This window comes from Streptomyces sp. NPDC006296, from assembly GCF_040613235.1.
Classification (GTDB): domain Bacteria; phylum Actinomycetota; class Actinomycetes; order Streptomycetales; family Streptomycetaceae; genus Streptomyces.
On sequence record NZ_JBEXRT010000033.1, the window covers coordinates 1 to 57,671 of the forward strand.

General features: G+C 68.5%; 36 protein-coding genes and 4 pseudogenes (1 of these 40 running past the window's edge). 18 read left to right on the forward strand and 22 right to left on the reverse strand.

The window, feature by feature from the left end:
- Nucleotides 1–141, reverse strand: a 141-nt coding sequence (locus ABZ172_RS22005; RefSeq protein WP_356884568.1) for a leucine zipper domain-containing protein, incomplete at its 3' end; no start/stop codon positions are given.
- A gap of 175 nt (nt 142–316) precedes the next feature.
- Between ABZ172_RS22005 and ABZ172_RS22010 the strand changes: the two genes are divergently transcribed.
- Complete coding sequence (locus ABZ172_RS22010) at nt 317–1,372, forward strand: NAD(P)/FAD-dependent oxidoreductase (protein WP_356885520.1); 1,056 nt, start codon at nt 317–319, stop codon at nt 1,370–1,372.
- A 10-nt stretch (nt 1,373–1,382) separates the two neighbouring features.
- Here the strand turns inward: ABZ172_RS22010 and ABZ172_RS22015 are convergent, their stop codons facing one another.
- A complete protein-coding gene (locus ABZ172_RS22015) occupies nt 1,383–1,952 on the reverse strand; it encodes an XRE family transcriptional regulator (RefSeq protein WP_356885522.1) in 570 nt (189 codons plus the stop codon).
- 119 nt (nt 1,953–2,071) lie between these two features.
- On the opposite strand from ABZ172_RS22015, the gene ABZ172_RS22020 reads away from it, so the two are divergent.
- Genes ABZ172_RS22020 through ABZ172_RS22030 form a run of 3 tightly spaced genes read left to right on the forward strand, consistent with a single transcriptional unit; the run spans nt 2,072 to nt 5,402 of the window.
- Nucleotides 2,072–3,574 (forward strand): MFS transporter, encoded by a 1,503-nt coding sequence (locus ABZ172_RS22020; protein WP_356885524.1) that lies wholly within the window; start codon nt 2,072–2,074, stop codon nt 3,572–3,574.
- Nucleotides 3,575–3,615: 41 nt separating this feature from the next.
- A complete protein-coding gene (locus ABZ172_RS22025) occupies nt 3,616–4,266 on the forward strand; it encodes a class I SAM-dependent methyltransferase (RefSeq protein WP_356885526.1) in 651 nt (216 codons plus the stop codon).
- A gap of 53 nt (nt 4,267–4,319) precedes the next feature.
- Nucleotides 4,320–5,402 (forward strand): alkene reductase, encoded by a 1,083-nt coding sequence (locus tag ABZ172_RS22030; protein ID WP_356885528.1) that lies wholly within the window; start codon nt 4,320–4,322, stop codon nt 5,400–5,402.
- Nucleotides 5,403–6,025: 623 nt separating this feature from the next.
- On the opposite strand, the gene ABZ172_RS22035 is transcribed toward ABZ172_RS22030, so the two are convergent.
- The 3 genes and pseudogenes from ABZ172_RS22035 to ABZ172_RS22045 form a co-directional block, all read right to left on the reverse strand.
- On the reverse strand, nt 6,026–6,325 hold the full coding sequence (locus ABZ172_RS22035; protein ID WP_356885530.1) for a hypothetical protein: 300 nt from the start codon (nt 6,323–6,325) through the stop codon (nt 6,026–6,028).
- Complete coding sequence (locus tag ABZ172_RS22040) at nt 6,292–6,426, reverse strand: hypothetical protein (protein WP_356885532.1); 135 nt, start codon at nt 6,424–6,426, stop codon at nt 6,292–6,294. Before ABZ172_RS22040 ends, ABZ172_RS22035 begins: the two co-directional genes overlap by 34 nt.
- A gap of 260 nt (nt 6,427–6,686) precedes the next feature.
- A pseudogene (locus tag ABZ172_RS22045) lies at nt 6,687–7,142 on the reverse strand (IS5 family transposase); the annotation flags it as partial.
- Between the two features lie 464 nt (nt 7,143–7,606).
- Here ABZ172_RS22045 and ABZ172_RS22050 point away from each other — a divergent pair.
- On the forward strand, nt 7,607–8,905 hold the full coding sequence (locus ABZ172_RS22050) for an IS110 family transposase (protein WP_356885618.1): 1,299 nt from the start codon (nt 7,607–7,609) through the stop codon (nt 8,903–8,905).
- Nucleotides 8,902–9,579, forward strand: coding sequence for a class I SAM-dependent methyltransferase (locus ABZ172_RS22055; RefSeq protein ID WP_356885534.1), 678 nt, complete (start codon nt 8,902–8,904; stop codon nt 9,577–9,579). Before ABZ172_RS22050 ends, ABZ172_RS22055 begins: the two co-directional genes overlap by 4 nt.
- Before the next feature lie 89 nt (nt 9,580–9,668).
- Here the strand turns inward: ABZ172_RS22055 and ABZ172_RS22060 are convergent.
- Nucleotides 9,669–9,935: pseudogene (locus ABZ172_RS22060) on the reverse strand (transposase); the annotation flags it as partial.
- Nucleotides 9,936–11,184: 1,249 nt separating this feature from the next.
- Here ABZ172_RS22060 and ABZ172_RS22065 point away from each other — a divergent pair.
- From ABZ172_RS22065 to ABZ172_RS22080, 4 genes and pseudogenes are all read left to right on the forward strand, one after another.
- Nucleotides 11,185–11,661: a DUF2690 domain-containing protein gene (locus ABZ172_RS22065; protein ID WP_356885536.1), complete on the forward strand. Its 477-nt coding sequence runs from the start codon at nt 11,185–11,187 to the stop codon at nt 11,659–11,661.
- Between the two features lie 8 nt (nt 11,662–11,669).
- Nucleotides 11,670–14,759, forward strand: coding sequence for a hypothetical protein (locus ABZ172_RS22070; RefSeq protein WP_356885538.1), 3,090 nt, complete (start codon nt 11,670–11,672; stop codon nt 14,757–14,759).
- 14 nt (nt 14,760–14,773) lie between these two features.
- Nucleotides 14,774–15,484 carry a hypothetical protein gene (locus ABZ172_RS22075; protein WP_356885540.1) on the forward strand — a complete coding sequence of 237 codons (711 nt, stop codon included), beginning with the start codon at nt 14,774–14,776 and terminating at the stop codon, nt 15,482–15,484.
- A 113-nt stretch (nt 15,485–15,597) separates the two neighbouring features.
- Nucleotides 15,598–16,134, forward strand: a pseudogene (locus ABZ172_RS22080) (RHS repeat-associated core domain-containing protein); the annotation flags it as partial.
- Nucleotides 16,135–16,837: 703 nt separating this feature from the next.
- Here the strand turns inward: ABZ172_RS22080 and ABZ172_RS22085 are convergent.
- The 3 genes from ABZ172_RS22085 to ABZ172_RS22095 form a co-directional block, all read right to left on the reverse strand.
- Nucleotides 16,838–17,230: a hypothetical protein gene (locus tag ABZ172_RS22085; RefSeq protein WP_030125326.1), complete on the reverse strand. Its 393-nt coding sequence runs from the start codon at nt 17,228–17,230 to the stop codon at nt 16,838–16,840.
- A 12-nt stretch (nt 17,231–17,242) separates the two neighbouring features.
- Complete coding sequence (locus ABZ172_RS22090) at nt 17,243–17,725, reverse strand: hypothetical protein (RefSeq protein ID WP_199813860.1); 483 nt, start codon at nt 17,723–17,725, stop codon at nt 17,243–17,245.
- A gap of 192 nt (nt 17,726–17,917) precedes the next feature.
- On the reverse strand, nt 17,918–18,517 hold the full coding sequence (locus ABZ172_RS22095) for a DUF4913 domain-containing protein (protein WP_015579204.1): 600 nt from the start codon (nt 18,515–18,517) through the stop codon (nt 17,918–17,920).
- 690 nt (nt 18,518–19,207) lie between these two features.
- Here ABZ172_RS22095 and ABZ172_RS22100 point away from each other — a divergent pair.
- Nucleotides 19,208–29,773, forward strand: a complete 10,566-nt coding sequence (locus ABZ172_RS22100) for a LamG-like jellyroll fold domain-containing protein (protein WP_356885620.1) — start codon at nt 19,208–19,210, stop codon at nt 29,771–29,773.
- Nucleotides 29,770–30,411, forward strand: a complete 642-nt coding sequence (locus tag ABZ172_RS22105; protein WP_134666432.1) for a hypothetical protein — start codon at nt 29,770–29,772, stop codon at nt 30,409–30,411. The genes ABZ172_RS22100 and ABZ172_RS22105 overlap by 4 nt, the downstream gene beginning before the upstream one ends.
- A 191-nt stretch (nt 30,412–30,602) precedes the next feature.
- Here the strand turns inward: ABZ172_RS22105 and ABZ172_RS22110 are convergent, their stop codons facing one another.
- From ABZ172_RS22110 to ABZ172_RS22120, 3 genes and pseudogenes are all read right to left on the reverse strand, one after another.
- Entirely contained in the window at nt 30,603–32,132 is a 1,530-nt protein-coding gene (locus ABZ172_RS22110) for a UDP-N-acetylglucosamine 1-carboxyvinyltransferase (protein ID WP_356885543.1), read from the reverse strand.
- A gap of 148 nt (nt 32,133–32,280) precedes the next feature.
- Nucleotides 32,281–32,482, reverse strand: a pseudogene (locus ABZ172_RS22115) (DUF4236 domain-containing protein).
- A gap of 431 nt (nt 32,483–32,913) precedes the next feature.
- Nucleotides 32,914–33,624 carry a GNAT family N-acetyltransferase gene (locus ABZ172_RS22120; protein ID WP_356885545.1) on the reverse strand — a complete coding sequence of 237 codons (711 nt, stop codon included), beginning with the start codon at nt 33,622–33,624 and terminating at the stop codon, nt 32,914–32,916.
- Between the two features lie 420 nt (nt 33,625–34,044).
- On the opposite strand from ABZ172_RS22120, the gene acnA reads away from it, so the two are divergent.
- Both acnA and ABZ172_RS22130 read left to right on the forward strand, forming a co-directional pair.
- Nucleotides 34,045–36,759 (forward strand): aconitate hydratase AcnA, encoded by a 2,715-nt coding sequence (gene acnA / locus ABZ172_RS22125; protein WP_356885547.1) that lies wholly within the window; start codon nt 34,045–34,047, stop codon nt 36,757–36,759.
- A gap of 100 nt (nt 36,760–36,859) precedes the next feature.
- The gene (locus ABZ172_RS22130; protein ID WP_356885549.1) at nt 36,860–38,089 is read left to right on the forward strand and encodes an ROK family protein; all 1,230 of its coding nucleotides are present in this window, start codon (nt 36,860–36,862) and stop codon (nt 38,087–38,089) included.
- Between the two features lie 371 nt (nt 38,090–38,460).
- On the opposite strand, the gene ABZ172_RS22135 is transcribed toward ABZ172_RS22130, so the two are convergent.
- The 5 genes from ABZ172_RS22135 to xylA all read right to left on the reverse strand — a co-directional run bounded on the left by ABZ172_RS22135 (nt 38,461) and on the right by xylA (nt 44,279).
- Nucleotides 38,461–39,840 (reverse strand): GH1 family beta-glucosidase, encoded by a 1,380-nt coding sequence (locus ABZ172_RS22135; RefSeq protein ID WP_356885551.1) that lies wholly within the window; start codon nt 39,838–39,840, stop codon nt 38,461–38,463.
- 8 nt (nt 39,841–39,848) lie between these two features.
- Nucleotides 39,849–40,706, reverse strand: a complete 858-nt coding sequence (locus ABZ172_RS22140; protein ID WP_356885553.1) for a carbohydrate ABC transporter permease — start codon at nt 40,704–40,706, stop codon at nt 39,849–39,851.
- Between the two features lie 5 nt (nt 40,707–40,711).
- The gene (locus ABZ172_RS22145; RefSeq protein WP_356885555.1) at nt 40,712–41,683 is read right to left on the reverse strand and encodes a sugar ABC transporter permease; all 972 of its coding nucleotides are present in this window, start codon (nt 41,681–41,683) and stop codon (nt 40,712–40,714) included.
- 11 nt (nt 41,684–41,694) lie between these two features.
- Complete coding sequence (locus tag ABZ172_RS22150) at nt 41,695–42,957, reverse strand: sugar ABC transporter substrate-binding protein (RefSeq protein ID WP_356885557.1); 1,263 nt, start codon at nt 42,955–42,957, stop codon at nt 41,695–41,697.
- A 152-nt stretch (nt 42,958–43,109) separates the two neighbouring features.
- On the reverse strand, nt 43,110–44,279 hold the full coding sequence (xylA, locus tag ABZ172_RS22155; protein ID WP_356885559.1) for a xylose isomerase: 1,170 nt from the start codon (nt 44,277–44,279) through the stop codon (nt 43,110–43,112).
- 325 nt (nt 44,280–44,604) lie between these two features.
- Here xylA and yicI point away from each other — a divergent pair, with 325 nt between their 5' ends.
- The 3 genes from yicI to ABZ172_RS22170 all read left to right on the forward strand — a co-directional run bounded on the left by yicI (nt 44,605) and on the right by ABZ172_RS22170 (nt 50,656).
- The gene (gene yicI, locus ABZ172_RS22160) at nt 44,605–46,842 is read left to right on the forward strand and encodes an alpha-xylosidase (protein ID WP_356885561.1); all 2,238 of its coding nucleotides are present in this window, start codon (nt 44,605–44,607) and stop codon (nt 46,840–46,842) included.
- Between the two features lie 606 nt (nt 46,843–47,448).
- The gene (locus tag ABZ172_RS22165; protein WP_356885563.1) at nt 47,449–49,884 is read left to right on the forward strand and encodes a SpoIIE family protein phosphatase; all 2,436 of its coding nucleotides are present in this window, start codon (nt 47,449–47,451) and stop codon (nt 49,882–49,884) included.
- Between the two features lie 148 nt (nt 49,885–50,032).
- A complete protein-coding gene (locus ABZ172_RS22170) occupies nt 50,033–50,656 on the forward strand; it encodes a histidine phosphatase family protein (protein ID WP_356885565.1) in 624 nt (207 codons plus the stop codon).
- Nucleotides 50,657–50,694: 38 nt separating this feature from the next.
- On the opposite strand, the gene ABZ172_RS22175 is transcribed toward ABZ172_RS22170, so the two are convergent.
- The gene (locus ABZ172_RS22175) at nt 50,695–50,898 is read right to left on the reverse strand and encodes a DUF397 domain-containing protein (protein ID WP_356885567.1); all 204 of its coding nucleotides are present in this window, start codon (nt 50,896–50,898) and stop codon (nt 50,695–50,697) included.
- Entirely contained in the window at nt 50,898–51,728 is an 831-nt protein-coding gene (locus tag ABZ172_RS22180) for a helix-turn-helix transcriptional regulator (RefSeq protein WP_356885569.1), read from the reverse strand. Before ABZ172_RS22180 ends, ABZ172_RS22175 begins: the two co-directional genes overlap by 1 nt.
- 194 nt (nt 51,729–51,922) lie before the next feature.
- Between ABZ172_RS22180 and ABZ172_RS22185 the strand changes: the two genes are divergently transcribed.
- Nucleotides 51,923–53,002, forward strand: a complete 1,080-nt coding sequence (locus ABZ172_RS22185) for a lytic polysaccharide monooxygenase (protein WP_356885571.1) — start codon at nt 51,923–51,925, stop codon at nt 53,000–53,002.
- 64 nt (nt 53,003–53,066) lie between these two features.
- Here ABZ172_RS22185 and ABZ172_RS22190 read toward each other — a convergent pair whose 3' ends face one another.
- The 3 genes from ABZ172_RS22190 to ABZ172_RS22200 form a co-directional block, all read right to left on the reverse strand.
- A complete protein-coding gene (locus tag ABZ172_RS22190) occupies nt 53,067–53,717 on the reverse strand; it encodes a class F sortase (RefSeq protein WP_356885573.1) in 651 nt (216 codons plus the stop codon).
- A gap of 49 nt (nt 53,718–53,766) precedes the next feature.
- Nucleotides 53,767–54,465 (reverse strand): hypothetical protein, encoded by a 699-nt coding sequence (locus ABZ172_RS22195; RefSeq protein ID WP_356885575.1) that lies wholly within the window; start codon nt 54,463–54,465, stop codon nt 53,767–53,769.
- A gap of 643 nt (nt 54,466–55,108) precedes the next feature.
- Nucleotides 55,109–57,671 carry the 3' portion of a GH92 family glycosyl hydrolase gene (locus tag ABZ172_RS22200; RefSeq protein ID WP_356885577.1) on the reverse strand. Its footprint extends 1,286 nt past the window's final position, so only the last 2,563 of its 3,849 coding nucleotides appear in the window; the start codon falls outside the window, past its right edge — the gene reads right to left on this strand; the stop codon is at nt 55,109–55,111.

Consider the following 57,671-nt stretch of genomic DNA (forward strand, 5'->3'; position numbering starts at 1 on the left):
CCACCGCCGCATCCATTTGTGGGCGGTGGCCCGCGAGATGCCCATCTCGGCTGCGACGTGGGCGACCGGCCGACCCGAGCGGATCCGTTCGACCAGCAACTGCCTACCGAAAACGGTTAGCCGGGCATTACGGTGGGACACGAAGACCTCCGTGCGGTGAGTTCCTAGACAGCTCCCACCACACCGGAGGTCTTCGTCATGTTCAAGACCTACCGAGTGTCAACAACGCTCGTGATCAATACACCTAGAGGTTAAGCTGCTTGCCGAAATGGCATGAGGAGTGGCGCAGGTCAGCCGGGCGGCGCACGGTTCCCGCATGGAAAGCGATCTGAGTTCGGATGTATTCGATGTACTGGTGATCGGCGGCGGAGTCGCTGGTCTGTCCGGTGCGCTGACCCTCTCCCGGGCACGGCGTTCCGTGCTGGTGCTGGACGCGGGGGAACCCCGTAATGCGCCAGCGGTTGCCGCGCACGGCCTGCTGTCGCGTGACGGGGTAGCGCCTCTGGAATTGCTGCGAGCGGGCAAAGTCGAGGTCCAGTTGTACGGCGGTCAGGTGCTCTCCGACCGGGCAGTGCGAGCCAGCTACGCGCACGGCGTCTTCGACGTCGAGACTGAGAACGGCAAGGTCTACCGGGCCCGCCGGCTCCTGGTCACGACAGGGTTGGTGGACGAGCTACCTCAGGTGCCGGGCGTGTCCGAGCGGTGGGGAAGGGACGTGCTGCACTGCCCGTACTGCCACGGCTGGGAAGTGCGCGATACGCCTATCGGCGTGCTGGGCACGGGGCCCGCGTCGGTTCACCAGGCGCTGCTGTTTCGGCAGTGGTCCAGCCGGGTGACTCTGTTCCTTCACACGGGCCCTGAGCCCGAGGAGGAGCAGTGGGAGCGGCTGGCCGCCCGCGGCATCGAGGTCGTGCAGGGGGACGTGAGCGGTTTGGAGGTCACCGACGACAAGCTGTGTGGCGTCCGGCTCAGCTCCGGCCTGGTGATCCCCGTTCAGTCGCTGGTGGTCGCGCCTCGTTTCACTGCTCGTGGGAGTCTCCTTGAAGGCCTGGGGATCAGCGCGGTGCCGCACCCCATGGGGGTGGGTACCTACGTGCCTGCGGACGCTGCGGGAGCAACCGAGGTTGCGGGTGTGTGGGTTGCCGGGAACATCGCTGATCTGATGGCCGGGCTTGCCCAGGCTCAGTCTCAGGGGGTGACGGCGGCCGCGGCCATCAACGCCGATCTTGTGAACGCAGATGCGGACGAAGCCGTCGCGCGGCTGAGGGCCGCCCCGTCCGGCAGCCTCTTCAGTGGGAGGAGCGAGGCGGCGGTCACCGAGCGCGTGCTGGGCGTGCGGCGGCACGGCATCGATTCCCTCCTCGGGGAGTGACGCGGGGCGACTAGGCGGGGCGTGCCTTGAGGTGAGCCCGTTCTCCCTGCTTCCCGAAGATGATCAGGAGTTCCACATGCCTGTCGTCGTCCGGCCCCAGCCAGTGCGGCACGTGCGTGTCGAACTCCGCTACTTCGCCGGGGGCCAGGACAAGGGACCGCTCACCGAGCACCAGGCGCAGCCGGCCGTCCAGAACGTAGATCCATTCGTAGCCTTCGTGGACGTTCAGTTCAGGTTCGGCCGTGGATGGAGCGATGACGAGCTTGTGGGCGTGCAGGCCCCCGGCACGACGGCTGAGCGGGACGTAGGTCATGCCGTCACGAGCGACCGGGCGCAGGTGGACGCGCGGGTCGCCGGTCTCCGGTGCTCCGACCAGTTCGTCGAGGGGGACCTGGTAGGCGAGAGCGAGGGGCAGAAGCAGTTCCAGGTTGGCCTTGCGGCTCCCGCCCTCCAGGCGGGAGAGCGTGCTCTCCGAGATTCCCGTGGTCTTGGAGAGTGCGGCCAGCGTGATGCCGCGTTGCTGACGCAGGGCTCGCAGACGCGGCCCGATAGCTGTGAGGACCTGTCCGATGTTGTGCATGACTCTAGGTTGCCGAAACGGCATGAGGCTTTGCAAGTTCGTTGGGCTGTGGCTCACTCTGCAGCCGACGCGGCAGTCGCCGCCGCCTTGATTCCGTACCTGTTCAGGAGAGCTCGCCCATGACCAGCCCCGCTCGCCGCGCCAGCGCGGCGACCGACCCCACCGCGGCCGACCCGCACCGGTGGATGACTCTGATCGTGGCATCCGTCGCGACCCTCATGGTTGTCCTTGATGTCTCTATCGTGAACATCGCCCTTCCCCAGGCCCAGAGCGATCTGGGGATGAGCGACGCCAGCCGCCAGTGGATGATCACCGCATACGCGCTGGCCTTCGGCGGATTGCTGCTGCTCGGCGGCCGAATCGCCGACTTCGTCGGGCGCAAGAAGGCACTGCTCCTTGGCCTGCTCGGGTTCGCCGCTGCGTCCATGCTCGGCGGCCTGGCCCCCAACCCGGGCACCTTGTTCACCGCACGCGCTCTGCAGGGCGCGTGCGCCGCAGTCCTTGCTCCCGCAGCACTCTCCCTGATCACCGTCGCGTTCACCGACCCGAAGGAGCGCGCCAAGGCGTTCGGGATCTTCGGCGCCTTCCAGGGAGGCGGCGGCGCAGTGGGGCTGCTGCTGGGAGGCGTGCTCACCGAATACGCAGGATGGCGCTGGTGCATGTACATCAACGTCCCTATCGCGCTGGTCGCGGCTCTCGCCGCCCGCCCCTACGTCCGTGAAAGCCGCGCGCAGGGTGACCGCCACTACGACATCCCCGGCGCCGTCCTGGTGACGGGCGGGCTCGGCTGCCTGGTCTACGGATTCGCCCAGGCAGCCGACGGCGACGGCTGGACGGCGCCGATCACGCTCGGGCTTCTCGCCGCCGCGGTGGTTCTACTGGCCGCGTTCGTCCTGGTCGAGCACCGCAGTGCGCATCCGCTGCTGCCCCTGCGGGTAATCCTCGACCGATCCCGTGCCGGAGTGTTCCTCGCCAATCTCCTGATCGGCGCCGGCATGTTCGGAATGAACCTGTTCATGACCTACTTCCTGCAGGTCAATCTGGGCTACACGCCTCTGCAGGCAGGCTGTGCGTTCCTTCCCTTCAGCGTCGGGATCATCGCCACCACCACCCTGGGCGCCCCGCTGGTCAACCGCTACGGTCCCAAGATCCTCATGGCAGCAGGCACCACGCTGGCAACAGTAGGACTGCTTTGGCTCACCCGACTGGACATGGCATCGGGCTACACCGGTGAGGTACTGCCGACCCAGATCCTCGTCAGCGTCGGCGTCGGATTCTTCTTCCTGGCGGGCCCCAACATCGCACTCACCGGCGTCAACCCGCACGACGCGGGCGTCGCCAGCGCCGCCCTGAGCACCAGCCAGCAGATCGGCGCAGCACTCGGCCCCGCCCTTCTCAACACTCTCTACATCTCCGCCGTCACCGGCTACCTCGCCTCACACACCACCACACCCGGCGAAGCCGCCAAGAACCTCCAACTCGAAGCATTCCTGCACGGCTACCGCATTGCGTTCATCGTTGCCGGAGCCCTCCTGGCAGCCGCACTCGTCGCTCTCATCACCTTGGTGAAGTCCCCCAAGGGCGCCGCCGACACCGCGACTGCCGCACCTTCCGTCCACTGACCCTCGCGCCTACCCAGGTCACTCGAAGGAGACACGCCGCCATGGACGAATTCACACGCGAGATCCACGCCGTCAGCGACGCCGCACGGTTCTGGGAGCACCTCTACCGCGGCAAGGACGGCATCTGGAAGAACACGGCCAATGCGCTGCTCGCCGAAACTGCCGCACATCTGCCCCCAGGACGCGCCCTGGACCTGGGATGCGGCGAAGGCGGCGACACCCTGTGGCTGGCCACGCACGGCTGGCACGTCACCGCCGTCGACATCGCACCGACCGCGCTGCACCGCACCGCGCAGCTCGCCGCCGATAACGGCGTCGAAGAACGCGTGGAGACACAACAGTACGATCTGGCAGCCGAGTTCCCCGGCGGCGCCTTCGACCTCATCTCCGCCCAATACCTGCAAACGCCCTACGCGTTGCCGCGAGCCGAGATACTGCGCCGCGCCGCACACCAGCTCACCACCGGCGGGATCCTCCTCATCGTCGATCACGGCTCGGTACGCCCCTGGGCATGGAACACCGACCCCGACACCCACTTCCCCAGCCCGGAGAACATCTACGACGACCTCGACCTCGACACCGGGCAATGGATCCCCCAACGCCTGGCCACCCCCCAGCGCGTCGCCACCGGACCCGACGGACAGACCGCAGCGGTCACCGACACCGTCGTCGCCGTGTGCCGCATCGCATAACCCGCACCTCGTGCCCCGTCACGAATGCTGAATCCCCACAGGAGCCATCTTTCATGAACGACCTCTTCGATCCCGTCACCGTCGGCAAGTGGACACTGAGCAACCGCATCGTCATGGCCCCCATGACCCGCAACCGTGCCACCCCGGACGGCGTCCCCACCGATCTCATGGCCACCTACTACGCCCAACGGGCGACCGCCGGCCTGATCGTCACGGAGGGAGTGCAGCCCAGCACCGTCGGACAGGGCTACATGAACTCACCCGGCCTGCACACTCCTGATCAGGTCGAAGGCTGGCGCGCTGTCGCCGACGGCGTGCACCAGGCGGGTGGACGGATCGTCGCCCAGCTCATGCACGCCGGACGGATCTCTCACCCGGACAACAAGCACCAGGCCGAGACCGTCGCTCCCAGCGCCATCGCCGCCCCCGGCGAGATGTTCACCGCCACCGGACCCCAGCCGCACCCCACCCCCCGCGCCCTGACACTCGCTGACATCCCCGGTGTCATCGACGAATACGTTCAGGCGGCCCGCAACGCAATCGACGCAGGCATGGACGGCATCGAACTCCACGGCGCCAACGGATACCTGCTGCACCAGTTCCTCGCACCCTCCGCCAACCAGCGCACCGACACCTATGGCGGCTCCCCCCAGGCCAGGGCCCGTTTCGTCATCGAGGTTGCCCAGGCCGTGAGTGACGCCATCGGAAGCGAACGCGTGGGCATCCGCATCTCCCCGGCGATCAACCTTCACGGCGCACTGGAGAGCGACCCCGAGGCCACAGCGGCCACCTACAGGACCCTGGTCGATGCCCTCTCCGACATGGGCCTGGCCTACCTCCACACCATCGGTGATCCCGCCTCCGAGCTGATCACTGATCTTGCCCGCCGGTTCGCAGGTGTCCGCATCGTCAGCAACGGCTGGGACCCGGTCACCGACGTCACTGCCGCCCAGAACCTCATCAGCAGCGGCCAGGCAGATCTCGTCGCCGTGGGACGCGCCTTCATCGCCAACCCTGACCTGGTCCACCGCTGGCAGACCGGAGCCAACCTCAATCAGCCCGACGGAACGACCTTCTACGGAGGTGACCACCGCGGCTACACGGACTACCCCTCCCTCCACCAGAACCGCAAGTAGTTCCTGAGGGCTGTCCCGTAACTGTCATCAGCGGTCTGCTGGGCGGTCTACAGCCGGACGCACCGCGCCAGCTGGCCGTGCTTCACGGTTCTGCGGCGTCAGGACGCGGATGCGGCCCGCAGGGGCCGGCCGTGGAGCCTGGGGGGCGTCCCGCTGCACCGATAGTGTGCTGTGAAGAGGTGCAGCAGATTTTGGCGGAGATGTCCGCCTGTTCTGAGTCGTCGTGTGCATCGGCTGTCTGGGAGTGCATCCTGGGAACCGGGTCAGCCGCCGTGCAACGGTTTGAGGAACCGGCAGTCGCAGTCGACCCAGGGGATGCACGGTGGTCTCTGGCCCGGCGTGGCCTGCTTCGCCTGCGGGAGTCACCACATCCGGCGGACGGCCTTACTATCCTGGATCTGCGGCGATCTCGACGTACGGCTCGAGATGAAGGCAGTCCCCCAGAGGTCGAGGCAGGCGAGCGTAGTTTTTGGACTGGGGCCCCCTTCGGCTGCGCGAGCGCGGGTACCCGGGATCACCTTGGGAACTGGGTCAAGGCACCGGCCCGTGGCCTGCGGCACATGATTGCCGCAGGCCACGGGCCTGTCGCTTGACGACGCTCTGCGGGTGCTTGACCTGTCAGTTCAGAAGAGGTCGAGCTCTGCAGACTCGACTGCACCCAGTAGTCGGCATTCTCCGGTCTTTCCGTCAACGCGCAGGTAGCCCGTACCCACAGCTATGTCCCGGGGGTCTCCGTCACGGAGATAGGCAGCTGACTGGCAGTCGAAATAGAAGTCGCCTCCCACTTGGGCGCTTTCCCCTTCGACGAGTGCGAGGGCCATGCCTTCGTGGCTGACCTGCTGGTCCAGGAAGTTCTGGGCCAGCACGGCAGCGTCTTCGACGTTCAGCATCAGTCTGTCCTCAGGAGAGAGAAGTTCCGCCATGGCGAGAGGCTGGCATGTCCTGTCTGACCGTCTAGGAACACGACCTCTCCTTTGACGTTCACCACATTGAAGACATGGGTGAGTCTGCCCTTCTGCCCCATGACGAACCTCTAGCGCCGTCCCCTGCGGTTTTGATCTGATTGACGATGCCGGAGATGGTGGACGACTTGAACTGTCTACCTCCGTAAAGGGCTTCGATCGGCGCAGTCGAGCCGGCCGCCAGCTTGCCGGCGCCGAGGAGGGTGCGCCGTCGGCGAGCAGACAGTCGACTGCCACTGCGCAGGCACGGCAGTTCGTACCGCCGCCCTGAGGGTTTACCAGCGCCTTGAGCTGTGGGGTGATGGGGGTCTTATTGATGGTTTCAGAATGAGATCCGTAGTCGTCTCAAGCAGATAATGCTGCAGGCGAGTTGGAGCAGTCCGAGGTGGAGGTCGGCTCGTATCTCGTAGCGGATGCGCAGTCGTTTGAACTGGTGGAGCCAGGCGAAGGTCCGTTCGACGACCCACCGTGTCTTGCCCAGTCCCGAGCCGTGCGGGGTGCCGCGGCGGGCGAACTTGGAGGTGATTCCACGTGCGCGGACGAGACGCCGGTACTTGTCGTAGTCGTACCCGCGGTCGGCGAACAGCCGTCGGGGCCGGTGGCGTGGTCGGCCGCGCAGGCCACGAATCCGGGGTATGGCGTCCAGCAGAGGCATGAGCTGGGTGACGTCGTGACGGTTTCCGCCGGTCAGAGAGACAGCGAGCGGAGTGCCGTGCCGGTCGACGATCAGGTGGTGCTTGCTGCCGGGCCGGGCCCGGTCGACCGGCGAAGGTCCGGTGTGAGCCCCCCTAATCCAGTGCGTAAGCAGACGGCCCGGGCCCATGCAACGACCCGGGCCGACTGCTCGCACTGGACAGCGAATGCCTGGATCCCCCCCTGGCCGTCAAGGCCTCCTCAAAGAGCGGCATCGCTGTCCGCTGCGGGGTCCGTGGTGATGACGCGGGCGCCGGGCTGATGCCTCCGTTTCCCCGGGCCCTTGAGGCCTCTGTCAAGAGCGGCGCAGCCCGGCGCCTCCGTGGTCACCGCGAAACTCGCGGCGACTGCTTGGACGTTGATCGTCACGGCGCGAGTCCGCTCCAGGGTCGACCTCTTGTTCATCCGCGAGCCCGTGAGCTCTGCAGAAAGATCGAGCTCCTGGAGTGCGCTGGTGTCGCGAACGGCTACTGAGATGGCGGACCAATGAGTCCTTGGATTAGGGCGCCGCGTGACCCGCATGTCCTCGTGACCTGCATAAACGGACGGATCTGGGAGGACAGCTTGACCGTTTTCTGTGGCATCGACTGGGCAGAGCGTCACCACGACGTCGCCCTCGTCGACGAAGCCGGCACTCTGCTCGCCAAAGCCCGTATCACTCACGACGCGGTCGGCTACCACCAGCTCCTAGCTCTCTTGGCCGAGCACGGCGACAGCCCAGACGATCCGATACCGGTGGCCATCGAGACCAGCCACGGCCTCCTGGTCGCGAGCCTGCGCACTGGCAGCCGTCGGGTCTTCGCGATCAACCCGCTCGCCGCCGCCCGCTACCGCGACCGCCACGGCGTCAGCCGAAAGAAGTCCGACCCAGGCGACGCCTTGGTCTTGGCGAACATCCTGCGCACCGATATGCACGCCCACCGGCCCCTGCCGGACGACTCCGAACTCGCCCAGACCATCACCGTCCTGGCCCGAGCACAGCAGGATGCCGTCTGGACCCGGCAGCAGGTCGCCAATCAGGTCCGCTCGCTCCTGCGCGAGTATTACCCTGCCGCTCTGCTGGCCTTCCAGGGCAAGCAAGGCGGTCTGACCAGGGCTGACGCCCGCGTCATCCTCACTCTGGCGCCGACTCCGGCCAAGGCCGCGAAGCTCACCCTCGCCCAGCTGCGGGCTGCCCTCAAACGCAGTGGCCGCCTCCGCGGCTGCGACGCGGAAGCCGAGCGGCTGCGGGCCGTCTTCCGCGCCGAGTACGCCCACCAGCTGCCCGGCGTCGAGAATGCCTTCGGTCACCAGCTCCTGGCCCTGCTCAAGCAGCTGGACGCCACCTGCCAGGCCGCAAACGACCTCGCGGAGGCGGCCACAGCCGCCTTTCACCAGCACGCCGACAGCGAGATCCTGCTCAGCTTCCCCGGCCTGGGGCCCATGCTCGGCGCTCGCGTGCTCGCCGAGCTGGGCGACGACCGGGCACGGTTCGCCGACGCACGGGCGCTGAAGTCGTACGCCGGCTCCGCCCCCATCACCCGGGCCTCCGGCAAGAAGCGCTTCGTCGGCCGCCGGTTCGTCAAGAACAACCGCCTCATCAACGCCGGCTTCCTCTGGGCCTTCGCCGCCCTTACCGCCTCACCCGGAGCCAATGCTCACTACCGGCGCCGACGCGAGCATGGTGACTGGCATGCCGCCGCACAACGGCACCTGCTGAACCGCTTCCTCGGCCAGCTCCACCACTGCCTCAAGGCCCGGCAGTTCTTCGACGAACAACACGCCTTCGCCCCCTCCTCCAAGCTCCTACGGGACCCGGAAGTCCAAACAGCGGCGATGTCAGTGCATCCGTCTAGAGTCCCCGCGTGACTGAGCCTTCTTACCTGTCTGAGGTCCGGGAGTCATACGACACCGTGGCCAACGCCTACGCCACCCTCGTCAAGCCCCCATCAGAACTGGATCCGTTGTCACGCTCGATGCTGACCGCGTTCGCCGAACTCGTGCAGGCATCTGGCCTCGGACCGGTCGCAGACCTGGGCTGCGGCCCGGGCAAAGTGACGGCGCACCTCGCCGGGCTCGGGGTGTCGCCGATCGGCATCGACGTGTCCCCGAGGATGATCGAACTTGCGCGCACCGCCTTTCCGGACCTGCCGTTCTCGGTGGGATCCATCACCGCCCTGGAGTTCGCGGACGACGCGCTTGGCGGCATCCTGGCCTTCTACTCCACCCACCACACGCCTCCCGAGCTGCTGCCGCTCGTGTTCGCCGAGTTCCACCGCACCCTGGCACACGGTGGACATCTTCTCCTCGTGGGTCACGTCGGTTCCGGTGAGCACCGTCGTCCCACACAGGCCTACGGCGGTCTTCCAGTGTCCTTCGAGTCCTATCGCCTGCCTCCGGGTCAGCTTGCGCAGTTGCTGAACCAGGCCGGGTTCACCATCGACGCTCAACTGGTGCAGGAGCCAGACGAAAAACTGACATGGAAGATCGCCAGCTTCCTTGCCCACAAGCCGATCTCCCAGGAGGCCAGCTTGACTTCCTAGCCCCCTGAGATGTCTTTGAGGGCCCTGACGTGCGAGCCGTCGATCGCGGCGTCGTCCATCTCCAGCAGACCTTCTCTGCGTAGTTCCGTCAGCAGGACCTCATGCAACCGGGGCCATACCCCGGCCTCGGTCCAGTCCCGCAGACGCCGCCAGGCCGTCACGCCACTGCAGCCGACCAGCTCTGCGGGAACGTCCCGCCAGCTCACACCCTTGCGCAACACGTACACGATGCCCCGCAGGGCAGCACGGTCATCGGCCGGCAGCCGCCCGGGATAGCGATGACGCCGAGGCGGACGCACCGGCAGCAGCGGGGCTATGCGTTCCCACAGGTCATCAGGCACAAGATCAGCAGACACCCACCAGATCCTGCCGACGCAACACCCAACTGCCAAGCCAACACACCGATCTCATTCTGAAACGATCAGTAAGTGACGCGAGTGGGCGCTGTGGACGTTGCGCTATGTGAGGTGCGCCACTCTTGACTTTTGGGCCTCGCGGGTCGCGTGTTCGCAATGACGTCGCGACATCGGGTGAGAGGGCAGGGGGCTGCTGGTGGGTCAGGTGCTCCGGCACGTCAGGTCTGGGCTGTTTGTCCGCGGGGCCGGATGCGGACCGTGTGCCACGAGTCGGACGGCACCTACGGAGCCGATCACTGCCGAGTTGCGCGAAAGTGCGGTGAGGCGGTCAGCCACAAGCGGATTCTAGGAACATGTGGGCGTCCGAGGCTGAAGGCGCCGGTGGTGCAGCCGGCACTGCACCGCCGAGCCCGACCCGACATCGGCCAAGGCGCCGCCGCGGCCAAGGCGCCGGGCTGATCGGCCCCGCCCCTCTCAGTCGAGCCGAACACGAAATGGGTCAGCGACTTCGCCTACCTGCCCATCGACAGCGGAAGTTCTGCTACCTGCGGTGGTCAACCCCGTCTCCGTCCTCTGGCTGATAGCCGACCATAAGCGCGCTGACCTCATAGTCGACGCCCCGACCACGCGGATCCGCGCCGCCGCAGCCTCATTGGCGCCAGTTCGGCAACGGGGCCAGGTGTGGGTAGAGCTTGGCCTGCGAAACGCTGTCCAAGCGAGCTTTGAGGCAGGGGCATAATCCGCCGTCGCTGTCCTCTCTGCACCGACGCAAGGGCGAATGGGGCCGAAAGGCTCCCTTCAGTCACGGAACCCCGATCCCATAGGCCAGCAAGGTCAACGAGCCTTCCCGTGCGTGCGATCGGTGCGATACTCTCTGCGCGCTACAGCTACCTGACCGTCACCCTGGAGGGGAAGGGTGAAGGCTTTTGTCTGTCTTACGAGCATGTGGGATGTCCTGCGTTCTCTGACGATGACTGTGCCCGCTGTGTCGGCGGCCGACCAGATCGGTGTGAGAGGCAGCACACATCCAGTCATGGACTGATCGGTCGGTACGAGTGGCTGCTGCTGCCCGCATAGCCCGCAGGATCCACGCGGATGTGCACTCGGTGTCGGGGCTATTCGGCCTGCCCGATGCAAGGCACGCCGGCCTCACGCGTTGCGGGACACCTAGGTCAAATCCCTGCCCTTCATCCAACTTAAGGAGAGCGATTTGCGCACACGAAGATGGGGCCGCGCGGGAGCAGCTCTGATGCTCCTCTGCCTGTCCCAGGCAATGGCAGCGACCACAGCTACCGCTGCGGAGGCCGCGGGCTGCACCCGGTCGGGCTGTACGGGCAAGAATCCGGTGGCCATGGGCTGCGACACAGACGCTCAGGTCATCGAGCAGATCAACCAGGGCAATGACATTGAGATCAAGCTGGTGTGGTCGCCCGGATGCCAGGCTACCTGGGCGAAGGTGAGCATCAACCCGCTCTACCAGCAGTCGGTCTACGCGGCACTGTGGCAGACCCCGACGCTGGGGGGCTTTGCAGCGCCACGTCCCACCCCCAGCATCACCACATCCAACCCCACTGGTGTCTCGCCCATGGGTGACTGGAAGATGACCAGCAAAGCCTGCTGGAACAGCCGGAACGATAACTGGGAACCGGAACCCCTGCTCTATGAGGAGGGTGGCAAGGTGATACCCACGCCCCTCGTCAACGGCGACTGTACGGACTGGATATGAGACGGCACATGTTGAAGCGCACACGAACCGTCCGCCACAGACTCACCGGTCAAGGGCTCGCGACCGCCGTGCTTGCCTCCTCGATTGCCCTGATCCCGCTCGTGGCCCAGGAGAGCCCCGCCGAGGCAGCAGACACTACGACGAACGTCCTCTTCTCCACGCCCGAGAAGGCTCTTGGCGACGGATTCGAAAAGTCCGGGGACATCGTTGTCAACGGGACCGGAGACTCCGACGGTTTCCACATCGTGACCGCCGCGGAGCGGGAGGGGTATACCTTCCACGAGGTTGCCTCCCTGCAGCGCAAAGACATCGACGCAGGACCGTGGACAGGGTACGTGTGCACTACCGGTTCCGGCCGGTACGCGGCGGCGGTCTACATGCCGTCGCTGTGGGTCAACAAACCGGGCGCTACCTACCGCGGGGCGTTCGCCGCCGTCGTCCGGCTCAGTGACGGCAAGGTCACTGAGATCGCTCAGGGCGTCCAACTTTCCTACCATTCGCCGGGCTGTGGCGACGATGACCGGGTGCTGTTCGCCAGCAGTACGGCCACCGACGCTGACGCCGGGACGACCACGGTCATCGAGGCGGACGCCGTGACGGGCAAAGCCACTGCCAACCGGAAGGTCACCGGTCAGCTCGCGCACCTGTTGCCCACAGTGCGCGGTGACTATGGAGTACTTGACGGCAATTTGGTGAAGCTGACCGGCAAGGGCAAGTCCACACGGGCGCAGAAGCAAACCGCACTGCCCGGCCCGGTCTTCGAGCTGACCACTTCGGCCGAGGGTGCCCTTGACCTCGGGGTTGTGAAAGATCGCAAGAGCGTCATCAACCGCTGGCAGGCAGGGAAGCTCACCGAGCTCGGTTCGGGAGTCGTCGGCAAGCTCAAGCTGTTCCCCCGCAAGGGCGGTTCCCTCGTAGTCGGAGACGTGGCCGGCATCGACACCGCGCGCGCACCCGGCCTGAAGGCCCAGCCCTTCACCGGACGCCCCACGAGCGTGTCACGTGAGGGCCACCTGATCACCACTTCGATGGTCTCGGATGAACTGAAGGGCGTCACCGCACCCGAAGGCACGCCGGAGGCAGGAGCCACCAGCGATGGCCAGGCAGCTGGACTGGTCCGGATCCAGGCGACGGCCACCCGCACGGGTGCCAAGTCGACGATTGCCTTCGATGCGAACACCACGCAGGTGAAGCCGGACGCGGCAAGCGCTCCCGCAATGGATCCGGCCGCGTTCACCGCCTCCGGCGCCACAAAGGCCGCTGTGCAGTCGGCGGCAGTTGGTGCGGCCGCCGAGCCGCGGGACGACGTAGAACCCCTCACCTGTGGGGAGGGATCCAAGGAGTCGTTCTGCCTCTCCAGCCAGGGCGCCGAGGTGTTCGTCCGCGACGGGAAGGTGGAGGGATACGAGATCCCTTGCCTGGTGAAGCGGAACAACCCGAAGCGGCAGGCGCTCCAGCCGAGCGCCAACCAGGTTGAGTGGGCGGTCGACCAAGCCGTTCATGGCCGGCTCACCTTGCAGCGATCGGCGAACTGGCACGACACGGGCCTACCCGCGTACACCCCGCAGGGGCTCTTCCCCAAGCCGGCACTGACCGGCGGCGGTGATATCCCGGCCCAGGTAGTCCTCGGCATCCTCGCCCAGGAGTCCAACTTCAAGCAGGCATCCTGGCACTCGATGAACGGCGCGGCCGGCAACGTCCTCCAGGCGGACTGGTTCGGCAACGGAGCCAGCATTCACCATTACCCGGACAGCACCAAGTCGGACTGCGGTTACGGTATCGCCCAAGTCACCACCGGCATGGCCGACGACGACACCCCGCCGCTCGACGCCACGCGTGCAGGCGCCGTTGCTACCGACTACGCGACGAACATCGCGGCCGGCATGCAGATCCTCGCGGAGAAGTGGAACCAGTTGAAGGCGCTGGGCATGGAGGCCAACAGCGGCGACCCCAGGTACATCGAGAACTGGTACATGGCGCTGTGGGGCTACAACAGTGGCGTCTACACCGATTCGAGTGAGCCCCGCGGCCTCGGCTACTTCAACAACCCGGCCAACCCGGAGTATCCGGCGGACCGCACGCCGTTCCTCCGGGACAGCTACGACGACGCAGCCTCCCCTGCGAACTGGCCCTACCAGGAAAAGGTCCTGGGCTGGGCGGAGACCCCTCACAAGACGTGGGATTGGGAGGAGTCCTACGAGAAGCCCGACTTCCCGGGCCTGATCAACTTCGAGCAGATGAACCTGCCGGGCGACTACTTCAATTTCTGCTCGCCCACCGTGAACAACTGCACGCCGCACGCGGCCGACCCCTGCCCTGCGTGGAACGACACCTGTCGCTGGGCCGGAAGCGCCTCGTGGCTCAGCAGCGCTCAGGACACCGGCAACTCGTCTGTGGAGACGCTGAAGTACACCCTTGGCTCGAGTGAACCTGCGCTCATCGCCAAATACCCGTCCGGGCCCTGCATGACGACGCCCGACGGCACCCCAGGCACGATGATCATCGACGATCTCAACGGCCGTGAGGACGTCTACGGTTGCGGGGACTACGAGGCGGCCTCGGACGGCAAGTTCACCCTTCAGTACGGAGACAGCCTCCTCACGTACCGCGATGACCTCGAGACATGGAGAGCTACCCCAGCCATCGCGCAGATCGACGTCCACCAGCTGGGCGCCGGATACAACGGCCACGTATTCTTCACCCACTCCTATCCGGAAGGCGACTTCTTCCACAAGGTCACCGGGCGGTGGACACTCAACCCGACGAACCTACCGACTGCCGACAAGGCGGGCGCGCGGTACAACGTGTGGATCCACCTGCCCAACCACGGCGCAGAGGCGATCGTGCGCTACACCGTGCACCCCGGCCCCAATGCCGAGGGACTCGGGCCTGATACCTGCAGGCTCGATCAGAAGAGATGGAGTGCGGGCAAGGACACATGGTTCAAGCTTGGCTCCATGAGGTTCTGGAAGGGTGGGCACATAGAGATGGACAACGAACACGACCCAGGCACGGGTGACGCCAATGTCGCCTTCGACGCCGTTGCCCTGGTCCCCGCGGCGAATCCCGACGCAGGTAACTGCAAGTTCGGATACTGATGAGGCCCGCACACTTGCTGCGCCGCCAGGTGGTGACGGCAGTCGCTCTCGTGGCTGCCGTCACCGTGGTCGGCTGCACACAGCAGAAAGCAACGCCGGATCCCGGTGTCTACCCCGGTGACGCTCCTGCGACGCCGAAGAGGACACTCCCAGAACTCACGGCGACGAACCCCCCCTCGGCGTCCCAATGGCCGAAGGAGGCCCTGCCAGCCGAGCAGGCGCCAGCGCTGGCGGAACCCAAGGTCATCGCACCTGGTTACCGAGTGGACGACTTCCTGACCGGCCTAGCTGGCCGGTGGGACGTTTCTCTCGGCGAACAGCGTCTGATCGATGCCCCCGGGGACAAAGACGTCTGGCACTTCACCGGCTCCGTGTCGGGCAGCGGCGAGAAGCAACTCTCCATCGCCGGCGTCCCTACAAAACAGGGCGACATCATCGGGTTCTCCTGCCTGGTGGACGCCGACCGGCCGCGGGCCGGGGCATTCCTGAAGGACTGCGCCAAGACCGGGATACCGAACTGGGACGATGAGCGCGCGGTGGCCTGGTTGAGTACGGCCAAGCGGCAGGTCGACGCTGCCTACTCCAAGAAACACCGCCCTATAGTTAGTGCCATGTTCGTGTCCGAGAAGGCGCATGCACTCCTGCGCAGATCCGGTCCCACGCCAGATTCGACCGGAACATACGAGCTGTCGGTGGCGGGCGGTGGGGTCGCCGAAAACTCCTGATTCACGGGATGAACCCGTACCCCCAGTCGCCCGGAAGTGCTTCAGCTTCCGGGCGACTGCCGACCAGCGCGGACGACCCCTGGGCCACGGTCACGGAACCGGTTGAGGGTGCCGCTGACAAGACCACCGCGTACCTGTACGACGCCGGCGGAAGCCGCTTGATCAGCCGGACGGACAGCGAGACCACGCTCTACCTCGGCCACACCGAGATCGTCCTGCCCGAGGGCTCGGCGGTGCCGAAGGCCACCCGGTTCATCGACCTGGGCAACGGCCAGCAGGCAGTCCGTAACGATAACGGCAGCATTGCCTTCACGATCGGCGACCATCACGGCACCGGCCAACTCGCAGTCGATGCCTCGAGCCTCGCCCTCACCCAGCGCCGCACCGCCCCCTTCGGCAGTGCCCGCGGCGATGTCCCGACGAGCTGGCCCAGCACCAAGGGCTTCGTTGGCGGCACCACCGACACCAGCACGGGACTGACCCACCTCGGTGCCCGCGAGTACGACCCGGGCATCGGCCGATTCATCAGCGTCGACCCGATCATGGACCTCGCCGACCCGAAACAGATCAACGGCTATAACTACGCCAACAACGCTCCGGCCGCCCTTTCCGACCCCACCGGTCTGCGTCCGGACGGAATCTGTGGCGGTAACAGCAGCACGTGCGTGCCAAGCAACTCGGTATCGAAAACTACTTGCCGAACCGCCGTACGATCGTGACGCGCATTTGACGCTCTGGGTGCTCGGTGGCCCTCATATTGGATCAGAATTCCCTCCTGACCTGCCTATTTGCTGCCTGCGTCCGTGCCGACATCTTTCCGATGACTCATCACGTGAGAGCGCGGTGCACGGAAGCCGTCGCTCCTGGTTCAAAGTCCCAGAAAAGTCCCAGAGACTCTGTCATACCCCGCCTCGACTCTCATTTCTCCAGGTCAGAGGGGGTGTGACGGCGCCATTTTGGCAGGCTTTCAGATGTCCCGGAAGACACCGCGCACTTCCATGACCTGCGACGATGCGCGGTTGTACAGCGTTGACCTGCGTCGATTATCTTTCAGATGTCTCCTGCGCGTGCACGCTGATGCTGGCGAAAGTCCCAGAAAAGTCCCAGGGGTCCCTGCAGCTCACGACCGTTCTCTGGGCTCCACGTGGGCCTTTGCCGAGGTTTTCCCGGGCCGGTCCCGGGGCTTTCGGGCCTCGCGGTGTAGACAGCTGAGGTCGGTCAAAGAGCGGTCCCCGGGTGGGCAGGGATACCTGCCGCTGGTTGGTAACCAGCGGCAGGACGGGTGCTGGTGAGTATGACGATTTCCCTCTGCGGGGATGGATGGCAGTGCACTACCGCCCATCCCCGCCCCCGTTATTCTTTTCTGGCAGAGGGGAATGCGCTCTGGCCAGGCGGAGCAGCCGTGCCGATGACTGTCTGGAGGTCGAAGACGAGAACCAGCCAGTACCGCCGCAGAGTCGCGAGTTCGTGGAAGATCTGTCGGGAGATGACTGCTTCCTGCTCCATCGAGCTGTTGGATTCCCGCACAGTCAGAACGACTTGGTAGCGCTCGAACGGGATGCCTTTGTCCTCCTCGTACTCATGCTCCATTTCTAGTTCAAGTGTTGCGTTGCTCAGGCTTGCGACGTAATCCGCGGGCACGTTCACAGCGCGCCGCAGCCTCCCGCCACAAGCCAGTGCCACGTCTGCGACGAGGGCTTCCACAGGGTGACCGGGGTGGATGAAGATGCTGTGGTGGGAGGTCACAGTTCAGCTCCCTCAGGGGTAGGTGATGTCGTAGCCGTCGCCGACTATGCGGATGAAGTCCATCCGTCCGGGCGGATTGTTGCGCAGGAACTTACCCAGCCCCTCTTGTGCCGCTGACTCACTCAGACCGCTCGCGCGTGCGTCGATGATGGCATGCCTGGCCTGGCCCTTCGCCGAGTTCAACTGGTTCTTCACCGTGTTTGCGGCGGCTCCCGGAATCAAGCTCTTGAACTCCGTCGGCACCCCGTTCACTTCGGAGTCGGCGGTCCTCACTCCTGGCACGGTCGACTCCTTGAGTGCCTTCACGTTCTTGCCTTCGGACAGGAGGAGTTCGGCGATGCGCCCTTCGGCGTCGTTGAACGCCGCGGCGCTGAGGTCGAGTTTGCGGGCAGCCGCGTTCTGCCAGCCAGTTCTGTGCGAAGGACGCCGTGGCGTGGTGACTCGTCTCGAACGTGAACGTGGACTGCCGCAGATCCCGAGCGACCACGATCGCAACGAGCTGTGGCTCGCCGGGTATCCCCCAGGTGGCCGATCGGTCGTGGGCGAGGACGAAGCTGTGCGAACCGTTGGGCGTGGTGTGGTGCTGGGACAGCACCATCAAGTCGCCAGCCCAGAGAGCCTCCATCGCCTCCTCGGAGTCGTCGTCGACCGGCGAGAGATGGTCGAGGCCGAAGTCGGGAATGTCGTTCACGCCGCCACTTCCGCCTGCTCGGGCGCCGGGGTGGCCAGCACCCGGTGATTGGGGCGAGTTGCGCTGGTCGTGCAGGCCGCGAACGGTCCGTCGGGCGCACGCAGGTGCACCAGGGTCTGGTCCAGGTGGTCGCGGTGCCAGGTCGACGGGCCGGACAGGCCGGCCTCCGTGTCGGTGGACTGCTGCCAGGCCAGCCAGAGCGCGTGCAGCCGAGCGACGGCCTCAGGGTGTTCATGCCAGTGCGCGCACCAGGGACGGTTCGTGCTGATCTCCCGGCCGTACACCGGCAGGAAGAGGTAGTTCACCCAGTCGCTGAGGGCAGCGAGTTCGACGGCATATTCCTTGCCGCCCAGGGCGAGGATGAACACCGAGGCGGGGCCGTCGGGCTTCTTCCCGTCAGCCGCCTCGGATTCCGGAGCGCCGTCCGGCGGCTGGCTGCCGGTGGATTCGGGTTCGGAGCCGAGGCGGTCGAGTATGACGCCGTGCTGCCTGACCTCGGCCATGGTCTTGGCGAGGGTGCTGGCGAGGTCGTCGAGGTCTGCGTCGGGGACGCGGTACGGCTCGGGGCCGGGGGAGGTCGGGCTGGTGTCGGCCATGAGGGTGTGCTCCATCTGTGAGACGGCGACATGCCCGAGAGGATCCTGAGAATCAGCGGTTTGGTCCGGCCGGAAGAACGCGGTAGTGGAGCGCTATCGATCGGCACAGCGGGGAACGCCGTGCCAGCAACTGCAAGGCATGTGAGGCCTGTGTGCCAATGTCGAGCAAGGTGAGCCGCGCCATCGATGACGACTACATCCCACCCGCCGAAGGCGCGACGCCGTGCTCGGCGACAAGGGCTACCACTCCAACCCCGAACCGCGACGCACTGCGCCAGCGCAGGATTCTTGACCGCCCGGAACTCTCCCTCGCTGAGGTTTTGTGGGCCGGGCCATCTGTAGGAGACAAGGACATGCGGTTCGGACGTCCGCAGCCACGATGCGCCGGGGGTGTGTTGTGGAGGGTTGAGGGGAAGCGCGATGGCATCGCATTCACCCGCCTGCCGGTGCGATCCATGTCAACCATGACTTTTGGGCGTCACCGGTCTAGTGAACCCCGCTGCCCCTCCATTGAGTTGAGGGAGAGGCGGTGCGGCTCAGACGATCCCTTGATCATCACGTGAACATCACAAAATCTATTCGAGACTTGCACTACCGGAGTGATTCTCATACAAATCTCATGTCTTGATCATCCGCGTGGGAGTCCTTGTGCGTGCTGTGCGTCCCCTTGTTGTTGCCGTCGCCTTCGCGATGGCCGTTCTTGCCGGCACGGAGCAGGCGGCTGTCGCCTTTGACAAGACTGACGTGGTTCGTGTGCCCGTGGGGGAAGTGCCGGACCAGGACTGGGGTTCAGCTGCTGGGCGCAGCCACAGGGCTTCCACCGGCGTCACGGACGCGGTGGCCACCGGGGGGCGGGGAAACGCGGTGGATGCGCCGGGTGAACTCCCTGCGGAGGGCGCCGTATCAGAGCCACAGTTGGAACGTGAGGTGACGCTGCCCGCTCCTGGGCAGACCGTGGAAGTGGAGACTCCGAACCCTGTGACGCCTGCGGGCTTCGACCCTGAGCGCAGTGCAGAGGTGAAGGGCGAGCGCAAGGAGCGGGAGTCCACGTTTCTCAACGAGGACGGCACCTACACCACCCGCTTCTACAACGAGCAGGTCAACTTCCTGGACGGCCAGGGCGAATGGCAGAAAGTCGATTCTTCCCTCGTGCCTGCGGACGCACCTGGTTCGCACACGATGAGCGGGAACGACGAGGGACTGGGCTGGCAGACGACCACCACGGAGGCGCCGCTCGACTTCGCCGGCGACGCCGCGGACGGACCTGTTGTGACGATGGGGCTGGGTGACGGCCTGTCGGTGGGCTACGGGCTGGAGGACGCGCAGGAGTCGGAGGGGCGGGTGGACGGCAGTGCCATTACCTACCCCGAGGTGCGGGACGACGCAGACCTTGAGTTCGTGGCCGATAGTGGGTCGTTCAAGGAGACCATGGTCCTCCGGAGTAAGGATGCGCCGTCAACGTGGCGTTTCCCTCTCCATGTACAAGGACTGACCGCGCGCATCGCCGAGCATGGCGGTGTGTCCTTCACCGACGCCGAGGGCGTCGAGCGGGCGTGGATGCCGGCCGGCTGGATGGAGGACTCCCGTCATGCCGAGAACTCCGCCCAGGGGGAGATCTCCTCGGGCGTGACGTTCGGTCTGACCGAGGAGGCAGGGCAGCAGACCCTTGTGGTGACCATGGACCAGGAGTGGCTGCGGTCCCCCGAGCGTGTCTTCCCCGTACGGGTGGACCCGTCCCTGAAGTCGGTGAACGCGACTTCAGGGACGTACGTGCAGTCTCCGTACAACCAGAATTTCTCCAGTGACACCGTGCTGAAGACCGGCACCTACGATGCAGGGGGTCACAAGGCGGCTGCCTTCCTGCGCTTCTCGGGCCTGGAGACCACTCTCAAGAACGCCTGGGTGGTCAACACCAGCCTGGCGCTGTACAACACGTACTCCTACTCGTGTACGGCCAGGCCCGTGACGGTCCACCCGATCACGTCGAACTGGGCTGAGTCGACCACGACCAAGTACCCCGGGCCGTCGACGGGTTCTGCTCTCGCGTCGAAGAGCTTCGCGCACGGCTGGCGCCCGGAGGGGCAGACCGCTTACCCGTGTGGTGGTGCCAAGTGGGAGTCCATCAAGCTGGGTTCGGCCGGACGCAAGCTGGTGGATGACTGGACACACGGTCGGAAGAAGAACTACGGGCTGGCCGTCAAGGCATCGACGTCCGACTCCAAGGGATGGAAGCAGTTCGGTTCGGACGACTACCCCAACGGGAAGCCGAGCCTGGATGTCACGTGGACGCCGTACGGGGCGACCTACGGGCTGGGCGACTTCACCGCGCCGGTTACCGCCACCACTCAGGGGTCGATGAAGGTCACCGTCACCAACCGGGGGCAGGCGACCTGGCCCAAGGGCGGCGACTACAGGCTCCGCTACAACCTGTACAACGCTTCCGGCACGGAGATCACCGACAGCTCGAAGATCGCTTACACGCTCATGCCGAGCGACATCTCTCCCGGCGAGAGCGTGACGCTGGACGCCAAGATCGCACCGTTGACGCCAGCCACGTACACCATCGAGTGGACGATGACGGATCTCGGCGTCTCCCGCTTCACCACGGCAGGGGTGCCGGGCGCGGCCGTCAAGATATCCGCGGTCAACATACCGCCGGTGCTCACGGCCGAGGCGCCTGCGAGCGGCACCCCCGTGGACTCCCTCACTCCGGCCCTCTGGGCGAACGGAAAGGACACCGACCGCTACCCGTCATCGGCCCTCAGCTACACCTTCGAAGTCTGCGAGATCGAGGGAAGCGACAGCCGTAAGAACTGCCGCAAGGGGACGCGGAGCACCAAGCAGCAGTGGACGGTCCCGGCGGGATGGCTGTCCTGGGGCAAGACCTACGCCTGGTACGCATACGTCTACGACGGCAGTGCGACCTCGTCCCAGCCGCACGCCTCCGTCTTCACCACATCGGTCCCGCAGCCCGCGGTGACCAGTCACCTCGGTGGCGCGGACGGCACGAGTGAGATCGGCGCCCGCTCCGGCAACTATGTGACTGCGGCGACCGACGCGGCGATGCCGACCGTCGGACCGGAGCTCTCCGTCACCCGTACGTACAACTCCTTGGACCCGCGCCGGACCAACGCTTTCGGCGTCGGCTGGTCGACGCGTTGGGACATGCGACTGGTCCAGGAGACCGTGGGCAACACCGTGATGGTCACCCGGGCCGACGGGTCGCAGGTGCGCTTCGGCCGCAATCCGGACGGCACGCTCGCGGGTCCCTCCGGCAGCACCACAGACCTTGTCGCGGACTCGACCGGCTGGACCATGCGCCAACGCGGAGGGACGACAGCCCGGTTCGACAGCTCGGGACTGCTGACCTCCGTCACCGACAGCGCCGGCCGAGTACAGACACTGACCTACGGAGGGGCGGACAACCGCACGCTGAGCACGGTCTCGGACAAGCTCTCGGGCCGTTCGCTCCACTTCACCTGGACCGGCGGCCGCATCAGCTCGGTGACCACGAGCCCCATGGGTGCAGGCTCACCCGGACTCACCTGGACATACAGCTACTCCGACGACCGGCTGACGAAGGTGTGCCCGCCTTCGTCCTCGACCCAGTGCACTGGGTATGACTATGAGAACGGTTCGCTATACCACAGCATGGTCCTCGACGCGGGCCCACAGTCGTACTGGCCACTTGGCGAGGAGGAAGGCTCCACCGCGAGCAGCAGCGCGCCCTCCCGCGACGGCCTCAACGACGCCCTCTACCGTGACGTGACCCTTGGCGCTACTTCCGCGCTCACCGGAACGACGGACACCGCTGCCTCCTTCGACGGCCGGGACTCAGTCGTCGAACTCCCGGACGCAGCTCTGGAGACCTCCGACATCCTGACGGTCGAGCTCTGGTTCAAGACCACCCAGCCCGGAGTACTCGCCACTCTCCAGGACGCCGAGATCGGATCCAAGCCGACCCGATACAGTCCTTTCCTCAACGTGGACGCCGACGGCAAGCTGCGAGGCCAGTTCTACACGGTCGAGTACGCCGGCACGAAGCCGATCGTCTCCCCCAAGGCAGTCACCGACAACGCCTGGCACCATGCCGTCCTGACCAGCCAGGGCACCGCGCAGACCCTTTACCTGGACGGGGCCAAGGTCGGAAGCCTGACCGGGACCGTCAGCATGCGCGAAGACCAGAAGGCATACCTCGGCGCGGGCTGGGCCAACGAGGGCTGGATGGGCGTAGCGGCTGACACCCACCGCTTCAGCGGCACGATGGACGAGGTCGCGGTCTACGGACGCCCCCTCGACGCGGCGACTGTCAAGGACCACTACACCGCGCGCGAGGCCGCTGGCCGAATCACCAAGGTGACCCTTCCCTCGGGCAGGTCCCACGCTTCCGCCGTCTACGACCCGGCCACCGGCCGACTCACCGAGCACACCGACGACAACGGCGGAACGTGGAAGGTCTCCGCCCCCGACTACTCAGCCGGTTCAGTCACGTACGCCGACGAAGTGCGGGCCTTCGCACCAGAGGGCTACTGGCGGCTGGGGGAGCGCTCCGGATCCAAGGCGGTCAGCGCCGCAGGCGACGGATCGGAGGGTTCCTACGGGGACGGGACAACGCTGGGCGCAGCCGGTGTCTTCGCGGACGGTGACGACACCGCCGCCACCTTCGACGGGAGCGCCGATTCCTACGTCCAGCTGCCCAACGACCTGCCCACGAGCCCGACCACTCCCACGGTCGAGCTGTGGTTCAAGACAGCCAAGTCCGGTGTGCTGATGGGCCTGCAGGACGTGGAGCTGGGCGAGACCCCCACGTCCTGGCGGCCGGTGCTCAACATCGACACCGCCGGAAAGCTACGCGGAGAGTGGTACCTGGCCGGTAACCCGGGCGCGGACCCGATCACGTCGAGCCAGACGGTTACCGACAACAAGTGGCACCACGCCGTTTTGACCGGAGCAGTGAATACGCAGTCCCTCTACCTGGACGGTCAACTGGTCGGGTCGATGGCCGGCACCATATCCGACCAGGGAAGGCCGTACGCCTATCTCGGTGCGGGTTATGCGAGCTCCGGCTGGATGGGGGTGGCTGCGGGTACCTACCACTTCACCGGCCAGATGGACGAGGTCGCGCTGTACGAGCGCACCATGAGTGCGGCAACGGTCAAGAAGCACTACGCCGCCCGGTCCGCACTAATCACCGGTGACAGCGCCCACTACCGCGGCGAGATCGTCGGGGACGCCCCGGCCGCGTACTGGCCGCTGGACGAGAACAAGGGCGCGACCACTGCAGTCAGCAGGGTCACAGCTGCTCAGGGCAACGGCACCTACGTCAATGCGACTGCAGGAACGACAGGCATCTTCGGCACGGGCGACGGGCAAGCGGTTCAGCTCTCCGGGACCGGGGCGGTCTCCGTCCCCGGCAATCTGGTGGCAGGCACCACGGACCTCACGGCCGAACTCTGGTTCAACACGACGAAGTCCGGTGTGCTGCTCGGATTCCAGAACGCCGCACTCGGCGCCACGCCGACTTCTTGGCGCCCCGCCCTCAACATTGACGAGGCAGGGAAGTTGCGTGGTGAGTGGTATCTGACGGGTAATCCGGGCGCGAAGCCGATCACTTCCACCCAGACGGTGACCGACGGCAAGTGGCACCACGCAGTGCTCACCGGTGCCCGTACCACTCAGTCGCTCTATCTGGACGGTGTGCTCGTCGGTTCGCTGGCAGGCACGATCTCCGAGCAGGGGCTGGCGTACGCCTACCTCGGCGCAGGGTACGCAAGCTCCGGGTGGATGGGAGTAGCCAGCGGTACCTACCGGTTCACCGGACAGATCGACGAAGCAGCCATCTACCGCAAGGCGCTGTCGGCCGACCAGGTCGCCGACCACTTCCAGTCACGCGAGCGGTCCGGGCTCTCTTCGCTGGCGGCCACCATCGGCGTGACCGACCCCCTCGGACACACGGTCCGTACGTCGTACGACGCGCTCAAGGGCATGCGGCCCACGCAGGTCACGGACGCCGAAGACGGGGTGACCACCTACACCTACGACACGGGTGGCTTCATCCACACCGTGACCGACCCCAACGGGCACGCCACGGTCACCGGGCACGACGCCCGGGGCAACGCGGTCACCACCACGACGTGCCGTGACGCGGACTCGTGCTGGAGCGCGTACACCGAGTACTACCTCAACCCGGACGACGAACTCGACCCGCGCAATGACAAGCCGGTCACTGCACGGGACGCACGTTCCACCGGGCCGGACGACGACCGCTACAAGACGTCCCTGACCTACACAGCGCTCGGCCTGCCCAGCACCACCAGGCTCGCGGACGCCCGTACCGCGACCACCGCCTACACCGACGGCAGCGAAGCAGCTGTCGGCGGCGGGACCACCCCGGCCGGGCTGGTCGCCAAGGAGACGACTCCTGGCGGCGCGGTGACCACCTACCGGTACTTCGCCACGGGAAGCACCGCCGCGATCACCTCGCCCTCCGGACTGGTCACCGAGTTCACCTACGACGGCCTGGGCCGCAAGACTGCCGAGAAGCAGATATCCGACGCCGCTCCTGAGGGCGTGACCACCAGCTACGGCTACGACACCATGTCCCGAGTCGTCTCCGAGTCCGGCGTCGGCGTGAAGAACGAGATCACCGGAGTGACACACACTGCGAAGATCACCCGGTCGTACGACGCCGACGGCAACCTGCTCACGGAGTCGGCCGAGGACACCTCAGGCGGCGACGCCAAGCGCACCACGAGCTATCACTACGACAGCCACGGCCTGAACGACACGGTCACCGACGCGGAGGACCATGTCACTTCCCTCACCCACGACGCCATGGGACGGGCCGCCACGACGACCGACCCGACCGGCACCCGTCTCACCTACGCCTACACACCGCGCGGCCAGCACGCCGAAACCGTCCTGAAGGACTGGACCGGGTCACCTACCGGCGAAGTCCGCGACCTGGTCGTCACCTCCAACGCCTACGATCCCGCAGGCCGCCTGGCCTCCTCGACCGACGCGATGGGCGCCACCACCACGTTCAGCTACTTCGACGACGGTCTTACCGCGACGAGCACGGCACGGCAGGTGAAGCAGGCGGACGGCACCCGGCGCGATGTCCAGCTGGAGTCGAACACTTACGACGGTGCCGGAAACCTCACCCGCCAGGTCACCGGCGGCGGCAGCGTGACCATGACGCACACCGTGGACGCGACCGGGCGCACCACCCGCAGCGCCCTCGACCCGGACGGCCTGAACAGGATCACCGACCTCGCCTACGACGCGGACGACCGGCTGACCGAGGAGAGCCGGCCGGTCGACGGCTCGGGGAAGCGGCTGACCACCACCGCTGAGTACGACGCCGCGGGCAACGTCACCCGCCAGCAGATCACCGACGGCACGTCCACCCACATCACCACCAGCACCTATGACCAGCGAGGGTTGCCCACCTCCACCGTCGCCCCCAGGGGCAACGCGGAAGGAGCCGACCCCGACACATACCGCACCACTTACCGGTACGACGCGCTCGGGCGCCTGGTGGAAACTAAGGCACCGGCCACTTCAGTCGAGAACAAGGGCGGGACGGCTGCCACAGCCACGCCGACCACTCTGGGCGGATACAACACCTTCGGCGAAGCGACGGACAGCCGTGACGCACGGGGAGCCGTCACCCGCACCACTGTGGACGGCCTCGGACAGCCCACCGCTGTCACCCTCCCCGACTACACACCGCCCAGCGGCACCAAGATCAGCGCCGTAAGCAGCACCACGTACGACGCCCTCGGCAGACCCGCCACGACGACGGACCCGCTGGGCCGCACCAGCCGCTACACCTACGACCAGTTCGGAAGCCTGGTCCGGCAGACCGACCCCGTCGCGGGCACCGTTCCCACTGTTCTCGGACTGGAGAAGTCCGGCCTGCTGGACAGCACCTCCACCGACCTCGACGGAGCGGGCGTCTCGGAGTTCACCTGGACCCCGACCGGCCTGCAACTCTCAGCCACCGACCCGACAGGGGCCAGGACTCAGGCCACCTACGACGAGCTCGGTCGTCAGCTGACCGCGACGACTGTCGAGCAGTATCCGACCCTGCAGAACCTCACGACGCGGTACGTCTGGGACGACGCGGGCAACCAGACCGCATCCACCACCCCCGCAGGCCGCACCACCACCGCCACGTACAACCCGGCGGGGGAGACGACCACGGTGACCAACCCGGTCTACGGCGTCACCCGGCTCAGCTACGACCGGCTCGGCCGGCAGACCCAGATGACCGACCCGACCGACCGCAGGAGCACTACCACATACGACGCGCTCGGCAACGTCACAGCCGCAGCGGACTACGGCACAGGCCAGAGCGTGCTGCGTACCGCGAAGGCGGAGTACGACGCCGACGGCAACAGGACGGCCACCGTCTCCAGCACTCAGGCGCGCACCACGTACACCTACGACGCACTGGGGCACATCACCAAGCAGGTCGAACCCGTGACGGACGCCAAGTCCATCACGACGACCTTCGGCTACGACGCGGCGGGCAACCGCACGCGGCTGACTGACGGCCGGGACAACACCACGACGTACACCTTCACGCCCTGGAACCTGCCCGAGTCCACCATCGAACCCTCCACCACCGCCCACCCAGCCCTTACCGACCGCACCTGGACGACCGTCTACGACAAGGCGGGCCAGGACATCGCCGAGCTGCTGCCCGGCGGCGTGGAGCGCCGACGTACCTTCGACGGCCTCGGCCGCCTCGTTCGCGAGACCGGCACGGGCGCGGAGGCCGCCACCACCGACCGCACCCTCACCTATGACCTTGCGGGCCGCATCACCGCCGCCGGCACGGGCAACGACCTCGCACGGAACACGTACACCTACAACGACCGAGGACAACTGCTCACCGCCGACGGCCCTGGCGGAAAGGTCGGCTACGGCTACGACGCCGACGGCAACATGACCGAGCGGGTGGGCGTCGAATCCGAGTCGTACTACGGGTACGACGACGGCGGCCGGATCGACTGGGTCTGGGACTCCCTCAGCGACAGCGACATCTGGTACGACTTCGACACCGCAGGCAGGCCCCTGCTCGAGGAGTACGCGGTCAAGCCCGCAGGCTCCACGGAGTACGAAGCCACCGCCCGTCGCGACTACACCTACGACAGCCTCGGTCGCCTCGCGAGCGACAAGGTCGCCAACCTGGACAAGACAACGCAGAAGGCCGGCACCACCTACGGCTACGACCTCGACGACCGCCTCACCGAGAAGACGACGAGCGGAACCGCAGGCGCGGGGAAGAACACCTACGGCTACGACAAGGCCGGCCGGATGACGTCCTGGACCAGCGGCACGACCACCACCGCATACGGATGGGACGACGCCGGCAACCGCATCAAGGCAGGAGCAGCCACCGCTTCGTACGATGCCCGCAACCGTCTGACCGACGACGGCACCACCACGTACGGCTACACCGCACGCGGAACTCTTGCCGCGGCCACCAAGGGCGCCGGCGCATCCCGGGCTCTGACGTTCGACGCCTTCGAGCGCAAGGTCAGCGACGGTTCGGCGACGTTCACCTACGACTCGTTCGACCGCGTCGCCCAACAAGGCAACGCCACGTTCAGCTACGACGGCGGATCCAACAACCTACTCAGCGACGGCACCAGCGTCTACAGCCGCACCCCGGACGGCGCCCTGCTGGCCAGCCAGGCGGGCAATGCGGCCCCGCAGTGGTCCATCACCGACCAGCACACCGATCTGGTCGCCGGCCTCTCGGCCGACGGCACCCAGGTCATCAGCTCCACCGCCTACGACCCCTTCGGCCAGGAGACCGCCACAAACGGCACCACCCCCGCCCTGGGTTACCAGTCCGGCTGGACCGACCCCACATCCGGCGACGTCAACATGGCGGCCCGCTGGTACCAGCCCGGCACCGGAGGCTTCACCTCCCGCGACACCTGGCAGCTCGACCCCTCCCAGTCCGCACAACGCGCCAACCGCTACTCCTACGGCTTCGGATCACCCCAGAACGGCACCGACCCGACCGGGCACTTCTTCCCACTCGTAGCTCTCGGCGGACTCGCTGTCTGGGAAGCGCTGGGTTGGGGAACCGCCGGCGTAATCGCCGTAGGAGGCGGAGCAGTGGCCGCCGACCGGTACGTGCGTTCGCGTAGCGACACCATGAGTAACAGCTACGTCCAGACCAATGTCCTGTCGAACAGCTACGCACGGTCCACGGCCGCCGCGATCCGAGCCCAGGCCAGCAGGTTCAGCAGCTCGCACTCCACTGGATCATCGGCAGGGGGAGGGAGCGGCGCGGGATACACCCCCTACTACCCCCGCTGGAACACTGCCCCCACCTATCCGAACCTGGGCAGTGCTGCAGCCCAGTCAGTCCGCGCCGCAGTTCGCCCGCCCCGCCCGGTAATCGACCAGAACGTCAACAACGGCCCGAACCCCAAGCCGGCCCCGAATCGGCCGGCGCCCAAGCCCGACTGGGACCCCAAGAACGGCGGCTGGACGCCCGGCGATGGCTGGAAAATGATCGTCGGCGCACTAAACATGCTGAACCTGGCCGGCAACGACCAGTTCCAGCCGGAGCAAGCCCCGACCCCGTATCCGGCCGCAGGAGCTGACCCTGGTTCAGGTACCGATGACGACAAGCCCAAGGACTGCCGTCGAAATGGCAAGGGGTGGAAGGAACCCGGGCAGCGGGATGCCGCGAACGGGAACCGGGCGACGGCCATGAACGCCTGCCTCGACCTTACGCAGATCCAGGGCGGGACGAAGACCGAAAAGGACACCCGCCCGCCGGGCTACAACTGGGCTGGCCGGTATGCCGCCGTTCATGGTGAAAGTCCGAGTAGCGCTGTGAACAACTGCCATCTCCTCGGGAAGCAGCTGGGCGGCTCGGGGACGGACCTCGCTAACCTGGCTACGTGCACGCGACCTGCGAACACCCACGTCGACGGTCCTGGGAGGCTGCAGGACACCATGGTCAAGTATGAGGACAGAGTTGAGGCAGCTGTCAGCCGTGGGGAAGTCGTTCGGTACACCGTGGAGCCTGTGTATGCGGGACCTAGAACGGTTCCAGTTGCATTTCACATGAAGGCCGAGGGTGTTGCGCCAGGCAATCTTCCCGGGGAGAGGTTTGATGTTCTGGTGCCGAACTCTCTCAACACGCAAAAAAGCGGCTGGAAGAACTTCGGTATTGTCAACTACAAGGGGCTTCCTGTTCCGATCGGAGGAATGTCATGACGAATGGCGGAGTTATCGGGCTGACTGGTCACCAGGCCTTTCAGGGGCTGAGTGAACTCCTTTCCCTGAATCATGAGGCTGGCGACGAAGTTGACTGGTCCGAGATGCAGCGGTCCTGGGGGACAAACTTTCCGTCGGACTATAAGTGCTTCATGTCCGTTTATGGGGTCGGCTCGATCTCGGACGGTATGGATATTGCGCGTCCTGGCCCGCCACGGGGTGATGAGTCCGGCTCCATGGGGCAGGAGACGGCGAACGCGAGACTTGCTTGGGGTCTAAAGCGCACGCCGGAGCGGTCGGGCCTGGTGAAGCTCCCGCTCATTGCCTGGGCGGTGACAATCGGTGGAGACGTGGCCTGTTGGCTTACCTCTGGCGACGACCCTGAGGATTGGCCAGTGGTCGTCGTGCGGGGGGATTCAACCGTCAGTATTCAGCGATACGGAATGGCGGAATTCCTGAGACAAATTCTCGTTGGTGAACTTGACGAGTGCCCCTTCGATGACGCAACCCTATGGAGGGGCGGAGAGCAGAGATTTCTCCATCGCAGGGAGAGGGGGCGCCTTATCGCTGAAGGGTTTGATCCGTGGACCGGACTTCCTGATGAATATTCTGACATGAATCTGGAAGACTTCTCCTGAGGTGTAATTGACGGTTGCTCAGCTTTTCCTGACGTGCGGTCAGTCATGCAAAATCATCTTGCACGTGCGTTGCGCAAGGTGCTGAAAAGCAACAGTGATCAGTGAAGGGTCATGAAGGTAAGTATTCGCAGGTCAGATGGCATGTTGCGGTGTCGTGCCCTTTGCCGCCAAGAGGCACGACACCCTACCGATCAGATGTCCCGGAAGATCTCGATCTGCGCACCCACCGAGTTGAGCCGTTCCGCCAGTTCCTCGTAACCGCGGTTGATGACGTAGACGTTGCGGAGCACGGACGTGCCCTCGGCCGCCATCATCGCCAGCAGCACCACCACGGCGGGTCGCAGGGCCGGCGGGCACATCATCTCGGCGGCGCGCCAGCGGGTCGGGCCCTCGACCAGGACGCGGTGCGGGTCCAGTAGCTGGAGCCTGCCGCCGAGGCGGTTGAGGTCGGTGAGGTAGATCGCGCGGTTGTCGTAGACCCAGTCGTGGATCAGGGTCTGGCCGTGCGCGGCGGCCGCGATCGCCGCGAAGAACGGCACGTTGTCGATGTTCAGGCCGGGGAACGGCATCGGGTGGATCTTGTCGATGGGGGCCTCCAGCTTGGAGGGCCGGACCGTCAGGTCCACCAGCCGGGTGCGGCCGTTGTCGGCGGCGTACTCGGCCGTGCGGTCGCAGTCGACGCCCATCTCCTCCAGGACCGCGAGCTCGATCTCCAGGAACTCGATCGGCACCCGGCGGATCGTCAGCTCGGACTCCGTCACCACGGCGGCGGCCAGCAGGCTCATCGCCTCGACCGGGTCCTCGGAGGGGGAGTAGTCGACGTCCGCGTCGATCTCCGGCACGCCGTGCACGGTGAGGGTCGTCGTCCCGACGCCGTCGACGCGTACGCCGAGCGCCTCCAGGAAGAAGCACAGGTCCTGGACCATGTAGTTGGACGACGCGTTGCGGATGACCGTCGTGCCGTCGTGACGGGCGGCGGCCAGCAGGGCGTTCTCGGTCACCGTGTCGCCGCGCTCGGTCAGCACGATGGGGCGGTCCGGCCGGACCTCGTGGTCGACCTGCGCGTGGTAGAGCCCGTCGGTCGCGGCGATCTCCAGGCCGAAGCGGCGCAGCGCGATCATGTGCGGCTCGATCGTGCGCGTGCCGAGGTCGCAGCCTCCGGCGTACGGGAGGGTGAAGCGGTCGGTGCGGTGCAGCAGCGGGCCGAGGAACATGATGATCGAGCGGGTCCGGCGTGCGGCGTCCGCGTCGATGGCGTCCAGGTCGAGCTCGGCGGGTGGGAGGATCTCCAGGTCGACGCCCTCGTTGATCCAACGGGTGCGTACGCCGATGGAGTTGAGGACCTCCAGGAGCCGGAAGACCTCCTCGATGCGCGCCACCCGGCGCAGCACGGTGCGGCCCTTGTTGAGCAGGGAACCGCAGAGCAGCGCGACGCAGGCGTTCTTGCTGGTCTTGACGTCGATGGAGCCGGAGAGCCGGCGTCCACCGACCACACGCAGGTGCATGGGTCCGGCGTAGCCGAGCGACACGATCTCGCTGTCGAGCGCCTCGCCGATGCGGGCGATCATCTCAAGGCTGATGTTCTGGTTGCCGCGCTCGATGCGGTTGACGGCGCTCTGGCTCGTGGCGAGCGCCTCGGCAAGCTGACTCTGTGTCCAGCCGCGATGCTGACGAGCGTCACGGATGAGCTTGCCGATGCGTACGAGGTAGTCGTCTTCCATGGCTGCACGCTATCTCAGATATGAGATGAGGATCGCGCCAGGGGGTGCGTTCGGGTGACGGTGACGTGCCGGGCCGTGAACAGACGCCTGTCTGCAGGTTCAGGCGTGTCCGGCGGCCCGGCGCGCGGAGCCGGGCCGAACGGGTGACTCAGCTGTGACGGGTGCGCTTGGTCGTCTTCCGCCAGCCGAACGGGCCCGGCAGGTTCATGGACGTGGTGCGCCGCCCGGTGCTGCTGTGCGTGCGCTTCGGGCCGTTCCGGCCCGCCGGTCGTGACGGACCACGAGCGACGGTTGATGTTCAGTCGGACGCCCGGAAGGATCTGGAAGCTCTTGCGGAACGTGAGCGGCATCTGCGCCTCCTCTGTCGAGAACCTACGGGTATCCCGAAGCCGTCGGGTCATGCGCGCGGAACCGTGCGGACATCTCCGTCCGTACGCCCGGCGATTGCCGCGTGCGGCCGGGGCCGTACCTCGTGCATCCCCCGCCGCGTGAGCCCCGCTGACCTCGTGTCCCACAGGCCCTGCGCCCCGTTGTCTCCGCGTCTCCGCGTCTCCGCGTCTCCGCGTCTCCGCGTCTCCGCGTCTCCGCGTCTCCGCGTCTCCGCGTCTCCGCGTCTCCGCGTCTCCGCGGCCCACGTGTCGCGCGACCCGTGGGACGCATCCCGCATCCCGCATCCCGTATCCCGTCGGGCCCGCCCTCCCCCTGCGCCCCGCGGCTCGCCGTTCCTGAGGCGTGGTCGTCGCCTCGCCTCGGGAACGGCGGGGTCGCCGTCCCGTCCGTACTACCGCGAGGTGGCCGCCCCGATGCGCTGCCGCTGCCGTTCCCCTGCGTCGGCAGGGCTCGGCCCCCGCAGGGCGTTGGCCAGGGGTGCGGCCACCTCCCAGCCCGTCGCCTCGTACAGGGCGCGTCCCTCCGCCGTCGACGCCAGCAGGCCCACCGTGGCGCCCCGTTCGGCGGCCGCCCGGCCGAGGGCGACCACGATGACCCGGCCGAGTCCGCGGCGCCGGTGGGCGGGGTGGGTCTCCACCCTGTCGATGACGGCGGTGCCGCCGTCGACGGAGGTCTGCCCGCGCGCTGCGGTGGTGCCGTCGGCCGTCTGTACCCGCGCATGGACGACGCCGCCGTGGTTCCAGGTGCGGAGCCGGTAGCCGGCGGGGAGCGGGGCCGGGGTGCGGAAGGAGCCGGCGGTCAGGGCGGTGGACATCAGGGAGCCTGGTGCGGCGGGAAGCGACCAGCCCGGCGCGATCCAGGCGGCGAGCGAGTCCGCCGGGACGAAGGCCTTGAGCCAGACCCCGGGGCCGGCTGCGCCGCTGGTCAGCTCCCGCACGGTCGCCTCGTCGGCGGTCGGCAGGACGTGGCTCATGACGTTCCCGGGGGTTCCGATCGTCACGGTGAAGCCCCAGGGCCGGGGTCGTGGTTCGCCGGCGCCGCGCGAACGGGCCCAGCCGTGGACCCATGCCCGCACGGCATCGGGGGTATCGGTGAAGTGCACGCGCTCTCCGGGCAGGGTGGTCGTGGTCGGTGTGGGTGTGCGGAGTTCGGTGGGCTGCTGTCGCGCCGGGCGTCCGCGGGCGCCGTGCGCGACGACGCGCGTCACGCACGGGCGCTCGGGTCCGGTCGCACCGCCGGGGCCGGGGCCCCGGCGGACCGGTCCGGAGGCGTCCGGTTTCCGGCCGCGGCCGTGCGTCATCGCGGAGTGGCGCCGGACACGGACGCCCGGGCATGACCGCGCGGCGGCGATGTACTAGAGTTATCTCGACATCGAGATATCTGCCGAGGCGCACCGCAGCCGCCGTTCAGTAAGGGTTACCTAACTAATCCTTACCTTAGCGGATGGTGGGGGCCGCAGGCGGCGCCGGCCGCACATGAGGCGCGGCGCGGTTGAACGCGCACATTGAAGAAGGAGACTGTCGTGTCGGCGAACAGCTTCGACGCCCGCAGCACGCTGCGCGTGGGTGACGAGTCGTACGAGATCTTCAAGCTGGACAAGGTCGAGGGCTCCGCGCGCCTGCCTTACAGCCTGAAGGTGCTGCTGGAGAACCTGCTCCGCACCGAGGACGGCGCGAACATCACCGCCGACCACATCCGGGCCCTCGGCGGATGGGACTCGCAGGCCCAGCCCAGCCAGGAGATCCAGTTCACGCCGGCCCGCGTGATCATGCAGGACTTCACGGGTGTCCCGTGCGTCGTGGACCTCGCCACCATGCGTGAGGCCGTCAAGGAGCTCGGCGGCGACCCGGCGAAGATCAACCCGCTGGCCCCGGCCGAGCTGGTCATCGACCACTCCGTCATCGCCGACAAGTTCGGCACCAAGGACGCCTTCGGCCAGAACGTCGAGCTGGAGTACGGCCGGAACAAGGAGCGCTACCAGTTCCTGCGCTGGGGCCAGACCGCCTTCGACGAGTTCAAGGTCGTCCCCCCGGGCACCGGCATCGTCCACCAGGTCAACATCGAGCACCTGGCCCGCACGGTCATGGTCCGCGGCGGCCAGGCGTACCCCGACACCCTCGTCGGCACCGACTCGCACACCACGATGGTCAACGGCCTCGGCGTGCTGGGCTGGGGCGTCGGCGGCATCGAGGCCGAGGCCGCGATGCTCGGCCAGCCGGTCTCCATGCTCATCCCGCGCGTCGTCGGCTTCAAGCTGACCGGCGAGCTCCCGGCCGGCACCACCGCCACCGACCTCGTGCTGACCATCACCGAGATGCTCCGCAAGCACGGCGTCGTCGGCAAGTTCGTCGAGTTCTACGGTGAGGGCGTCGCCGCCACATCCCTCGCGAACCGCGCCACCATCGGCAACATGTCCCCGGAGTTCGGCTCCACCGCCGCGATCTTCCCGATCGACGACGAGACGCTGAACTACCTGCGCCTCACCGGCCGCGACGCGCAGCAGGTCGCGCTCGTCGAGGCGTACGCCAAGGAGCAGGGCCTCTGGCTCGACCCGGCCGCCGAGCCGGACTTCTCCGAGAAGCTGGAGCTCGACCTCTCCACGGTCGTCCCCTCCATCGCCGGCCCGAAGCGCCCCCAGGACCGCATCGTCCTCGCGAACGCCAAGGCGCAGTTCGCCCAGGACGTGCGCAACTACGTCGCGGACGACGAGGAGGCGGGCAAGGAGTCCTTCCCGGCCTCCGACGCCCCGGCCACCTCCGACGGCGTCCCGTCGAACCCGGTCACCGTCACCGCCGCCGACGGCACGACGTACGAGCTGGACCACGGCGCCGTCACCGTCGCCGCGATCACCTCCTGCACCAACACCTCGAACCCGTACGTCATGGTCGCCGCGGCGCTCGTGGCGAAGAAGGCGGTCGAGAAGGGCCTGACCCGCAAGCCGTGGGTCAAGACCACCCTCGCCCCGGGCTCGAAGGTCGTCACCGACTACTTCGACAAGGCGGGCCTGACGCCGTACCTCGACAAGGTCGGCTTCAACCTCGTCGGCTACGGCTGCACCACCTGCATCGGCAACTCCGGCCCGCTGCCGGACGAGGTCTCCAAGGCCGTCAACGACCACGACCTGGCCGTCACCTCGGTGCTCTCCGGCAACCGCAACTTCGAGGGCCGGATCAACCCCGACGTCAAGATGAACTACCTGGCGTCCCCGCCGCTGGTCGTCGCGTACGCCCTGGCCGGCTCCATGAAGGTCGACATCACCAAGGACGCCCTCGGCGTCGACCAGGACGGCAAGCCGGTCTTCCTCGAGGACATCTGGCCCTCCGAGGCCGAGGTCAACGACGTCGTGGCGAACGCCATCGGCGAGGACATGTTCAACAAGTCCTACCAGGACGTCTTCGCGGGCGACGCCCAGTGGCAGGCGCTGCCGATCCCGACCGGCAACACCTTCGAGTGGGACTCCGAGTCCACCTACGTGCGCAAGCCCCCGTACTTCGAGGGCATGACGATGGAGACGACCCCGGTCGAGGACATCACCGGCGCCCGTGTGCTCGCCAAGCTCGGCGACTCGGTCACCACCGACCACATCTCCCCGGCCGGTGCGATCAAGGCCGACACCCCGGCCGGCTCGTACCTCACGGAGCACGGCATCGAGCGCCGCGACTTCAACTCCTACGGCTCGCGCCGTGGTAACCACGAGGTCATGATCCGCGGTACGTTCGCCAACATCCGTCTGCGCAACCAGATCGCGCCGGGCACCGAGGGCGGCTACACCCGCGACTTCACCCAGGGCGGCGGCCCGGTGTCGTTCATCTACGACGCCTCGCAGAACTACCAGGCCGCGGGCACCCCGCTCGTCATCCTGGCGGGCAAGGAGTACGGCTCCGGCTCGTCCCGCGACTGGGCGGCCAAGGGCACCGCGCTCCTGGGCGTCAAGGCCGTCATCGCCGAGTCCTACGAGCGCATCCACCGCTCGAACCTCATCGGCATGGGCGTCCTCCCGCTCCAGTTCCCGGAGGGGCAGACCGCCGAGTCCCTCGGCCTGACCGGCGAGGAGACCTTCTCCTTCACCGGCGTGACCGGGCTGAACGACGGCACCACGCCGCGCACCGTCAAGGTCACCACCGACACCGGTGTGGAGTTCGACGGCGTCGTCCGCATCGACACCCCCGGTGAGGCGGACTACTACCGCAACGGCGGCATCCTGCAGTACGTCCTGCGCAGCCTGATCCGCAACTGAGCGCTCGGGCAGTGAGCGAAGGGCCGCACCCCCCGGGGGGTGCGGCCCTTCCGCCTGATCCACCAGGGACGACGGGACACCCCTTAGGCTCGAAGGTCCGATGAAGAACACCCTCACTTCGCAGGCGTCCAAGGCCGGACACGACTCCGTGCGCCGTCACAACCTGAGCCTGGTCCTGCGGACCGTCCGTGACGAGGGCGAGGTCACCCGCGCCCGGGTGGCGGGGCTCGTGGGGCTGACCAGGGCCGCCGTGTCCTCGCTCGTCGAGGAACTGCTCGCACTGGACTGCCTCGGCGAGTCCGGCAAGACCTCCAGCGGCTCGGCCGGACGGCCCGGCACCGTCCTGAAACTCTCCCGCACGGGGCCGGCCGGCCTCGGCGTGGAGATCAACATCGACTACGTCTCCGTGTGCGCCGTCGACCTGACCGGGACCGACCGCGTCCGGGTCACCGAGCACACCGACCACCGGAACGTCCCGCCCGCCGAGGTCCTGGCCCACGCCGCCCGGCTCACCGACCGGGTCATCGCCTCCACCCGGGAACAGGGACTGCGGGTCGTCGGCGTCGAACTGGCCCTGCCCGGCCTGGTCTCCGGCGGCGTCGTCCGCCAGGCGCCCAACCTCGGCTGGAGCAGGGTCGCGGCCGAGGGCATCTTCGGCCAGGCGCTCAGCACGCTCCGCCCGGCCGGGCGGGCGCTCGCCGTGGGCTCCGACAACGAGGCCAACCTCGCGGCCCTCGCCGAGTTCTGGTTCGGCGGACTCGGCGGCGTACGCACCTTCCTCTATCTCACCGGTGAGATCGGCGTGGGCGGCGCGCTCGTGGTGAACGGCGAGATGCTGCGCGGCGCCCACGGGTTCGCCGGCGAGATCGGCCACGTCGTCGTCGACCCGCAGGGCCCCCTCTGCCGGTGCGGAGCCCGCGGCTGCCTGGAGCAGTACGCGGGCCGGGCGGCCCTGCTGCGAGCGGCCGGCATCGCCCCGGACACCGGCGTGCGCGGTGTCGCCGAGCTGCAGCAGCGGGCCGCGGCCGGTGAGGACCGGGCCGTCACCGCGCTGCGCGAGGCGGGGGACCGGCTGGGCGTGGTCCTGGCCGGCGCGGTCAACCTCTTCGACCCGGAGGCGGTCGTGCTGGGCGGCATCTACCGCGACCTGATGCCCTGGCTGGAGGGCCCGGCGGACGCCCAGCTGACCGCCCGGGTGGTCTCCGGCCGCTGGCACGAGAACGGCAGCCGGCTGCGGGCCTCGTCGCTGTCCGGCGACGCGGCGCGGGGCGCGGCGGCCCGCGTGGTGCACGAGGTGCTGGACAACCCGGCGGCGTACGCGGTGCGTTGAGAGCCGCCGGCTCCTGTCTGCGCGACACCGTGCTGGGCCCGATGGCCGCTCCGCGTGCGGGTGCTCCGCCCCGCGGCGTCCGCCGCCCGGAGTCCGTCGCACCGGCCGAGGCCCGCGCGCTGCGGGCGACCCTCTGCGGACACGACCGGCAGGACGCCGGGAGGGCCGTCCTGGCCTGCGTCGAGCTCTGCCGGCAGTGGCGGGACGGCACCGAAGCGGTGCTCGAACGACGGGAGCGGGCCGAGGAACTCGCCGTGGGGTGTCTCCACGACGTCGTCGCCGGGACCGTCGCCCCGCGCCGAGCCCGGAAACGCGGGACGGGGGCGTACGCGCCGCGGTGCACGCGCAGGCCCCCGCCACCGGGGAACCGGTCAGTCCCGGTGCGCCGCGATCAGCTGCTGATACCAGCGGTAGCTGTCCTTCGGGGTGCGCTCCAGGGTGTCGTAGTCGACCCGGATGATCCCGAACCGCTTCGCATAGCCCAGGGCCCACTCGAAGTTGTCCAGCAGCGACCACACGTAGTACCCGCGTACGTCGACACCGGCGTCCATGGCGGCCCGGAGCGCCGTCAGGTGGGTGCGCAGGTACTCCACCCGGTCCGCGTCGTGGATCGAGCCGTCCGCCTCGACACGGTCGGACTCCGCCGAGCCGTTCTCCGTGATGTGCACGGGCGGCAGGGCGTCCCCGTACGTCTGCTTCAGCGTGGTCAGCAGGTCGGTGAAGGTCTCCGGGACGACCGGCCAGCCCATGGCCGTCCTGCGGACGTCCGGGTACCGGCCCTCCGCGTACCGGTTGTCCGTGGCCACCCGCAGCGCCGGGTCCGCCTCGCGGTGCGGGGCGGCGCCGACGACGATCGGGCGGTAGTAGTTGACGCCCAGGAAGTCCATCGGCCGGGAGATCAGCTCCAGGTCGCCCTCGCGGCGGAAGTCCTGGCCGGTGATCAGCTCGCCCCAGGTCTCCTCCTCGGTGGCCGGGTAGCGGCCCGCGAGGAGCGGCTCGGTCCAGACCAGGTTGTGCTGGGTGTCCGCCCGGACGACGGCCGCGAGATCGGCGTCCGACTCGGTGGCCGGGACGTTGCGGTCCAGGTTGAGGGTGATGCCCGCCTCGCGGACCCCCGCCGCGCGCAGCGCGTCCATCGCGTGGCCGTGCCCGACCAGCAGGTGGTGCGCGGCGGCCAGCGCCCCGCGGCCCTCCTGCGCGCCCGGCGCGTGCCGGCCCACCGAGTAGCCGAGGAAGGCGCTGCACCACGGCTCGTTCAGGGTGATCCAGCGCGGCACCCGGTCGCCCAGGTGCTCGGCGACCTTCGCCGCGTACGCGCCGAAGCGCTCCGCCGTCTCCCGCACCCGCCAGCCGCCCTCGTCCTCCAGGGCCTGCGGAAGGTCCCAGTGGTACAGGGTGGCGGCCGGCTCGATGCCCGCCTCCAGGAGCGAGTCGACGAGCCGGGAGTAGAAGTCCAGCCCCTTGGGGTTGACCGCGCCGCTGCCCGTGGCCTGGATCCGCGACCAGGCGATCGAGAAGCGGTACGACTGCACGCCCAGGTCGCGCAGCAGCGCCACGTCCTGCGGGTAACGGTGGTAGTGGTCGCAGGCGACGTCGCCGGTGTCGCCGCCGTCCGTCCTGCCCGGCGTGTGGCTGTAGGTGTCCCAGATGGACGGGCCGCGGCCGTCCTCCTGCACGGCGCCCTCGATCTGGTACGAGGCGGTGGCCGCGCCGAAGACGAATCCGGGCGGGAAGACCGGGAAGTCACTCATGAGATGCCTTACTTGACCGAGCCACCGGTGATACCGGCGGCGATGTACTTCTGGGACAGGACGAGCAGGACCGCGGCGGGCACCGCGGACAGCACGGACGCGGCCATGACCGAACCCCAGTCGCCGACGTGCGCGCCGATGTACTGGTAGATCCCCAGGGTGATCGGCTTGACGTCGTCCGTGGTGTTCAGCGTGAGCGCGAACATGAAGTCGCTCCAGGCGTACAGGAACGAGAACAGCCCGGCGGTGATCAGCGAGTTCCGGCTCATCGGCAGGACGACCCGGACGAAGGTGCGGATCCGGCCCGCACCGTCCACCTCGGCCGCCTCGATGACCTCACGCGGGATCGACACCATGAACGAGCGCATCAGCACGATCGCGAAGGGGATGCCCAGCGAGGCGTCCGCCAGCATCAGCCCGAAGTAGGAGTTGACCAGGCCGAGATCCACGTACGCGCTGTACAGGGCGTTCGCGATGACGATGCCCGGCACCATCTGGGTGATGAGCGTGCCGAAGACGATCGTCCGGCTGCCGCGCACCGAGAACTGCGCCAGCCCGTACGCTGCCGGCGCGGAGATCGCCAGGCAGATGGCCACGGCGCCGAGCGCCACGGCCAGCGAGGTCAGCAGGTTGGTGCCCTGCTCGGTGAGGGCGGACGTGAAGCCGGAGAGGTCCACGCCCGTCGGGACCGGACCGACGTCGACCAGGCCGGCGTCGGGCTGCAGCGCGGTGTTGACCATCCAGTACAGCGGGAACAGCATCACCGCGAGGACGACGACGCCGAAGACCGTCGCCCCCCAGCTGCGTCCGGTCCGGCGGACGGTGGCGGGAGCCGGGGCGGCGGGGGTCTGGGTGGTGGTCGCCATGCCGGTCACTTCCCCTCGTTGCGGTTGACCCGCAGGTAGAACACCGCGAAGACGGCGGAGATCAGGATCAGGATGTTGCCGACCACGGCACCGGCCCCGAAGTCCATCTGGACGAAGGAGTTCTGGTAGGTGAGCGTGCCGAGCGTCTGGGTGGAGTCCGCAGGCCCGCCGTCGGTGAGGGCGAGCACCAGGTCGAGGATCTTGACCGTCGACATGAAGCCCAGCACCAGCACCACGGTGATCACGGGCTTGAGCACCGGCAGGGTGACCGAGCGGAAGGTGCGCCAGGCGGAGGCGCCGTCGAGCGCGGCGGCCTCGTGCAGTTCCTTGGGGACCTCCTGGAGGCCGCCGTAGAGGATCACCATGTTGAACGGGATGCCGATCCAGATGTTGACCAGGATCACCGAGATCAGCGCCATGCTCGTGCTCGTCAGCCAGGGTGTGCCGGCGGGGAGGCCGACGGTGCCCAGGAAGGAGTTGAGGACCCCGGTGTCCTGGTCGAAGATGCGCCGCCACACGATGCCGGAGACGACCATCGGGACCAGCCACGGCAGCAGGATCAGCGAGCGCAGGATCCCGTTCAGCGGGAAGCGCCGGGTGAAGAAGACGGCGAGGGCCAGGCCGATGCAGAACTGCCCGGCGAGCGATCCGACGGTGAACAGGACCGTCTGCCACAGGGCCTTGCCGAACAGCCCGTCGTCGAAGACGGTGCGCCAGTTGTCCGTGCCGTTGAACGGCGCCTCACCGGTGAAGAAGGTGGACGGCGAGTAGTCCTGGAAGCTCATCACGAGGTTGCGGACGAGCGGGTAGCCGAAGAACAGTGCCATGAAGAGCACGGCCGGGGCGATGAACCCCCACTGGGCGAGCGACCTGCGGCGCCTGGCGCTGCGCGGGTCCACGGGCTTCCTGGCCGAACCGGCCGCAGGGGCCTGCGGACCGGCCGGCCGCGCCGCGGCCGAGGCTGTGGTGGATGACATGGTTCGTTACCTCAGTTCCCGCTCGTGGCCTGCTGCTGGGCACGCTTCAGGGCGGCCTCGCTGGACGCGCCGGTGAGCGCGGACTGGAAGGCGCTCTGCAGGGCCAGCGACACGGACGACCACCGCGCGCCGACCTTCGCGGTGCGGGAACGGGCCGTCGAGACCTGTCCGGCGAGGGCCGCAAGCTCCGGGGCCTTCGTGCGCCAGACGGCGGCTGCCTTCGTGTTTGCGGGGACCATCCAGCTGTTCAGCGCGTAGGTGATCTGCTCCTGCTCGCCCGCCATACAGCCGATGATCTTCGCGGCGGTCCTCTCGCGCTCGCCGTCCCCGGTGTTGGGCACGGTCAGCACCCCGCCGCCCAGCGGGCCGACCGAGTCGTCGCCCGCCTCGGGCACCGGTATCCCGGCGATACCCCAGTCGAGCCCCTCCCTGGCGTTCAGGGTCTCCACCTGCCACGGGCCGTTGATCATCATGGCCGCGTTGCCCGCCATGAACTGGTCGTTCACGTCGGCCTGGGTCCAGTTGACCGTGGACTTGGACAGCGAACCGTCCTTCAGGAGTGCCTTCCAGTAGTCCAGGGCCCCGGCGACCTCGGGGGTGTCGAGCTTCGACTCGTCACCGCCGTTGGACCACATGAACGGGGTGAACTGGAAGACGCCGTCCTCCGCGCCGCCCGCGCTCAGCGCCAGCCCGTACCGCTTGCCCTGGGTGAGCTTCGCGGCCGTCGACCGCATCTCGGCCCAGGTCGTGGGCACCTCCAGACCGGCCCGGTCGAGGGTGTCCTTGTTGTAGAACAGCGCGAGGGTGTTCACCGTGCGCGCCGCGCCGTAGTACGTCCCGTCGAACGAGCCGAAGTCGACGATCCCCTCCGGTATGTCCGTCGTGGTCAGCCCCAGGTCCTTCAGCGGGATCAGCCCGCCCGCCTCGGCGAAGGTCGGCATCTCGGACGCGTCCAGCTGGAGGACGTCCGGCAGCGACTTGGAGGACGCCATCCGCAGCGCCTTCGTCATCAGCTGCGAGGCCGGCACGCTCTGCTGCTCGATGGTGATCCCGAGCTGCTTGCCGCAGCGTTCGAGGGTGTCACCGTCCCAGCGGTGGTACGACTCGTCGGTCGAGGAGTTCATGACGGTGTAGACGTCGTCGTCCCGCTGCTGACCGCACCCCGACAGAACGGTGCCGGCGACGAGAGCGGAGACGACGGTGAGGGGGACGACGATCCGCCTGGTGCGGCGGCTGCGACGTCGGATCCGCCCGTCCGGGGAAGGTTCTGTCACGGTGGTGCCCTTGCGGTAAGAGGGGGGCCGGCGCCCATGGGAACGCTCCCACGGGGTGGTAGTCAAGCCCCTGTGCGGATCCGGCTGAATCACGGCAGGGCGGAACGGGGTGCCCGGTGGTGGTGGTCCGGGCACCTGTTCCGGGGGGTGGGTCAGCGGACGTTGAGGAGGTGTTCCATGGCGAGTTGGTCGAGGGCTTCGAAGGCCATGGAGCGTTCGGCGGCGGTGGTGGTGTCGAAGTCCTCGTAGGCGGTGCGGTCGGCGAGGAGGGCCTTGAGGCCGTCCTCGGCGGTGGGCCGGGCGAGTTCGTGGAGGCGGGAGGCGGTCAGGGCCTGCTGGACGGCGGGGTCGGCGCGGAAGGCGGCGGCGCGTTCCTTGAGGATGAGGTAGTTGCGCATGCAGTTCTTCGCGGACTCCCAGACCCCGTCGATACCGTCGGTGCGGACCGGTTTGAAGTCGAAGTGCAGGGAGCCGTCGTAGCCGGCGGTCTCCAGGAGGTCGACGAGCCAGAACGCCTGGCGCAGGTCCCCGGCACCGAAGCGGAAGTCCTGGTCGTACTTGATGCCGGACTGGCCGTTGAGGTCGAGGTGGAAGAGCTTGCCGGCCCACAGGGCCTGGGCGATGCCGTGGGGGAAGTTCAGCCCGGCCATCTGCTCGTGGCCGGTCTCGGGGTTCACCCCGACCAGCTCGGGGCGCTCCAGACGCTCGATGAAGGCCAGGGCATGGCCGATGGTCGGCAGGAGGATGTCGCCGCGGGGCTCGTTGGGCTTGGGCTCGATCGCGAACCGCAGGTCGTAGCCCTGCCCGGTCACGTAGTCGCCCAGCAGGTCGAAGGCCTCCTTCATCCGGTCCAGGGCCAGACGCACGTCCTTGGCCCCACCGGACTCCGCACCCTCACGACCGCCCCAGGCCACATAGACCTGCGCGCCCAGCTCGGCCGCCAGATCGATGTTGCGGACCACCTTGCGCAACGCGAAACGCCGCACGTCCCGGTCGTTGGAGGTGAACCCCCCGTCCTTGAACACCGGATGGCTGAACAGATTCGTCGTCGCCATCGGGACCTTCATCCCGGTGCGCTCCAACGCCTCCCGGAACCGGCCGACCAGCCGCGCCCGCTCCGCCTCGTCCGCCCCGAACGGGATCAGGTCGTCGTCATGGAACGTCACCCCGTGCGCACCCAGCTCCGCGAGCCGCTCCACCGACTCCACCGGATCCAGCACCGGACGCGTCGCGTCACCGAACGGGTCATTGCCACGCCAGCCCACCGTCCACAGGCCGAAGGTGAACCTGTCCGCAGAAGTGGGAGTGAAGCGGTCCGACATTGCACAGCCTCTTGTCGACGTCAGGCCCGGACGGCAGCTCTGCCGGGCAGGTCAATTTGTTTGCTTGCAGTACTAATACGTCATCGGAGGGGGAGTTTCCAGACCGTTTCCGTCACGTGTCGATCACGTGGTGCAAACATGGCAGATCCAGGGTGTGCGCCGATGGGGCGCCCTCTCGGGCAATCCGGCAGGTCCCGCCCCGTTCCGGCCTTCTCGGTCACATTTGTTTTGTGTACGATCAAAATCGAGAGGACCCGCAGCCGCGCTCGCCGCAGGCGCCCCGACGTCCCGCCCCGCACCTCCTGACCGGCTAAGGACCAGACCCATGAAGTTCACCGACGGCTTCTGGCAGATGCGCAGTGGTGTGCACGCCTCGTACGCCACCGAAGTCCGCGATCTCCGCCTCGACGACGACCGCCTCGCCGCCTACGCCTCCGTCAAGCGCGTCGAGCGCCGCGGCGACACCCTGAACGCCCCGCTGATCACCGTGGAGGCGTACGCCCCGGCCGAGGGCGTCATCGCCGTACGGCTCACCCACCACGCCGGACGGCGCCGCAGGGGCCCCGACTTCGCACTGCCGGGCGCCGCACCGCGGTCCGCCGCGACGACCCGCACCGAGGGGACGGCCGCCGAACTGACCAGCGGCCCGCTCACCCTGCGGCTCCCCACCGAGGGCACCTTCGGCCTGGAGTTCCTCGACGGGGACGGCCGCGTCCTGACGTCCGCCGGGCGCAAGGGCAGCGCGTTCGTCACCGTCGACGGCGGCGGCCACCACATGGTCGCCCAACTCGCCCTCGGGGTGGGGGAGACGGTCCACGGCCTCGGCGAGCGCTTCACGCCGTACGTGAAGAACGGCCAGACCGTCGACATGTGGCAGGCGGACGGCGGCACCAGCAGCGAGCAGGCGTACAAGAACATCCCGTTCTACCTGTCCTCGCGGGGCTACGGAGTCTTCGTCAACCACCCCGGCAAGGTCTCCTTCGAGGTGGGCTCCGAGGCCGTCGGCCAGGTCCAGTTCAGCGTCGAGGACCAGACCCTGGAGTACTTCGTCGTCGCCGGCCCCACCCCGAAGGACGTCCTGTCCCGGTACGCCGCCCTGACCGGTCTCCCCGCGCTGCCGCCGGCCTGGTCCTTCGGCCTCTGGCTGACGACCTCCTTCACCACCTCGTACGACGAGGCCACCGTCACCTCCTTCGTCGACGGCATGGCCGAGCGCGGGATCCCGCTGAGCGTCTTCCACTTCGACTGCTTCTGGATGCGGGAGTACCAGTGGTGCGACTTCGAGTGGGACCCGGCGGTGTTCCCCGACCCGGAGGGCATGATCGCCCGGCTCAAGGACAAGGGGCTGAAGATCTGCGTCTGGATCAACCCGTACATCGGGCAGAAGAGCGCCCTGTACGAGGAGGGCGTCGAGAAGGGCTACTTCGTCCGGACACCCGACGGCGACGTCTGGCAGTGGGACAAGTGGCAGGCCGGCATGGCGCTGGTCGACTTCACCGACCCCGAGGCCACCGCGTGGTTCCAGGCCAAGCTGAAGGTCCTCCTCGACCAGGGCGTCGACGGCTTCAAGACGGACTTCGGCGAGCGCATCCCCACGGACGTCGTCTGGCACGACGGCTCCGACCCGGAGCGGATGCACAACTACTACACGCACCTCTACAACAAGGCCGTCTTCGAGCTCCTGGAGACCGAACGCGGCCCCGGTGAGGCCGTCCTCTTCGCCCGGTCCGCCGCCGCCGGCGGCCAGCAGTACCCGGTCCACTGGGGCGGCGACTGCTGGTCCTCCTTCGAGGCCATGGCGGAGTCCCTGCGCGGCGGCCTCTCGCTGTCCCTGTCCGGCTTCGGCTTCTGGAGCCACGACATCGGCGGCTTCGAGGGCACCCCCGACCCGGCGGTCTTCAAGCGCTGGCTGGCCTTCGGCCTGCTCTCCTCGCACAGCCGGCTGCACGGCTCGTCGTCGTACCGCGTGCCGTGGGAGTTCGGCGGCGAGGCGGTCGACGTGGCACGGCAGTTCACCCGCCTGAAGCACCGTCTCATGCCCTATCTGTACGGCGCCGCCGTCGAGGCGCACCGCACGGGCGTCCCGACCATGCGCCCGCTGCTGCTGGAGTTCCCGGAGGACCCGACCGCCCGCACGGCCGACCGGCAGTACCTGCTGGGCCCGGACGTCCTGGTCGCCCCGGTCTTCACCGAGGACGGCGAGGTCGAGTACTACGTGCCCGAGGGCACCTGGACCCGCCTGCTGACGGGCGACACGGTCACCGGCCCGGCCTGGCGCCGCGAGACCCACGGCTTCGACAGCCTGCCCCTCCTGGTCCGCCAGGGCGCGGTCCTGGCGCTCGGCGCGGACGAGTCGCGCCCGGACGGCGAGTGGCTCGACGGCCTCGAACTCCGGGTGTTCGCCCCTGCCGGGACCGGCGACTTCACCCGCACGGTGACCGTCCCCGACCGCACCGGCGCGGTGGCGGCGACGTACGAGGTGGTCCGCGAGAACGGCGAGGTCCGCGTCACGGCGGACACCGACCGGCCGTACACCGTCACCGTCGTCGACAGCTCCGCCTGACGGCTCCGTACGACGGCTCCGCCGTGACGGCCCGCACCGGCCGCCACCTCCGCCGGATGCCACCCACCGGGCCCTCCGGCGGGGCCTGGACCTCCGGCGGGACCCGGCGAGACCGGCGGGAACCGGGAGCAGGAGGACCGGCGGGACCCGGGGGACCGGGAACAGGGGTGACCGGCGGGGCACGTCCGCCCGGATCGCCCGGCACCGGAGGGGACGCGAAACCGGGACCCGTGCCGCGCCCGTGCCGTGGCCCTGTGCCGCGCGCCCGTGCGTCCGTCCCGTGCCGGGCCCCGTGGACGGCGGCAGGGGCCGGTGCACTCGATCGGCCCCCACGCGCCGCCACCGGAACGGCCGCCGCAGGCAGGCCGCCCCGGCGGCGCGGGCTCACCGCAGGGGACGCGGACGGGCCGGAGGCGCACGCCCGGGGGACGGTGACCGCGACGGGCAAGCGCCGAGGCGTCCCGGGCGTCCCGCACGTCCAGCGCGCACCTTCCGCCCACGCGCACCCCACGTCCCACACGGCCTCCCGCCTCCTCGTCCGCGGGCCCGATCGGTTGCTCGCGGACGGGCATCGGCCCATGGTGGAGAGACCGAGGAGAGGGCGAGATGGGTGCGATGACGGGATCGGGAGCCACCCGGAACGACCGGGAGCCGTGGCCGGACGATCCCGCCGTGGAAGCGGCCAGGGCCACCGTGGACGCGCAGGGCACCGTCACCCGATGGAGCGAGGGCGCGCACCGGCTGCTCGGCTATCCGTCCGCCGAGGTCGTCGGCCGCCCCTCCCGCCGGCTCCTCGACGAAGCGCCCTCCGCCGACACGCTGCGGTCCCTGGCGCGGCGGCCCCGGTGGAACGGCACGGTGACGCTCGTGCACCGGGACGGCCACCGCCTCACCGTGCGGCTGCTGGCCTACCGCCGCGAGCCGGACAGCGCGGACGGCCCCGGCGGTGACTGGCTCCTGGTGTCCCCCCGGGCCCTCCCGCCCGCGTCCGGGGAGGACGACGCACTGCTGGCCGGGGCGTTCGCCCAGTCCCGGTCCGCGCTGGCGCTCTACGACACCGGCCTGCGGCTGCGGCGGGCGAACGCCGAGATGGAGCGCGTGCTCGGCCTCCCCGAGGAGGCGATGCAGGGACTGCGCGTGCCGGAGATCCTGGCCGCCCCGCAGTCCGCCAGGACCGAGAAGCACATGCGGCAGGCGCTGGAGACCGGTGAACCGCAGCAGGCACACCTGGCCCTGCGGGTGGCCGGCGACGAGACCGAGACCGTCTGGACGGTCTCGCTCGTCCCCCTGCGGGACGCCGGGGGAGGGGTGCGCGGGGTGCTGCTCTCCGCGTACGACATGACCGAGGCGCACCTGGCCAGGGAGCGTCTGGTCCTGCTCAACGAGGCCAGCCGCCGGATCGGCAGCACCCTGGACCTCGCCCGCACCGCACAGGAGCTCGCCGACGTCGCCGTCCCGCAGTTCGCGGACTTCGCCACCGTCGACCTCCTCCCCGCCATCGAGGGCGGCGAGGACCCGCCCGCCGGAGCGCCGAGCAGCCCCGTCCTGCTGCGCCGGGTCGCCTGCCGGTCCGTCCTGGAGGGCTGCCCCGAGGCCGTGGTCCCGCAGGGGGTGGTGGCCGGCTACCCGGACGGCTCACCCGTCGCCGAATGCCTGGCCACCGGCAGGCCGCTGATCCAGGACGTGACCGCCGACGGCATGGCCGTGTGGGAGCGGCAATCCCCGGAGCGGGCCGAACGGGTGCGGGCGTACGGCTTCCACTCGGTGCTGGTCGTGCCCATGCACGCCCGCGGCATCACCCTCGGCGTGGCCACCTTCTCCCGCCACCGGCGCCCGGACCCCTTCGCCAAGGACGACCTGCTCCTGGGCGAGGAGATCACGGCCAGGGCCGCCGTGTGCATCGACAACGCCCGCCGCTACGCCCACGAGCGCCGCACCTCCCTCACCCTGCAGAGCAGTCTCCTGCCGCAGGGGATGCCCCGGCAGGCCGCCGTCGAGGTGGCCTCCCGCTACCTGCCCGCCAGCCCCCGGGCCGGCGTCGGCGGTGACTGGTTCGACGTGATCCCGCTCTCCGGCGCCCGTGTCGCCCTCGTCGTCGGCGACGTCGTCGGGCACGGCATCCAGGCCTCGGCGGCGATGGGGCGGCTGCGCACCGTCGTCCGCACACTGGCCGACGTGGACCTGCCGCCCGACGAACTGCTGACCCACCTGGACGACCTCGTCATCCACCTGTCCACCGAGGCCGACAGCGCGGACGGCCCCTCCGGGGACTTCGGCGCCACCTGCCTGTACGCCGTGTACGACCCGGTCTCCCGGCGGTGCACAGTGGCCCGCGCCGGCCACCCCGCACCCCTCCTGGTGGCCCCGGACGGCACCGTGGACTTCCTCGACGTCCCCACGGGCCCGCTCCTGGGCCTCGGCGGCCTGCCGTTCGAAGCCACCGAGCTCGAACTGCCCGAAGGAAGCCTCCTCGCCCTGTACACCGACGGCCTCGTCGAGGCACGCGGCCGTGACATCGACGAGGGCATCGACACGCTGCGCCAGGTGCTGTCCCGCTCCGGCCCGTCCCTGGAGGAGACCTGCGACGCCGTGCTCCGGGAACTCCTCCCCGCACGCCCCGCCGACGACGTGGCCCTGCTGCTCGCCCGCACGCGCGCCCTGGACGCGTCCCACGTCGCCACCTGGGACGTGCCCTGCGACCCCGCCGCCGTCGCCGAGGCCCGGAAGAACGTCTGCGGTCAGCTTGCCGCCTGGGGGCTGAGCGACGCGGCGATGATCACCGAACTGGTCGTCAGCGAACTCGTCACCAACGCCATCCGCTACGGCGCCGCCCCCGTCCAGCTCCGGCTGATCCGCAACAACAACCTGATCTGTGAGGTCTCCGACGCCAGCAGCACCTCCCCCCACCTGCGCCGGGCCCGCACCTTCGACGAGGGCGGCCGCGGGCTGCTGCTGGTCGCCCAGCTCACCCAGGACTGGGGCACCCGCCACACGTACACCGGCAAGACGATCTGGGCCGAGCAGAGCCTCCCCGGTATCTGACGGGCGCCGGGTGCGGCCACGGCCCCGCGCCGGCCGCCGCCCCACCGCGAGCCGACCCGCGCGAGGCCGGGCGGAATGCGATCGTGGGCCGGCAGGTTGCCATCAGTGGCACACACGTACGAGCACGGCGCACAGAGCGGAAGCACCCATGGGCGAGTTGATCCTGATCCGGCACGGCGAGACGGAGTGGTCCCGGTCGGGGCAGCACACGAGCTACACCGACCTGCCCCTGACCGAGCTGGGCGAGCGGCAGGCCCGCGCCCTCGTGCCGCTCCTCGCCGAACGGGAGATCGGGCTGACCCTGGTCAGCCCCCTGCTCCGGGCCCGCCGCACCGCCGAACTCGCCGGCCTGAAGGCCCCCCGCGAGGCACCGGACCTGCGGGAGTGGGACTACGGGGCGTACGAGGGGATCACCACCGTCGACATCCGGCGCACCCGCCCGGACTGGAACCTCTGGACCGACGGTGTGGCCCCCGGACCCGAGGAGCACCCGGGGGAGAGCCCGCAGGAGGTGGGCGACCGGGCGGACCGCATCCTGGCGGAGGTCCGCGCGGCGGCGTCCCGTCTCGGGGACGCGGACATCGCGCTGGTGGCCCACTCGCACTTCCTGCGCGTGCTCACCGCCCGCTACCTGCGGCTGAGCCCGGCGAGCGGCGAACTGTTCCAACTGGCCACGGGCGCGGTCTCCCGCCTCGGCACCGAACACGGCAAGCCGGTGGTCTCCGCGCTGAACATGGCCCTGCCGGACAGGCTGTTCAACGCCATCGGCTGAGCCGGAGCGGCGCCGGCCCGCACGGGCCGGCCGCGCTCCTAGAGCGAGCCGGTCCTGAGGGCGTCGACGAAGTGCGTCCAGCCCGTGGCGGTGAAGGCGAGGGCCGGGCCGTCCGGGTCCTTGCTGTCGCGGACGGGGACGAGGCCTGGAAAGCCGTCGGCGACCTCCAGGCACTCTCCGCCGTCCCCGTTGCTGTAGGACGACTTGCGCCACAGGGGCGTGCTCCGGGGTGCGGTGTTCATCACGTCGCGAACTCCTTCGCCGCCGAGGCGATCCGGTCCAGGGACGCCTCCGGCGACAACGCGGCAGCCCTGGCCAGATCGTATGCGGAGCTGTACTGCTCCACCAGCAGCGGCTCCTCGTCGAGTTGGCCACTGTAGGAGCCCTCCGTGTACACGACGGAGGGTGATTCCGTGAACTGCATCAGCGTCGTCGACCCATGCATCAGGGGATTTGCCCCGGCGGAGAACGGCAGCACCTGCGTGATGAGGCGATGGCGTGACGATGTCTGTTCGGCGAGATGACTGAGTTGCTCGGCCATCACCGCGTTTCCGCCCACAGGCAGGAGCAGGGCGGCTTCGTGGATCACCATCCACAGCACCGGCGCATCGGCCGAGTCGAGGAGGCAGGCGCGCTCCATACGGGTCCGGACGTGCCCTTCGACGACCTCCGCGCTGGCGAAGGGATGGGCGGACCTGGTGAGCGCCCGTGCATAAGCCTCTGTCTGCAACAGACCCATGACGAGCATCGACGTGTAACTCCCGATGGACGAGGCCTGCCACTGAAGCTCCGCCGCGTCGGCGAAGTACCCCGCCACCTTCGACGTACGCGCCAGCCGGCACAGGCGTTGAAGGTGCTCGCCGCTCCCCAGCAGATCGTCCAGCGCGCGGGAGATGTCCACCTGCGGCCGGCGCTCGGCCGACTCGAACAGGCCGATGTACGTGCCCGAGCAGAAGGCCCGTTCGCCCAGCTCGTTCTGTGACAGTCCGGCCGCCTCGCGCAGCCGGCGCAGCTCGGCGCCGTAGAAGGCGCGGGGGTTCGCGTACGGGTCCAGGTCCTTCGGGAGCGGCATGGCCCGGACGCTACCGAGTACCCCCAGGCCGTATGCGGAGAGGCGCCCCACGTCACCCGGAAGAGGAGCAGAACCCTTTCTGTGCAAGGCGTTTACACGGAAGGGGGGCGGCGCTACTCTCCGCTCATGGGAGCGCTCCCAAGCTCGCATCGCATCCCGGCCCCACCCGGCGCCGCAGCGAAGGGACGTACATCGTGATCCATCTGTCAGGACACCGATTACTGGGCGTCACCCGCCCCCGAGCAGTCCTGCTCACCCTGCTCGCCCTGCTCACGACCATCCCCGCACTCGGACTCGTCCTCACCACCGGGGAGAGGGCCGAGGCGCACGGCACACCCATGAAGCCCGCCAGCCGCACGTTCCTGTGCTGGCAGGACGGGCTGACCGACACGGGGGAGATCAAGCCCGTGAATCCCGCCTGCCGGACCGCCGCGCAGGTGAGCGGGACCACTCCGTTCTACAACTGGTTCTCCGTGCTGCGTTCCGACGGAGCGGGCCGCACCCGCGGCTTCGTGCCCGACGGCGAGCTGTGCAGCGGCGGCAACACCAACTTCACCGGGTTCAACACGCCGAGTGCCGACTGGCCGCTGACGCACCTGACCGAGGGCGCCACGATCGACTTCTCGTACAACGCGTGGGCCGCGCACCCGGGTTGGTTCCACGTCTACATCACCAAGGACGGCTACGACCCCACGCAGGCGTTGACCTGGGACGACGTCGAGGAATCCCCCTTCCTCTCCGTCGACCACCCGCCGCTGAACGGCAGTCCGGGCACGGTGGAGGCGGACTACCGCTGGACCGGCGCACTGCCCGAGGACAAGGAGGGGCGCCACGTCATCTACATGGTGTGGCAGCGCTCGGACAGCCAGGAGACCTTCTACTCCTGCTCCGACGTGGTCTTCGACGGCGGTGACGGAGAGGTGACCGGGGTCAAGGACGGCGGCGGGACCACCCCGACCGAGCCCCCGCCCGGAGCCTGCACGGCCGGCCGTACCACCACCGGTACCTGGAAAGGCGGTTACCAGTCGGAGGTCAAGGTCACCAACTCCGGAACCGTGCCCATGCTCGGCTGGATGGTGGACTGGGCACAGCCCGCCGGACAGAGCGTCGCGAGCCTCTGGAGCGGGGCGATGACGGTGCAGGGCCAGGAGGTGATGGTCCACAACGCGGGCTGGAACGGCTCACTGGCCCCCGGTGCGTCCACGACCTTTGGCTACGTCTCGGAGGGCGGGGCCCCCGATCCGGCCCTCGCGCTCCGCTGCCGGGTCGGCTGACCGCACGGCACGAACGGCCGGTACCCCGCCCCGGGGTACCGGCCGGTTCCGTGCGGCGCCCGCGTCAGGCCGCCTTCTTCCCGAGCGACGTGAGGTGGGCGAAGACGACGACGTTGGCGGAGTAGCCGTCCTTCTTGTCGAAGCGCCCGCCGCAGGTCAGGAGTCTGAGCTCCGGACGCCCGGTGGCGCCGTACACCTTCTCGTCCGGGAACCTGTCCTTCGTGTAGGTCTTCACCTCGTCGACGGTGAAGACCGCGGTCCGCCGGTCGGCCCGGGTGACCTTCACGGTGTCACCCCGGCGCAGGGCGTTGAGATTGAGGAAGATGGCCGGTCCCGTCGCGGTGTCCCGGTGGCCGACGAGCAGGGAGGTCCCCGCCTCCCCCGGGGACGGACCCCCGTGGTACCAGCCCACCACCTTCGGCCTGCTGAGCGGGGGAGCGCCGAGCCGGCCCTTCCCGTCCAGGGTGAGCCCGGTGACCGGGGCCTCGATGTAGATCGCGGGGACGGCGACCTTCACCGGACGGGAGTGCACCAGCGGTGCGTGCGAGGCGGGCACCTTCTCCTGCGGCGTGTGAGGTGCCCTGCGGAACGGCGGCGCCCCGCCGCCCGCGGCATCGCTGCCGCGGGCGGCGGTGACCGGTGCGGCGCTCTCGGACGAGTCCGAACACGCCCACACGGCACCGGTCACCAGCGAGAAGGTCACGCTCAGGGTCATCGCGAGCCGGCATGCACGGCTCGGACCCCGCCGCCGTCGACCGCCCGTGCTAGGCCTCGTTGCGGGCACGGCGGCGTGCGGATCGACGGACCATGATCAGCCCCGCGATTCCGGCGGCACCGGCGACCAGGGCGGCCGGGGTGCCGATGCCCGCCTCCGACTCGCTCTGCGCGCTGACGCTCTCCATGTCCGGCACACCGCCGCCGCCCGCGGGAACCGCGCCGGACGGCCGGTCGTGGATCTCGCCGGCGCCCTTGCCGCTCCCGCCCGCCTGGGCGCCGGACTCGGACGTGCCCCGGCCCTCACCGCGACCGCCGCCCTGACCGCTCTCCCGCTCGGGCCGCGAGCAGTCGACCTCGAAGCTCTTCTGCTTCGGCACGGCCCCGACGGTCCAGCTCAGCGTGTAGGTGCCCTCCGGGAGCAGGTACTCCTGGCTGCGTGCCTTGCCCTCCACGAGCGGCAGGGTGTTCGTCAGCGTGTTTCCCGGTGGGCGCTCGGTGATCGTCCAGACCAGCTGGGGGAGCTCGCCGAAGTTGCTCGCCACGAGGACGAACTGGCAGACCTCCACGCCGTTGCGGTCACCGCGCGAGTGCCAGCTGACGGAACGGACGTCGATGTCACCGCTCTCGCCGACGGCGGACGCGGCCGGGGCCCCGGCCATCGTGACGGCGCCGGCGACGGCGAGGGCGGCCGTCACCCTGGTGGCCGTGCGGACGCCGGTGGAGTGGTGAGAAGAGGACATGCGCATGCTGAACTCCTTGAAGCTGGAATGATTGTCGTACTGATCACCTGATCGCCTAAGAGATGACATGGATCGTCGAAAAGGTCGGCCGGGACACCGTGAAAGCGCGTGAATATGCCCTGACTAGCCCACGCCGACCGCTGGTTCCGCAGGTCGGAGGCGTGCGGCGACGCGGGAGCCGGTGGCCCCGGGCATCCGGCGCCCGCGCCCCGGGGGAGTCGACGCAGGGTCAGGACCCCGGGCGGTGCGTTGCCGACGCCGGGTCAGGACCTCGGACGGTGAGCCACCGGCCTCGGGTCAGGGCCTCGGGCCGTACGCCGCCGCCGGTGCCGCCGCACGGCCGGCAGCCCCGCGACCGCCGGGGCGCCGAGGGCGACCGTGATCCCGGCCGCGGGGCGGAGGAGCGACCGGTGGGCCGCCGCGGGGGAGACCTCCGGCGGGACGGCGGCGGTGTCGTTCCCGGGGCGGTCGTACGGGTGGCACGCCGGGGCGGCGACCCGCGCCCCGGCGCCGGCGGCCGGTGCGAGGGCGACGGCGAGGAGGGCGGCCGGTGACCCGCGGGCGTGCGGGCATGCCGTGCAGCATGCACCGGGGGCGGCCACCCGCACACGCGGATGGCCGCCCCCGGCCGGTGACTCCGTTCAGACGGTCAGGAGATCAGCTCGATCTCCGCCAGCGTCGCCGCCTTGGTGCTGACCAGCCGGTACTTCGCGAACGCCTGGGGCGTCCCCACCGAGAACACCCGGGTCTGCTTGTCCCACGCGAACGTCTGGCCGGACCGCTTGTCGAGGTCCTTCCAGGAGGTCCCGTCCGCGGAGCCCTGGAGCACCCAGCCCTCGGGAGCCTTCGCCGCGGTCGCCGAGGTCAGCGTGTACTGCACCGCCTTGGTGCCCGCGGCGGCCGGCAGCTCCACCGACTCGACGGTGGCCGAGGTCGCGGAGGTGTCGTCGAACAGCGCGCCGTCGCCCTTGAGCACGTCGCCCCGGGGCGAGGGCACCTTGTCGTCCTGGGTCACGGAGACCGGGGCCGCGTCCTTGCCGGTGCCCCACTTCGAGGGCGTGGAGCCCATGTCGAACTCCAGCACACCGCCCTTGGCGAGCAGGTCGTGCGGCAGCGAGGTGGAGTTCCACTTCTTGCCGTTGACCTTCAGGCCCTGGACGTAGATGTTCGTCGCGCTGTTCTTCGGGGCCTTGACCACCAGGTCGCGGCCGTTCTCCAGGTGCACCGTGGTCTTCGTGAAGAGCGGCGAGCCGATCGCGTACTCACCGCTGCCCATGACCAGCGGGTAGAAGCCGAGCGAGGAGAAGAGGTACCAGGCCGACTGCTCGCCGTTGTCCTCGTCGCCGTGGTAGCCCTGCCCGATCTCGCTGCCGGTGTACAGCCGGCTCAGGACCTCGCGGATCTTCTCCTGTGCCTTCCAGGGCTGCGAGGCCGCGTTGTACATGTACGTGGCGTGGTGGGCGACCTGGTTGCTGTGCCCGTACTGGCCCATCCGCACGTCGCGCGCCTCCGTCATCTCGTGGATGACGCCGCCGTACGACCCGACGAACTCGGGCCCGGCGGTCTCCGGGGTGGAGAAGTACGTGTCCAGCTTCTTCGCCAGACCGTCACGACCGCCGTACAGGTTGGCCAGGCCCCGGCTGTCCTGCGGAGCGGTGAAGGCGTAGCCCCAGCCGTTGGTCTCCGTGTAGTCGTAGCCCCAGACGCGCGGGTCGTACTGGTCGGCGGGCAGCCGCCAGTCGCCGTTCGGCTTCCGGCCCTGGAAGAAGCCGGCCTTGTCGTCGAAGAGCTTGACGTAGTTCTGCGCCCGGTTGAGGAAGTACGCGGACTCCTCCTTGTACCGCTGCTTCTTCGTCTTCTTGTAGAGGGCCTGGCCCATCTGCGCGATGCCGTAGTCGTTGAGGTAGCCCTCCAGCGACCAGGAGAGGCCCTCGTGCGTCGAGGTGTCGGCGTATCCGGTGAACACCGAGGTGTCCATGCCCTTGCGGCCGACACCCGGGGACGGCGGGGTCACCGTGGCGTTCTTGACCGCGGCGTCGTAGGCCGCCTCAGCGTCGAAGTCGACGCCCTTGACGTACGCGTCGGCGAAGGCCACGTCGGAACTGGTGCCGGTCATCAGGTCGGAGTAGCCCGGGGAGGACCAACGGGAGATCCAGCCGCCGTCCTTGTACTGCTGCACGAAGCCGTCGACCATCTTCCCGGCCTGCTTCGGCGTGAGGAAGGAGTACGCCGGCCAGGTCGTCCGGTAGGTGTCCCAGAAGCCGTTGTTGACGTACACCTCACCCTTGACGATCTTGGCGCCGGTGTGGGTCGGGGTGTCCGTGCCGGTCTGCGGGGAGAAGGGGCTCGCGTAGGTGCTCACGCCGTCGACCTGCTCGAAGCCCGAGTTCGGGTAGAGGTAGAGCCGGTACAGGCTGGAGTAGAGCGTGGTCAGCTGGTCGGCGTTCGCCCCCTCGACGTCGACCTTGCCGAGGATCTTGTCCCAGGCCTTCTGCGCGTCCTTCTTCACCTTGGCGAAGGAGGACTTCGCCGGCAGCTCCATGGCGAGGTTCTTCTTCGCCTGGTCGACGCTGATCAGCGAGGTGGCCAGGCGCAGGCCCACCGTGCGGTCCTTGCCCGCGTCGAAGCGGAAGAACCCGGAGACGTCGTCCCCGCCCCCGCCCTTCAGCTTGCCGCTGTCGGTGACCGGCGCGTCGAAGGTGCCGTACACGAAGAGGCGGGTGGCCCCGGTGGAGCCGCCGCTCTTCACGTCGGAGTACCCGGTGAAGGAACCGGTCTTCGCGTCGAGGGTGAGGCCGCCGTCGTTGGAGACGTTGTCGAAGACGAGGCTCGCGTCGTCACCGGGGTAGGTGAACTGCATGCGCGCCGCGTGGTCGGTCGGCGTCATCTCGGCCTTGAGGCCGTTCTCGAACGTCACCCCGTAGTAGTGCGGGGTCGCCGTCTCGTTCTCGTGCCGGAAGGGCAGCGCCCGGGCCGTGCGGGAGGCGTCGGGCGTGCCGGAGGCCGCCGACGGCATCATCTGGAAGGTCTGGCGGTCCCCCATCCAGGGGCTCGGCTCGTGGCTGGCGCTGAACGCCTGGAGCGTGGGCAGGTTGTCCTCGTTGTTGCCGCGCGCGTAGTCGTACAGCCAGCTCGTGGAACCGGCGTTGGTCACCGGGGTCCAGAAGTTGAAGCCGTGCGGGACCGCGGTGGCGGGGAAGTTGTTGCCGCGC

Excerpts from the sequence above, each read along its gene's own strand:
- ABZ172_RS22010 (WP_356885520.1), top strand. The coding sequence starts at position 317 with ATGGAAAGCGATCTGAGTTCGGATGTATTCGATGTACTGGTGATCGGC.
- ABZ172_RS22015 (WP_356885522.1), bottom strand. The coding sequence starts at position 1,952 with ATGCACAACATCGGACAGGTCCTCACAGCTATCGGGCCGCGTCTGCGA.
- ABZ172_RS22020 (WP_356885524.1), top strand. The coding sequence starts at position 2,072 with ATGACCAGCCCCGCTCGCCGCGCCAGCGCGGCGACCGACCCCACCGCG.
- ABZ172_RS22025 (WP_356885526.1), top strand. The coding sequence starts at position 3,616 with ATGGACGAATTCACACGCGAGATCCACGCCGTCAGCGACGCCGCACGG.
- ABZ172_RS22030 (WP_356885528.1), top strand. The coding sequence starts at position 4,320 with ATGAACGACCTCTTCGATCCCGTCACCGTCGGCAAGTGGACACTGAGC.
- ABZ172_RS22035 (WP_356885530.1), bottom strand. The coding sequence starts at position 6,325 with ATGGCGGAACTTCTCTCTCCTGAGGACAGACTGATGCTGAACGTCGAA.
- ABZ172_RS22040 (WP_356885532.1), bottom strand. The coding sequence starts at position 6,426 with ATGGGGCAGAAGGGCAGACTCACCCATGTCTTCAATGTGGTGAACGTC.
- ABZ172_RS22065 (WP_356885536.1), top strand. The coding sequence starts at position 11,185 with ATGCTCCTCTGCCTGTCCCAGGCAATGGCAGCGACCACAGCTACCGCT.
- ABZ172_RS22070 (WP_356885538.1), top strand. The coding sequence starts at position 11,670 with ATGTTGAAGCGCACACGAACCGTCCGCCACAGACTCACCGGTCAAGGG.
- ABZ172_RS22095 (WP_015579204.1), bottom strand. The coding sequence starts at position 18,517 with ATGGCCGACACCAGCCCGACCTCCCCCGGCCCCGAGCCGTACCGCGTC.
- ABZ172_RS22100 (WP_356885620.1), top strand. The coding sequence starts at position 19,208 with ATGGCCGTTCTTGCCGGCACGGAGCAGGCGGCTGTCGCCTTTGACAAG.
- ABZ172_RS22105 (WP_134666432.1), top strand. The coding sequence starts at position 29,770 with ATGACGAATGGCGGAGTTATCGGGCTGACTGGTCACCAGGCCTTTCAG.
- ABZ172_RS22110 (WP_356885543.1), bottom strand. The coding sequence starts at position 32,132 with ATGGAAGACGACTACCTCGTACGCATCGGCAAGCTCATCCGTGACGCT.
- ABZ172_RS22130 (WP_356885549.1), top strand. The coding sequence starts at position 36,860 with ATGAAGAACACCCTCACTTCGCAGGCGTCCAAGGCCGGACACGACTCC.
- ABZ172_RS22135 (WP_356885551.1), bottom strand. The coding sequence starts at position 39,840 with ATGAGTGACTTCCCGGTCTTCCCGCCCGGATTCGTCTTCGGCGCGGCC.
- ABZ172_RS22140 (WP_356885553.1), bottom strand. The coding sequence starts at position 40,706 with ATGGCGACCACCACCCAGACCCCCGCCGCCCCGGCTCCCGCCACCGTC.
- ABZ172_RS22145 (WP_356885555.1), bottom strand. The coding sequence starts at position 41,683 with ATGTCATCCACCACAGCCTCGGCCGCGGCGCGGCCGGCCGGTCCGCAG.
- xylA (WP_356885559.1), bottom strand. The coding sequence starts at position 44,279 with ATGTCGGACCGCTTCACTCCCACTTCTGCGGACAGGTTCACCTTCGGC.
- yicI (WP_356885561.1), top strand. The coding sequence starts at position 44,605 with ATGAAGTTCACCGACGGCTTCTGGCAGATGCGCAGTGGTGTGCACGCC.
- ABZ172_RS22165 (WP_356885563.1), top strand. The coding sequence starts at position 47,449 with ATGGGTGCGATGACGGGATCGGGAGCCACCCGGAACGACCGGGAGCCG.
- ABZ172_RS22170 (WP_356885565.1), top strand. The coding sequence starts at position 50,033 with ATGGGCGAGTTGATCCTGATCCGGCACGGCGAGACGGAGTGGTCCCGG.
- ABZ172_RS22175 (WP_356885567.1), bottom strand. The coding sequence starts at position 50,898 with ATGAACACCGCACCCCGGAGCACGCCCCTGTGGCGCAAGTCGTCCTAC.
- ABZ172_RS22180 (WP_356885569.1), bottom strand. The coding sequence starts at position 51,728 with ATGCCGCTCCCGAAGGACCTGGACCCGTACGCGAACCCCCGCGCCTTC.
- ABZ172_RS22190 (WP_356885573.1), bottom strand. The coding sequence starts at position 53,717 with ATGACCCTGAGCGTGACCTTCTCGCTGGTGACCGGTGCCGTGTGGGCG.
- ABZ172_RS22195 (WP_356885575.1), bottom strand. The coding sequence starts at position 54,465 with ATGCGCATGTCCTCTTCTCACCACTCCACCGGCGTCCGCACGGCCACC.